Source organism: Paenibacillus artemisiicola (assembly GCF_017652985.1).
In the GTDB taxonomy this organism is placed as follows: Bacteria; Bacillota; Bacilli; order Paenibacillales; family Paenibacillaceae; genus Paenibacillus_Z; species Paenibacillus_Z artemisiicola.
This window is the reverse complement of the sequence record NZ_JAGGDJ010000002.1, coordinates 172,416-230,086: the sequence shown is the minus strand read 5'-3', so window position 1 is coordinate 230,086 and position 57,671 is coordinate 172,416. Positions and strand designations below refer to the sequence as shown.

At 58.7% G+C, this 57,671-nt stretch carries 54 protein-coding genes and 1 riboswitch (2 of these 55 cut by a window edge); of the genes, 14 read left to right on the top strand and 40 right to left on the bottom strand.

What is annotated here, in order from left to right:
* From I8J29_RS04295 to I8J29_RS04275, 5 genes are all read right to left on the bottom strand, one after another.
* Positions 1-1,838, bottom strand: the 5' portion of a protein-coding gene (locus tag I8J29_RS04295) for a glycoside hydrolase family 38 N-terminal domain-containing protein (RefSeq protein ID WP_208846436.1). Its footprint begins 706 nt before the window's first position; the window shows 1,838 of its 2,544 coding nt (coding positions 1-1,838); it begins with the start codon at positions 1,836-1,838; the stop codon falls past the left edge of the window.
* 101 nt (positions 1,839-1,939) lie between these two features.
* Positions 1,940-3,550, bottom strand: a complete 1,611-nt coding sequence (locus I8J29_RS04290) for a hypothetical protein (RefSeq protein WP_208846435.1) — start codon at positions 3,548-3,550, stop codon at positions 1,940-1,942.
* Between the two features lie 248 nt (positions 3,551-3,798).
* A complete protein-coding gene (locus I8J29_RS04285) occupies positions 3,799-5,472 on the bottom strand; it encodes an extracellular solute-binding protein (protein WP_208846434.1) in 1,674 nt (557 codons plus the stop codon).
* 135 nt (positions 5,473-5,607) lie between these two features.
* Complete coding sequence (locus I8J29_RS04280) at positions 5,608-6,504, bottom strand: carbohydrate ABC transporter permease (protein WP_208846433.1); 897 nt, start codon at positions 6,502-6,504, stop codon at positions 5,608-5,610.
* Between the two features lie 12 nt (positions 6,505-6,516).
* Positions 6,517-7,410 carry an ABC transporter permease gene (locus I8J29_RS04275; protein WP_208846730.1) on the bottom strand — a complete coding sequence of 298 codons (894 nt, stop codon included), beginning with the start codon at positions 7,408-7,410 and terminating at the stop codon, positions 6,517-6,519.
* Positions 7,411-7,875: 465 nt separating this feature from the next.
* Here I8J29_RS04275 and I8J29_RS04270 point away from each other — a divergent pair, with 465 nt between their 5' ends.
* Both I8J29_RS04270 and I8J29_RS04265 read left to right on the top strand, forming a co-directional pair.
* Entirely contained in the window at positions 7,876-8,949 is a 1,074-nt protein-coding gene (locus I8J29_RS04270) for a GntR family transcriptional regulator (RefSeq protein WP_208846432.1), read from the top strand.
* A gap of 162 nt (positions 8,950-9,111) precedes the next feature.
* The gene (locus I8J29_RS04265; protein WP_208846431.1) at positions 9,112-9,678 is read left to right on the top strand and encodes a spore coat protein; all 567 of its coding nucleotides are present in this window, start codon (positions 9,112-9,114) and stop codon (positions 9,676-9,678) included.
* Here I8J29_RS04265 and I8J29_RS04260 read toward each other — a convergent pair.
* From I8J29_RS04260 to I8J29_RS04240, 5 genes are all read right to left on the bottom strand, one after another.
* Positions 9,658-10,836, bottom strand: coding sequence for an NAD(P)/FAD-dependent oxidoreductase (locus I8J29_RS04260; RefSeq protein ID WP_208846430.1), 1,179 nt, complete (start codon positions 10,834-10,836; stop codon positions 9,658-9,660). The genes I8J29_RS04265 and I8J29_RS04260 overlap by 21 nt on opposite strands.
* 66 nt (positions 10,837-10,902) lie before the next feature.
* Positions 10,903-11,394 (bottom strand): C40 family peptidase, encoded by a 492-nt coding sequence (locus I8J29_RS04255; protein ID WP_208846429.1) that lies wholly within the window; start codon positions 11,392-11,394, stop codon positions 10,903-10,905.
* Between the two features lie 431 nt (positions 11,395-11,825).
* On the bottom strand, positions 11,826-12,791 hold the full coding sequence (locus I8J29_RS04250; RefSeq protein WP_240545887.1) for an SLAC1 anion channel family protein: 966 nt from the start codon (positions 12,789-12,791) through the stop codon (positions 11,826-11,828).
* Positions 12,792-13,031: 240 nt separating this feature from the next.
* Positions 13,032-13,946, bottom strand: coding sequence for a LysR family transcriptional regulator (locus I8J29_RS04245; RefSeq protein WP_208846427.1), 915 nt, complete (start codon positions 13,944-13,946; stop codon positions 13,032-13,034).
* Positions 13,947-14,413: 467 nt separating this feature from the next.
* Positions 14,414-14,953 carry an NAD(P)H-dependent oxidoreductase gene (locus I8J29_RS04240; protein WP_208846426.1) on the bottom strand — a complete coding sequence of 180 codons (540 nt, stop codon included), beginning with the start codon at positions 14,951-14,953 and terminating at the stop codon, positions 14,414-14,416.
* Between the two features lie 235 nt (positions 14,954-15,188).
* On the opposite strand from I8J29_RS04240, the gene I8J29_RS04235 reads away from it, so the two are divergent.
* Complete coding sequence (locus I8J29_RS04235; RefSeq protein WP_208846425.1) at positions 15,189-16,100, top strand: hypothetical protein; 912 nt, start codon at positions 15,189-15,191, stop codon at positions 16,098-16,100.
* 52 nt (positions 16,101-16,152) lie between these two features.
* Here the strand turns inward: I8J29_RS04235 and ilvN are convergent, their stop codons facing one another.
* The 3 genes from ilvN to I8J29_RS04220 form a co-directional block, all read right to left on the bottom strand.
* Positions 16,153-16,668: an acetolactate synthase small subunit gene (ilvN, locus tag I8J29_RS04230; protein WP_208846424.1), complete on the bottom strand. Its 516-nt coding sequence runs from the start codon at positions 16,666-16,668 to the stop codon at positions 16,153-16,155.
* A complete protein-coding gene (gene ilvB / locus I8J29_RS04225; RefSeq protein ID WP_208846423.1) occupies positions 16,665-18,410 on the bottom strand; it encodes a biosynthetic-type acetolactate synthase large subunit in 1,746 nt (581 codons plus the stop codon). Before ilvB ends, ilvN begins: the two co-directional genes overlap by 4 nt.
* 320 nt (positions 18,411-18,730) lie before the next feature.
* Positions 18,731-19,618 carry a LysR family transcriptional regulator gene (locus tag I8J29_RS04220; RefSeq protein WP_208846422.1) on the bottom strand — a complete coding sequence of 296 codons (888 nt, stop codon included), beginning with the start codon at positions 19,616-19,618 and terminating at the stop codon, positions 18,731-18,733.
* A gap of 128 nt (positions 19,619-19,746) precedes the next feature.
* On the opposite strand from I8J29_RS04220, the gene I8J29_RS04215 reads away from it, so the two are divergent.
* Positions 19,747-20,925 (top strand): MFS transporter, encoded by a 1,179-nt coding sequence (locus I8J29_RS04215; RefSeq protein ID WP_208846421.1) that lies wholly within the window; start codon positions 19,747-19,749, stop codon positions 20,923-20,925.
* Between the two features lie 211 nt (positions 20,926-21,136).
* Positions 21,137-22,423, top strand: coding sequence for a galactokinase (locus I8J29_RS04210; RefSeq protein WP_208846420.1), 1,287 nt, complete (start codon positions 21,137-21,139; stop codon positions 22,421-22,423).
* 198 nt (positions 22,424-22,621) lie between these two features.
* On the opposite strand, the gene I8J29_RS04205 is transcribed toward I8J29_RS04210, so the two are convergent.
* The 14 genes from I8J29_RS04205 to I8J29_RS04140 all read right to left on the bottom strand — a co-directional run bounded on the left by I8J29_RS04205 (position 22,622) and on the right by I8J29_RS04140 (position 39,356).
* The gene (locus tag I8J29_RS04205; RefSeq protein WP_208846419.1) at positions 22,622-23,368 is read right to left on the bottom strand and encodes a DUF899 family protein; all 747 of its coding nucleotides are present in this window, start codon (positions 23,366-23,368) and stop codon (positions 22,622-22,624) included.
* Between the two features lie 13 nt (positions 23,369-23,381).
* Complete coding sequence (locus tag I8J29_RS04200) at positions 23,382-23,780, bottom strand: Rieske (2Fe-2S) protein (RefSeq protein ID WP_208846418.1); 399 nt, start codon at positions 23,778-23,780, stop codon at positions 23,382-23,384.
* 14 nt (positions 23,781-23,794) lie between these two features.
* Entirely contained in the window at positions 23,795-24,880 is a 1,086-nt protein-coding gene (locus I8J29_RS04195) for an amidohydrolase family protein (RefSeq protein ID WP_208846417.1), read from the bottom strand.
* 17 nt (positions 24,881-24,897) lie between these two features.
* Positions 24,898-25,986: a mandelate racemase/muconate lactonizing enzyme family protein gene (locus I8J29_RS04190; protein WP_208846416.1), complete on the bottom strand. Its 1,089-nt coding sequence runs from the start codon at positions 25,984-25,986 to the stop codon at positions 24,898-24,900.
* A gap of 201 nt (positions 25,987-26,187) precedes the next feature.
* A complete protein-coding gene (locus tag I8J29_RS04185; RefSeq protein ID WP_208846415.1) occupies positions 26,188-27,066 on the bottom strand; it encodes an aminoglycoside phosphotransferase family protein in 879 nt (292 codons plus the stop codon).
* A 140-nt stretch (positions 27,067-27,206) separates the two neighbouring features.
* Positions 27,207-28,373 (bottom strand): hypothetical protein, encoded by a 1,167-nt coding sequence (locus I8J29_RS04180; protein WP_208846414.1) that lies wholly within the window; start codon positions 28,371-28,373, stop codon positions 27,207-27,209.
* Positions 28,374-28,619: 246 nt separating this feature from the next.
* On the bottom strand, positions 28,620-30,257 hold the full coding sequence (locus I8J29_RS04175) for a hypothetical protein (protein ID WP_240545886.1): 1,638 nt from the start codon (positions 30,255-30,257) through the stop codon (positions 28,620-28,622).
* Between the two features lie 19 nt (positions 30,258-30,276).
* Complete coding sequence (locus I8J29_RS04170; protein ID WP_208846413.1) at positions 30,277-32,064, bottom strand: type 2 periplasmic-binding domain-containing protein; 1,788 nt, start codon at positions 32,062-32,064, stop codon at positions 30,277-30,279.
* A gap of 158 nt (positions 32,065-32,222) precedes the next feature.
* Entirely contained in the window at positions 32,223-33,128 is a 906-nt protein-coding gene (locus I8J29_RS04165; protein ID WP_208846412.1) for a carbohydrate ABC transporter permease, read from the bottom strand.
* Between the two features lie 15 nt (positions 33,129-33,143).
* Positions 33,144-34,052, bottom strand: a complete 909-nt coding sequence (locus I8J29_RS04160; RefSeq protein WP_208846411.1) for an ABC transporter permease — start codon at positions 34,050-34,052, stop codon at positions 33,144-33,146.
* Between the two features lie 165 nt (positions 34,053-34,217).
* Entirely contained in the window at positions 34,218-35,840 is a 1,623-nt protein-coding gene (locus I8J29_RS04155; RefSeq protein ID WP_208846410.1) for a response regulator, read from the bottom strand.
* Positions 35,841-35,852: 12 nt separating this feature from the next.
* On the bottom strand, positions 35,853-37,616 hold the full coding sequence (locus tag I8J29_RS04150; RefSeq protein ID WP_208846409.1) for a sensor histidine kinase: 1,764 nt from the start codon (positions 37,614-37,616) through the stop codon (positions 35,853-35,855).
* A gap of 274 nt (positions 37,617-37,890) precedes the next feature.
* Positions 37,891-38,406, bottom strand: coding sequence for a hypothetical protein (locus I8J29_RS04145; protein WP_208846408.1), 516 nt, complete (start codon positions 38,404-38,406; stop codon positions 37,891-37,893).
* A gap of 100 nt (positions 38,407-38,506) precedes the next feature.
* Positions 38,507-38,636: riboswitch (SAM riboswitch) on the bottom strand.
* 204 nt (positions 38,637-38,840) lie between these two features.
* Positions 38,841-39,356 carry a hypothetical protein gene (locus tag I8J29_RS04140; protein WP_240545885.1) on the bottom strand — a complete coding sequence of 172 codons (516 nt, stop codon included), beginning with the start codon at positions 39,354-39,356 and terminating at the stop codon, positions 38,841-38,843.
* Between the two features lie 735 nt (positions 39,357-40,091).
* On the opposite strand from I8J29_RS04140, the gene I8J29_RS04135 reads away from it, so the two are divergent.
* The 5 genes from I8J29_RS04135 (at position 40,092) to I8J29_RS04115 (ending at position 44,973) form a co-directional block, all read left to right on the top strand.
* Complete coding sequence (locus I8J29_RS04135; protein WP_208846407.1) at positions 40,092-40,958, top strand: NADPH-dependent F420 reductase; 867 nt, start codon at positions 40,092-40,094, stop codon at positions 40,956-40,958.
* 586 nt (positions 40,959-41,544) lie between these two features.
* Positions 41,545-42,687 (top strand): ABC transporter ATP-binding protein, encoded by a 1,143-nt coding sequence (locus I8J29_RS04130; RefSeq protein ID WP_208846406.1) that lies wholly within the window; start codon positions 41,545-41,547, stop codon positions 42,685-42,687.
* Positions 42,688-42,690: 3 nt separating this feature from the next.
* Positions 42,691-43,353, top strand: coding sequence for an ABC transporter permease (locus tag I8J29_RS04125; RefSeq protein WP_208846405.1), 663 nt, complete (start codon positions 42,691-42,693; stop codon positions 43,351-43,353).
* 10 nt (positions 43,354-43,363) lie between these two features.
* A complete protein-coding gene (locus I8J29_RS04120) occupies positions 43,364-44,275 on the top strand; it encodes a glycine betaine ABC transporter substrate-binding protein (RefSeq protein ID WP_240545884.1) in 912 nt (303 codons plus the stop codon).
* Between the two features lie 11 nt (positions 44,276-44,286).
* Positions 44,287-44,973, top strand: coding sequence for an ABC transporter permease (locus I8J29_RS04115; protein ID WP_208846404.1), 687 nt, complete (start codon positions 44,287-44,289; stop codon positions 44,971-44,973).
* A 150-nt stretch (positions 44,974-45,123) separates the two neighbouring features.
* Here the strand turns inward: I8J29_RS04115 and I8J29_RS04110 are convergent, their stop codons facing one another.
* The 10 genes from I8J29_RS04110 to I8J29_RS04065 all read right to left on the bottom strand — a co-directional run bounded on the left by I8J29_RS04110 (position 45,124) and on the right by I8J29_RS04065 (position 52,774).
* Positions 45,124-46,032 (bottom strand): M15 family metallopeptidase, encoded by a 909-nt coding sequence (locus I8J29_RS04110; protein ID WP_338113031.1) that lies wholly within the window; start codon positions 46,030-46,032, stop codon positions 45,124-45,126.
* A gap of 128 nt (positions 46,033-46,160) precedes the next feature.
* Positions 46,161-47,198 carry a stalk domain-containing protein gene (locus I8J29_RS04105; protein WP_208846402.1) on the bottom strand — a complete coding sequence of 346 codons (1,038 nt, stop codon included), beginning with the start codon at positions 47,196-47,198 and terminating at the stop codon, positions 46,161-46,163.
* A 210-nt stretch (positions 47,199-47,408) separates the two neighbouring features.
* Positions 47,409-47,756 (bottom strand): VOC family protein, encoded by a 348-nt coding sequence (locus tag I8J29_RS04100; RefSeq protein ID WP_208846401.1) that lies wholly within the window; start codon positions 47,754-47,756, stop codon positions 47,409-47,411.
* A 277-nt stretch (positions 47,757-48,033) separates the two neighbouring features.
* The gene (locus I8J29_RS04095; protein ID WP_208846400.1) at positions 48,034-48,351 is read right to left on the bottom strand and encodes a hypothetical protein; all 318 of its coding nucleotides are present in this window, start codon (positions 48,349-48,351) and stop codon (positions 48,034-48,036) included.
* Between the two features lie 6 nt (positions 48,352-48,357).
* Positions 48,358-48,786, bottom strand: coding sequence for a hypothetical protein (locus tag I8J29_RS04090; RefSeq protein ID WP_208846399.1), 429 nt, complete (start codon positions 48,784-48,786; stop codon positions 48,358-48,360).
* Between the two features lie 16 nt (positions 48,787-48,802).
* Complete coding sequence (locus I8J29_RS04085; RefSeq protein WP_208846398.1) at positions 48,803-49,168, bottom strand: DUF2089 domain-containing protein; 366 nt, start codon at positions 49,166-49,168, stop codon at positions 48,803-48,805.
* A 242-nt stretch (positions 49,169-49,410) separates the two neighbouring features.
* Positions 49,411-50,646, bottom strand: a complete 1,236-nt coding sequence (locus I8J29_RS04080) for a serine hydrolase domain-containing protein (RefSeq protein WP_208846397.1) — start codon at positions 50,644-50,646, stop codon at positions 49,411-49,413.
* Between the two features lie 149 nt (positions 50,647-50,795).
* The gene (locus I8J29_RS04075; protein ID WP_208846396.1) at positions 50,796-51,662 is read right to left on the bottom strand and encodes a pentapeptide repeat-containing protein; all 867 of its coding nucleotides are present in this window, start codon (positions 51,660-51,662) and stop codon (positions 50,796-50,798) included.
* Positions 51,663-51,676: 14 nt separating this feature from the next.
* Positions 51,677-52,006 carry a PadR family transcriptional regulator gene (locus I8J29_RS04070; RefSeq protein ID WP_208846395.1) on the bottom strand — a complete coding sequence of 110 codons (330 nt, stop codon included), beginning with the start codon at positions 52,004-52,006 and terminating at the stop codon, positions 51,677-51,679.
* Positions 52,007-52,225: 219 nt separating this feature from the next.
* The gene (locus I8J29_RS04065; protein WP_338113059.1) at positions 52,226-52,774 is read right to left on the bottom strand and encodes a P-loop nucleotide/nucleoside kinase family protein; all 549 of its coding nucleotides are present in this window, start codon (positions 52,772-52,774) and stop codon (positions 52,226-52,228) included.
* A 465-nt stretch (positions 52,775-53,239) separates the two neighbouring features.
* On the opposite strand from I8J29_RS04065, the gene I8J29_RS04060 reads away from it, so the two are divergent.
* The 4 genes from I8J29_RS04060 to I8J29_RS04045 all read left to right on the top strand — a co-directional run bounded on the left by I8J29_RS04060 (position 53,240) and on the right by I8J29_RS04045 (position 55,309).
* Complete coding sequence (locus I8J29_RS04060) at positions 53,240-53,731, top strand: C40 family peptidase (protein WP_208846393.1); 492 nt, start codon at positions 53,240-53,242, stop codon at positions 53,729-53,731.
* A gap of 259 nt (positions 53,732-53,990) precedes the next feature.
* Positions 53,991-54,350 (top strand): ArsR/SmtB family transcription factor, encoded by a 360-nt coding sequence (locus I8J29_RS04055; RefSeq protein WP_208846392.1) that lies wholly within the window; start codon positions 53,991-53,993, stop codon positions 54,348-54,350.
* Entirely contained in the window at positions 54,316-54,852 is a 537-nt protein-coding gene (locus tag I8J29_RS04050) for an SRPBCC family protein (RefSeq protein ID WP_208846391.1), read from the top strand. The genes I8J29_RS04055 and I8J29_RS04050 overlap by 35 nt, the downstream gene beginning before the upstream one ends.
* A 25-nt stretch (positions 54,853-54,877) precedes the next feature.
* Positions 54,878-55,309 (top strand): SRPBCC family protein, encoded by a 432-nt coding sequence (locus I8J29_RS04045; protein WP_208846390.1) that lies wholly within the window; start codon positions 54,878-54,880, stop codon positions 55,307-55,309.
* A gap of 131 nt (positions 55,310-55,440) precedes the next feature.
* On the opposite strand, the gene I8J29_RS04040 is transcribed toward I8J29_RS04045, so the two are convergent.
* The 3 genes from I8J29_RS04040 to I8J29_RS04030 all read right to left on the bottom strand — a co-directional run.
* Positions 55,441-56,199 carry a glycerophosphodiester phosphodiesterase gene (locus I8J29_RS04040; protein ID WP_208846389.1) on the bottom strand — a complete coding sequence of 253 codons (759 nt, stop codon included), beginning with the start codon at positions 56,197-56,199 and terminating at the stop codon, positions 55,441-55,443.
* Positions 56,200-56,341: 142 nt separating this feature from the next.
* Positions 56,342-57,613, bottom strand: coding sequence for an ABC transporter permease (locus I8J29_RS04035; protein WP_208846388.1), 1,272 nt, complete (start codon positions 57,611-57,613; stop codon positions 56,342-56,344).
* A 12-nt stretch (positions 57,614-57,625) separates the two neighbouring features.
* On the bottom strand, positions 57,626-57,671 hold the 3' end of the coding sequence (locus I8J29_RS04030; protein ID WP_208846387.1) for an ABC transporter ATP-binding protein. The gene runs 656 nt beyond the window's last position; only the last 46 of its 702 coding nucleotides appear in the window; its start codon lies off the right edge, out of view; the stop codon is at positions 57,626-57,628.

The window sequence follows — 57,671 nt, the reverse complement described above, 5'->3', positions numbered from 1 at the left end:
AACCGCGCCTGCAGCTTGCGGCGGGTATGGTGGTGCGACTTTCTCCGTTCCGTATTGCGGTCCTCCGGCGCCATCTCCCACGGGTCCCCGATCCACGTGTCCCGTTCGTATTGAAACCGGACATGGAAATCGACGCTGCGTTGTCCGGCCGCTGCCGTTACCGTCGTCACGTACCCCGTCCCCGCGAAAGTGCCCTTCAATTCGAGGACGACCCGAAGCGGACCGTTCTCCTTGATCGTCGCCATCGCCGGCGCCTCCGTGCTGCTCGCCCAGCGGCGCTCGCTGATCAGATATCCCGCGAATTCGTTGAACGCCCGGCCGGTCGCCACGATCTCGCGGTTCAACCGCTTATCCTTCCAACTCGCGATGACGCCGCCTCGCGCGGTATCGATACGGATGTCATACAAGTCCGTCGCAATGGTCGCGCAATCCTCGTGTACGACGGCATGCGCGCGCGCCTCCGCGGCGATCCCTCCGCTCCGCTCGACCTCCTCCGGCCGCAGCGGCTCGACCGCATACGTCCGGTAGCCCATGGCCGGCGTCTCGGCCTCGAACAGCAGCTTGCACGCATGAAGCGTGCCGTCCGGGCGCGCGCGCGTCGGCACGACCTGGCTCGGCACCTCGATGCCGTCGCCGTTCCGGACGCGGAACGAAGCCGCTGCGCCCGACGCCGGAATTTCGATCTCCGCCACTTCCTTCCGTTCGGCTCCCGACAGGTTGAATACCCGGATGCCGGGCGCTTCGCCCGCCCGGGCTTCCCGCTTGAAGCTGTCCAGCGCGGCATCGAGCACGCCGTCGCACGATTGCTCCGCCATCCAGCTCTGCGCGCCGGCCTGCCAAGCCCACTGCTCGCGTCCCGTTCGCGTCGTCGCGCAAATCCAGGCGTCGTGATGCTGGGACAGCAGCAGCTGGTCCCAAGCCTCCTGCAGCCGCGCCTCCGGATAAGCCGCTCCCCGGAGCACGCCGGCGACGGACGCCAGCTTCTCCGCCGCGACGATCTTGTTCTCCGCCGCGCGCACCTCGCGCGACATCCGCTGCAGCGTTCCTTCGCCCCACGGCAGCGTGCAGCGGATATCCTCCTGCGTGAACGCCCACGCCTCCGTCGGCTCCTCCGCGATCTCGTCCATATATTCGCGCCAAGTCACGAACCGCAGCGCTTCCCGCCGGTGCCGCGGATTCGCCGGCCAGCCGAGATCCTGCAGGAAGCTCCCTACGGGATGCGCGATGCCCAGGCGGACGCACTTGTCCGCGAACGCGGGCTCCATATAGCCGGCCTCGGTCTCCCAGCAGTTCACCAGCTCTTCGCAGGCGTACCGCGGCACGCATGGAATGGCGGTGCCGTCCGGCCCGACCCATAGCACGGTCTCGCGGTCGATGCCGGACGCGTATCCGCCCCAAGCCGTTCCCGGATTCTTCAGCACGGCCCGCTTGTACCCGAGCGAACGGAGAATTTGCGGTAAGCTGCTGCTCCAGCACGGCTCCTGGGTGGCGTACGTGTCCACGTCGATGCCGGGAAAATGCGCCTCGACCAGCGCCTTGCCGCGAATCAGCTGCCGGATGTTGCTTTCGCCGCCGATGACCCAGCCGAACGGCTGCGCGTAGCTGGCCGCCACGACTTCGACTCGCGGCTTCTCGCGCTCCATGATCAGCCGCCGAACCTCGGCATAGGACGCGGGATCCGTCCGGCGCAGCGCGTCCCACGAGATCGGCTCGATATCGAGGCACAGCTTCCAGTCCGGCGTCTCGCGCATGCGACGGAGCACGTCCGCCCAGGAACCGAGCGGCATATGGCCCTTGATCCCGCCATGGTAGCCGTCTACGAAATACGCTTTGCTCATCCCACTCCAACTCCTTCGGAACGCTTGCGGCTGCGGCCGCTCCCGGTACGATACGACCGTGAGCGGCGGCATCCGCTTCTTTCTAGGAAGCATGCCTGACGTTAAGAAGATGATTTCGCGGTTGCGCCGTCCTGAGCAGGGACGAGCCCGAGGCGCGGATCGGCCAAGTCCAGCTTGTACATGAGCTGGTTGTAGTTGTACCGCGGCGTCGGCGGATGATCGGTGTAGGTGTTGGTATACGTCGCCTCGAAATAGATCGTCCGTCCGCCGTCCTTGGCGAAGACCGCGTGCTGGGCCGGGTTGTAAAACGTGTAGTTGTCATGCGTCACGATCTTCGCCGCCTTCGTCCACGGTCCTTGCGGCGACGGCGCCGCGGCGACCCAGATCTCGCCCAGCAGCGACGTCTTGCCGAACTTCTGCTGCGCGATCATGACGTATTGCTTCAGGTAATCGTTCCATTCGACCGAGCTTTGGGCAAGCTGCACCTCTTCGCCGTCGGCCGCGCTCTTCAGCTGGTAGTAACGCGGCTCGTCGCTCTTGATCAAGCCGAGCCCGATCAGCTCCTTCTCCTGGTCCTGCGAGATCATCGGGGTATTCTTCTTCCAGCCCCACACGAGACGACCGTCCGCATCGCGGTCGAGCTTCGTGTTCGCGCCGTCGTATTGCGCCCCGGGAGCGAGGCACGTGAACGATTCCCACTGCGTGTAATCGAGTACCGCGCCCAGCTTCGACTCCACCCGCAGGTTCGGGAATTGATGCTCGGTGAACACCCAGTAGCCTTTGCCGTTCTCCTCGTAGTACGTCGCCAGACCGTCTTCGCCGGCGTGGCGCCAATCGTTCTCGTCTTTGGACGGGAAGTCCGCGACCGGCTCGAACTGCTGCGTCTTGTCGTTGAACATGAGGATGCCGTATGCCCGCGTCTCGGGCGCATGGGTGCTGTAAGGAGCCAACAGCCGCTCCTTGCCTTTGTCGTCCTTGACCGTCATCAGCCCGAATACCCAGGCGATGTTGGCGCCGTCGGGCAGCGGCGGCACGAGGCTCTTGACCGAGCCGTCCGCGTTGGTGATGTACTGGAGATCGACGCCGGCATCCGGATCGAGCCCGCCTTGGCCCGGCAGCTTGGACGTCGCGCCCGTGACGCGGAAATTGCCGAGCGGGTAGCTTGGCCGGTCCGTATCGCCCCAGAACCAGTACAGCCGGTTGTTATACACGATCGTCTGCACGGAATCCTGCCCCATGACTTGGCCGTTCAGCAGCGGTTCCTTGACCGGCGCCGGCAGGCCGAGCAGCGCGCTGTCCCGGTAGATGCCCTCGCCGGTGACGCGATACAGCCGCTCGGCGACGATCAGCCGCGTCATCTGCAGCGTCGCGCTGCCGCCGGGGGTCACGTCCACGGCCGTGCCGTTGTAACCGAAGCCGTCCTTCGGATATGCGTAGCCGTCGCTCGAGAGATGGAAGAACACCTTCTGATTCATGAGCCCCGGCTCGTCGAACGCGACGACGCCGGCGCTGTCCGTGTAGAACGAGATGCTGTTCGTCGTTCTCAGCTCGACGAGCGGGATGCCCCTGCCCGTCGCCGAATCGACGACCTTGATCATGAACGGCGCGTTCTTGCCCGGCGCCGGCTTCGCCAAGGACATCCCCGGCATCATCATCGAGACGAGCAGCACCAACGCCATGAGCCCTGCCAACTTCCCTCTTCCCGCTTTCATCTTCATTCCTCCTGATTCTCCGATTGCCGCAAGCGAAGCTCGCGATCGAACCTTGCTCTGAACCTTGGAACTTATCGTGGAGCGGATACTTGGTGCATGACTTGGAGCAGCTGCCAAAAGCAGTTGTCTTCGCGCAGTTACTTAGGTTGCAGTACAGTTGCATCGAGCAGTTGCATCGTACAGTTGCATCGAGCAGCTGCTTGGAACGTTTACAAGGACAACTTACTTAACCCCATTAATTAAAGCGATCACTTGGAAACGACCCGTTTGGCGGCATCGTTGTAAATCCGCAGCACTTTGTCGAGGTCGCCCATGCCTTTCACCTTGGCGATGAATTTGTCCCAGTCGGCGAAGCTGGCTTTGCCGGCGACGAATTTGGACTCTTGTTCCAAAATGTACGTTTTGATCGGCGTCATCACTTCCGAGATCTGCTGGCTCTCGGCCTGCGTGAATTGGAGTGTCGGCGCGGTGTACGAGGACGGCACGTAGTCGTTATTCGGCATCGGCAAGCTGCGCAGGTACGGCGATTTCTCGATCGGCGATTCCTCGTATTTGCCGTTGAAATACGTGTAGTCCATGGCGGCGAAGTCCACGAACGCCTTCGAATCGGCCGCGATCTGCAGGCCCGGCGAATAGTGCTTGCTCGCGCGGATGCCGTATTTGTCGCCCACGACCCAAGGATCGTCGGCGTTTTTGAATTCGTCCGTGAAGGTCGGGTTGCCGTCCTTGTCCAGCGTGTAGGACTGGCCTTCCTGTCCCCACGTGATCAGCCGGATGACTTCGGGATCGTACTGCAGGTCGATGAATTTAATGAGATCCTCCGGATTCTTCACGTCGGCGTTGATGCAGAACGTGGCCCATCCCAGGTCCGGCGTGTTGCCGTTCGCGACGTTCTGCCACGACTTGCCGTACTTCGGATTGTCGGGGTACAGCGACACGGCGAAGATCTTGCCGTCGGCCGCCGTACGGGTATAGTTGCCGGGGTCCGTGAACCACTGCGCCAGCCAGATGAAGTTGTCCCCGTTCAGCGCCTTTTGCTTCAGCGTATCGTCCGTGTCGGTCAGGTACTCCGGATCCAGCAGCTTCTCGTCGTACAGCTTGTGGGCAAACTCCAGCGCCTCCTTGAATCCCGGCTGGAAGACGCCGTACGTATACTGGCTGCCGTCCCAGTAGATGTCGTCCACGACGTGGTTCGCGTTGAACAGCGACCTGAGATCGTTCCATCTCGTGTTGATCGGGTACTTGTCCGGATACAGCTCCTTCAGCTTCTTCGCCGCGTCGTACAGCTCGTCCAGCGTGGACGGGATCCGGATCTTGTCCTGCTGGAACAGGTCGTACCGGTACGACGACACGTTCTGAATCAGCATCCCGGTATCCTTCGGAAAGCGCGGCAGCGACGTTTCTTTGAAATAGTACATTTTGCCGTCGGCGTTCGTGACCTGCGCCGCGCCGTTTTTCACCTGGCTCAAGTAATTCAAGTAATTGGGCATATCGTCCTTGTACTGGGTGAGGTCGAGGATTTGGCCGTTCTTCACCATCTCGGACGTGTCGTAGAAGAGCGGCGTCGCGAAGAAGTCCGGCAAGTTATCGCTCGCGATCATCAGCTTGACCTTCTGGTCGTAATCGGAAGACGGAATGTAGTCCCATTTGATGTCGATTTTCTTGCCCATTTTCTGCTCCATCAGCTTCAGCCATTCTTGCTGGATGGGGCTCTTCGTATTATCCACGCCGTTGGCCGAGAGCGCGACCGTAAAGCTGAGCGTCCCGCCGCTTGTCGAAGCCTTGTTCGCGGATGACGGGTCGGTTTGATTCGCTGCGTTGTTTCCCTTGTTGCCGTTATTGCCGTCGCTGCAGCCCGCCGCCAGAATGACGGAGGCGCAGATCGTCGAGACGACGCCCAGTTTTGCTGCTTTCGATTTCATGCTTATCCCCCAATTGGTATGGATTTTGATAAGAGGCAGAATTGCTATGATGACGATGCGAACAACGACCGATGCTCAGGCGCCTCCAATCCACGGTCCGTGTCTTCTTCGCATGCGTTCCATCCGGGCGTCCGGCTAGCCTTTAATCGAGCCGACGAACATGCCTTTGGTGAAATACTTCTGGAAGAACGGGTAAATGATCATGATCGGGAACATGGTGATGACGATGACGGCCATGCGGATGGATTTGGGGTCCATCAAGGAGCCCGGCGAATTGATGGCCACGTTGCTGGCCCCCACCCTGCCCTGGATCGCGTTGGAATCCAGCGTGAACAGATAGTTGCGGAGCACCATCTGCAGCGGATACTTCGCCTGATCCTGCAGATAGATCAGCGCCTCGAACCAGCTGTTCCAGCTGCCCACGATGCCGAATAAGGCGAAGGTGGCCAGGAGCGGCTTCGATAGGGGCAGAATGATCCGGAACAGGACCACGACTTCGTTGGCGCCGTCGATCAGCGCCGCGTCCTTCAGCTCGGACGGAATATTCGCGAAGAACGTCCGGAACAGGAACACGTTATAGGCGCCGACCGCGCCCGGTATGATCATGACCCAGAACGTATCGAGCAGATGAAGATTGCGGATCAGCAAGTAGGTCGGGATAAGACCGCCGCCGAAGAACATCGTAATCATCAGAAATACGTTCAGGAACTTCTTGCCGATAAAGCCGGGAATGGTAAGCGGATACGCCATCAAGGACGTAAACAGCAGCATGACGAACGTCGAGCCGAGCGCGTACCCGATGGAATTGAGATAGCCCGTGAAGATCAAGCGATCTTTGAAAATATCCGTATACGCCTTGAACTCGAAGCCGAGCGGCCAGATCGTCACGCTGCCCTTGGCCACGTAACGCGCGCCGCTCAAGGACGTGGCGATAATGTTGAAGACCGGATACAGCACCGCCACCAAGATCAGCACCATGATGAAGATGTTAAGCACGTCGAACATTCTGGAGCCGAGGCTTTCTTTCCTCATAGCTCTCCCCCCTTAAAACAAGCTCGTATCCGAAACCTTGCGGCTGATCCAATTCGTAATGAACAGAATGACAAAGGAGATCACGGACATGAACAGCCCGATCGCGGTCGTGTACGCGTATTGCGCTCCCAAGATCCCTTGCCGGTAGACGTAGGACCCGATGACGTCCGCCACGCTGTACGTCGCGGGATTATACAGCAGGATGACTTTCTGGAAGTCCGTGCCCAGCACGCCGCCCATGGCGAAGATGAGCAGGATGACGGTCGTCGGCCGAATGGACGGCCAGGTGACGTGCCGGACCTTCTTCCATCTCCCCGCGCCGTCGACGTCGGCGACGTCGTAGAGCGACGGATCGATGCCGCTCATCGCGGCGAGGTAGATGATCGCGCCGAACCCGACTCCCTGCCAGATTCCCGACGAGATGAAGATCGTCCGGAACCAGCCCGGATCGAGCAGAAACGAGACCGCCTCCCCGCCGAAATGGGTAATCACATGGTTGATGAAGCCGTCCCGCGCCGTGTAGATCTTGATCAAGCCCGCGACGATGACGACGGATATAAAATGCGGAAAGTACGAAACCGTTTGCACGAGCTTTTTGAAGCGCTTACTTTTCAGCTCGTTAAACAGCAGCGCGAGCACGATCGGCGCCGGAAACGACCAAAACAAAGAGTATAAGCCGAGCAGCAGCGTGTTCTTCAATACGCTGAAGGCCATGGGGTCGTGAAAGAACGTTTTGAAATACTTGAGGCCGACCCACGAGCTGCCCATGATGCCCTGCGCGGCGCTGAAATCTTTGAACGCGATCAGAATGCCGTACATCGGAAAGTAATTGAAAATCAGCACGGTCAAAAATCCGGGCAGCACCATCAGGTACAGATAGCGATGCCTCCACATCCGCGTTCGCATGCTCCGATCGTTAGCCTGCAATGAAAACACTCCTTTTTGCCAAATGACTGCAAACCTAGTATACGAGGTTATTCGAGCTACATATGAGTTCTAGCCGCACTATGTTCTGACCGCACCTCCCGTTTGCTCACTCTTAAGATCGCCCGCTGCAAGATGCGCCGGCGCGGATTTGACAGCGCATTCATTCCTGAAAAGACGCGCCATATCAAGGTTTATCGTATGTCCCCCTCCTCTTGCGAACCGCTAACCGATGGCTCCGTTGTCGTTCCCAGCGTGCGGATTCGCTCGCCTCACATACCAACTATCAGGAAGTTATTATGCTTTTACCAAAATGTAACACATACTATTTGGACCGTCAATTCGTTTTTTGACAGTAGTTATTAGATTAAGTTAGTATACTTTGTAAGCACATTATCTTATAATCAAGAGAAACAGAGCTTTCACTTCACTTGAAGGAGACGATTTATGGGCAAGAACGACTCGATATCGCCGAAGTATCAGCAGGTCAAGGATTATGTGCTTACGCAAATCGAAAACAACGCGCTCGGCAAGGACGGCCGGATCCCGAGCGAATCCGAGTTCTCGCAGTTGCTGGATGTCAGCTCGATCACGGTGCGCAAAGCATTGAACGAGCTGGTCAACGAGGGGGTCATCTACCGCGTCCGGGGAAAAGGCAGCTTCGTGTCGAACCGGGGAACGGCGGCCGATGCGGCGACGCGCTACGTCACCTTCATCATCTCCGGCAATGAGTTATACGACAGCTCCTACTTGCAAATCACGAAGGGCGTCCAATCCTTCCTGAGCCAGCAGGGCTGCAAGCTGATCATCGAGTTCGTGGAAAACAACTTCGAGCAAGAGCGCGAGCTGATTATGAAGCTGATCCAATCGGAGACGCGCGGGCTGCTGATTTATTCCGTCAATCCGAACGCCGCCAAAACTTATCTGCACGAAATCCGCAAAAAGTCCATCCCGTTCGTCATGCTCGACCGCATCCCGTCCGGGTTCCCGGTCGATTGCATCACGTGCAACAATAACGACGGCGCCTACGAGGCCGTCGCCCATCTCATCGCCCATGGCCACCGGAACATCGGCTTTGCCGCCTACGACTTCTACTTGAGCGCGGAGGCCGAGCGCTACAACGGCTATCAACGCGCCATGCAGGACGCTTCCCTCGTACCGAACGACGAGACGTTGTTTTTCCGGCGGGAGCTGGATTACGACAAGCTGATCGCAGCCATCAAGAACGGCGAGCTGACGGCCCTCTTCTGCGTCAACGACAGGCGGGCGCTCGAAATCATCGAACGGCTGACGCAGGAAGGCATAAGGATTCCCGAAGAGATCTCCATCATGGGCTTCGACGATTTCGAAAGCTCGAAGTTCGCCAAGGTGCCGCTAAGCACCGTCCGGCAAAATTTCGAAGCGCTCGGCTATGAAGGGGCGAGACTGCTCTTCGAGCTCGGCGGCGACGCTGTGCGCTGCCACAAGAAGATTCTGCTGTCGACCAGCCTCGTCATTCGGGAGTCGATCAAAGAGCTGTAACGCACGAAGAAAATCCCGATTCGCGACGAATCGGGGTTTTTTATTATTTATAGTTGCCGCACGACCTTAATCAATCCGGTCAAGGCCTGCCTTGCATAACAAATCTCCTCGCTCGGTAATCTAACACGAGTCGAAGATTGCGAACAAGGGAGGAACGCCGCGATGGCCGTCAACATAGGCGCGCATGAAAGGTTTGAACTGCAGGAGCTGTTGGCTGCATCCAGGAGTCATATCCGCACCATGAAGCTGTATCGGCCGCATATTCAGGATCTGCAGCTGGCGGAGATTGCGGATCAACAGCTGCAATTGGCGATGGAGGACTACAATCGCTGCGTCCAGGCGGTCCAGGAGACTTCCGCTCAAGCTCCCCCAAAGGCTGACGACCCCCGCCGCCCGGCGTCTCTCGGCCCGGATGATCGCATAACCATAACCGATGCGGATGCCGCGGTTGCGCTGATGAACCTTCATAAGACTTCGGCCGCGATGAAGTTCATGGCGGCACTGGATTGCTCGCAGTTGCAGCTGCGCGATACGCTGCTTCAAGACGCTCTCCATTGTGCCGAGCAGGCTTTCGAGACCTCGCGGAACTTGAATCGGAACGCGGACCGTCAAATGCCTGCGATGAAAGAGGGGACGCCGGTGAACGTGTCCGGCGAGATGAATCCCATGAATCTATGGAGGCAGAACGCGATCGCGTTCCACGGGCATTCAATACGCAAGCGCGAATAACCCGTTGATATGCGCCAAGTACCGCATGCCGCTTGCTTTCTTCATCAAGGACGCCGGCAGGCCTCTCAGTTCGATGCCGCTCTCGCCGATCATGCCGATGCCGTCCTTACGCCCCAAGCTGGCGAGGGATCCGGAGTTCACCGGCTTGAACGCCGTCATTTTGCCGCCTTTGAAGGAAGCGAACAGGTTTCTTCCGACGAGTTCGCCCATTTGCCAGGCCAGCTGCGCGGTCTGCGGGTAGGGCAATCCGTCCGGTCCGAATACGATCGCGCAATCTCCGGCAAGGAATACATCCGGATGCGAGACGGATTGCAGATATTCGTTGACCGTCGCGCGTCCCCGATCTACGTCGATGCCGCAGTTCGCCACGAGCGAGTTGCCTTGAACGCCGCCCGCCCATATCACGGTACCCGATTCGATGGTCTGCCCGTCGGTCAGGCTGACCGAAGAGCCGTCTACCCGGCTGATCCTCCGGCCCGTCAAGAATCGCACGCCGCGGGCCTCGAGGCTCTTCGTCGCCCTTTCGACGAGGTCCGCCGGGAACGCGGGCAGAATGGAAGATTTGGACTCTACCAAGTACAACGCGACGGCTTCGTAATCGACGCCGCGTTCGCGGCATATAAGCGGGAGCTCGTCAGCCAGCTCGCCGATCAATTCGACGCCCGTCAAGCCGCCGCCGCCGATGACGAAGGTCGCGTCCGCCTTTGATCTGGAGCGCGCGTACGCGGCGATCCGGTCTTTGACGCGCGCGAAGATCCGGTTCGCATCCGCGACGGATTTCAGCGTGAGGCTGTTGTCCTGCAGCCCCGGAACGCCGACGAAGTTCGTTTCGCTGCCGAGCGCCAGGACAAGCGCGTCATAGTCGCAGGACACGCCGTTTTCCAATTCGACTCGCCGGTTTTCCGGATCGATTTTGGACACCGTGCCGATGCGCAGATGGATGTCTTTGCCTCTGAGCAGATGCCCGAGCGGCAGCGCGACGGCTTTCTCGGTGACGTTACCGGCCGCCAGACGATGCAGCTCGGTGATGATTTGGTGCGATTCGGATTGATTAATGACCGTAATCGTCGCTTCCTCCGCCGTAAAATACCGCCGTGCGGTAAGCGCACCGAGCAGGCCGCCATAGCCCGCCCCCAGTATCAGAATATGCTTGCTCATGTCTCCGTCCTCCCCGTTCGTTTCTAAGATGTCCCATCATCTCCGCATGCGCCAAGGCCGAATCCGTCACGATCCGAGACGGCGCGCGGTCACGTAATGCGCCTTCCAATAGCCCGAGTCCAGGCGGGTCAATTTGACGCCGCCGGCGCCATAGGCGTTTAACATCTTGCCTTTGCCGGCATAGATGCCGACATGCCCGATGAAGCTGCCCCGGCTCGGTACGCGGAAGAACACGAGATCGCCTTCCTTCAGCTGCGGCTTCGCGATCAACCGTCCGACCCGGGCTTGTTCGCGGGCCGTGCGCGGCAGCTCGTAGCCGTATTTCTTGTATACGCGCATTGTAAAGGAGGAGCAGTCGAAATAATCCGTCGTCGCCGTGCTTACGCCGAATTGATAGGGCGTTCCCAAATAATTGTCCGCGTAATGAATCAACTTGGCGGCCGTCTTCGAGGACATGGCGTTCGCTTTCGGGGCTTGTCCGACCCCGAAGCACGTCAAGCCGATCGACAAGCCCAGTCCGACGACGATTAATTTGCAGGACGTTTGCTTGATATTCATACCGATCGTCACCCTCCATGCTTTAAAATTCGTACCGCTTCCGGATGCGTAACCGAGCTTCGTATTTTGTGCAAATGTCTGTTGTGACGAGCGCCTCCCATACAGCGCGCTCATGTCCATTTGAGGCGGAGGCATCGGAATGAACGACGAACCCGCGCGCGAAAACGGCTTGCCCCCGATCACGACGCGGTCTTCGTCAAAGCGTTCTATGCATCCTCCGCCGGTCATTTTCTCATTCGTTACGACCATGACATAGCAGCCGAATAAATGGGCATTTTCAAAATCGACGTCATGTTGAAGCGGGCTGTATTCCATTTTCGTTCCATCCCTTCCTCTTGCCTAACCGTGATTGATGAGCGATCGATTTGCAGGGAGACAGCTCGTTCATGAACTGCCTCGCCTCCATCTCCTTACCGTATGAAGCTTGCCGATCAGCCTCTGAGCAATTCCCCGTTAACCAGCAATTTCAGCGTTCGGACGAAGAGCACGACCACGACGAGGCTGAACACGGCCAAAATAATGCCCGACAGCGCGATCAAGGGCCAAGAATCCGCGAACAGCGCGTATTTAAGCGCCGCGTTGCTGAGCGCGGCCATCGGGAAGCTGACTCCCCACCAGGAAGCGCCGAACGGGATCGTCTTCTTGAATACTTTGAAGAACAAGACAAGGAATAAAAAGAGTCCGAAGTAGAACAAAATCGAAGCGAATTGATCGATCCGCTGCTCGAAGTTCGTATACCCGAGAAAACCGACCTCGAACGGCGCGATCATGATGATCATGGAAGGCGTTAGTCCGGCCGGCATCGGCGCGTGATGAATCAATCGGGAGAAGATCAACGTGAAGTACACCAACGCGATCACGCCGCCTATCGCCAGCGATAACAGATTCACTTCATGCGCCCACGGAAACGGCATCGACCCTCCGGCCACCGAAATATCGAGGGTGCCCACCACGGGTACCAGCGAAGCCGGAACCTTGTTCACCGGCTCATGATTCCCGTTCAACAATCGCGTGACGAAAACAAAACAAAGCGCTAACGCCGATACGGTGCCGATGATCCAGATTACCTGACCGAATCGCGTACTGTATACGCCGATGACGGAGGAGAGCAATAGAATCGCGATCGTAATCGTACCGAAAAAGTTCCCGATAATCGGATGCTTGAATTCAGCCTTGACTTTCTGGCTGTAGTTCACCCATTTCGCGAGATACCCGATGCTTAACGCGATAAAGATCGCGATGGCGATCATCCCCGTTACGTCGGCTATGACGGTGGAGGCGCCGAATACCTTGTTCGCCTCCCTCCACGCCAAGGACAGGCCCGAGATTCCCATCACGGACGCAAATAAATTAACGGGCAAAAATTGAATGGAACCGATGCTTTTTGGTTTCTGCATGGCAGTCGCTGCTTGCATGACGGACACCGCTTTCTGTATGAGTAATGCGGAGGCGATCGCGTGAAGTCGTTGAGATACGTCAAAAGGATCCGCTCCTTTATTCGTTTTCCTCCCGATCAGATCGGCTTTTCTCCTGTTGGCTCATTGTATGGGATGCAAAATCATAGATCAATACCGCTGTTACTATAGAAACCATAGACCAGAACAATGATAAATCGAGGAAGACCGCTGCGCGGACGGTTAATTCCCCCCGTACGACGGCGCGGCTTCCTGCTTCAATTCCTTCACGTGAGCCGTAATCAGATCGATGAACCCAAGGGCGGCTTTGCCCATATACTTGTCCCGGTGATACGCAATCCCGACTTCCCTCGACAGCGCGGGATTCTGGATCGGAATGCGGAACAAATCGTCGTAATCGTACATGTCGAAGAGCGTCCTCGATAAGATCGTCCCTCCCGCGCCCGAACGTACGAGCTTGAACAACGATTCGATCGTCGTTGTCTCGATCAAGGGGACGAGCTTGCGGCCGGCCTCCGTGCACGTCGTGTCGATCAATTGGCGGCACCGGTGCGTTTCGGGAAACATGACGATCGGAACCTTCAGAATGTCCTCGAAATTAATGGCCGAACGGCCCGCATACGGATGATCCGAAGCCGCCACGAAATAGAAGTTTTCCCGATAGAGCGGAATCGTTCGCACGCGATCGTCCTCGACCGGAAAGATCGTCAAGGCGACGTCCAACTCGTTTTGCAGAACCTGGTTGACGATATCTTCGTCGCCGATGAGTTTAATCCGGACTTTGGGGTATCTCTGATGGAAATCAAGCAGCAAGGACGATACCAATTGGTTCAATTCTCCGGGCAGCGCGCCGACCGTCAAAGTTCCCCGCTCGATCTGCTGAAGCTCGTGAATTTCGTCGACGGCGCTCGCTAAATTGCCGAACGCCAGCTTGCAGTGCCGGAACAAAATCATTCCCGCCTCGGTCAACGCGATTTTTTTGCCGATGCGATCGAACAGCAAGACGCCGAGCTCGTCTTCAAGCGTCTTGATCTGATGGCTCAAGGAGGGCTGGGTAATGCCCAGCTTCACGGAAGCCCTCGTAAAGTGCAGTTCCTCCGATGTCGTGATGAAGGATTCCAGCTGCCGCAATTCCATTCGGGTCCCCCCTTTCTCTTCGTTGTCGTGAAGCGCAATATCCAAGCTAATGCCCATCCCGTCCGTTGGCTTAGTTTCCCCTCATGTCCAGCGCGATTATTTACTTGGGCTTCCCCCGGGAGTCGCCTCGGTTTCGAACAACGCAACTATAACGAAATCGTTCTTCATCGATCAATGCCTCTTTTTCTATCACGATCATAGTTTTCTTCTATCAAAGCGCGGATGGCATCCAGTATTTTACTATCACCGGCAGCGATACTACGTATCAGGATTCCGTATTTTACAACGCGTCGCCGATGCGTTTAGAATTACTTCTAACGAGGCCGGTCATGAAGCGCGCATGCGTAACCCAAAACAAAATCAAATCGAAAAAAACCGCGATAATCGCGGTTCCAATCGTCTGTTTATTTCCGGTGGAAGAACCTGCCCGTATGTCTGCCGAGCCGTTCGTCATCGTGAATCGCCGGTCAGCGGACCGCCGGCGACTTTACGCCGAGGATATGCTGCATATAGTCCTTCTTGCTCTGCGCAAGCCGTTCGTCCGTCAGGTTGGACGTATCGCTTAACGCGAAATGAGGCAGATAGTCCGCGCTGATGAAATGCGCCAGCGCTTCGACCGGGCGGAGAAGTTCTTGAAGCGTGAACCGGTTGAATCCGGTGGATTGGTAAGACGCTTCCGTGCCGTACGTCGAGATGGCGACGCCGATCTCCTTGCCGGCCGTCTTGCTGGCGTCCGATCCGTATGCCCAGCCGTACAGCAGGACTTCATCGAACCACTTCTTGAGCAGCGGCGGCGTGCTGTACCAATACATCGGATATTGAAAAATAATGCGGTCGTGGCTCTCGATTAGCTGCTGCTCCCGGGCCACGTCGATTTTCTCGTCCGGATAGGCCGCGTACAATTCGTGGACCGTGATCTCGCCGTGCTTTTGCAATTCTTCGCGCCATGCCTTATTGACGCGGGACGTCTCCATGTTCGGATGCGTAATAATGACCATGATTTTCATCGATTCGTCTCCAATCCTGAAGATTAATTGATTTTTTACCTCGTTAGCCTGCCCCGATATCCGGTTTTGCCTCCACCGCCGGCCTGCGCGAATGATGTGGCACCGCTGCGCATAAGTTCCAGCTTCGAGCGGATACTACATCCGTCAAGGCCGAAGAAGCGAAATCATCCCGCCTCTCCCTGATTCATTGAATAACGTGATCCCATCAAAGCGGCTGCGTAAAGGAGATCGGACATTGGCTTGGAATATGCTGCAGACCAGAAGATTTTTGTGGGCCTATCTGCTCGTCGTTGTCATGCTGGCCGGCTCGGTGCTGCTCGATCAGCGGGACGTGCTGTTCCCTGAAATCGCGGGCATGGCGATGGGCGTCATCGTATTCCGGGTCCCGCACTGGATCAAGAACCCCCTTCACTTGTGGCTCTCGCCTACGTTGGGAGCCTTCATCGGCACTTCCTTGAATTATGCATCCCTGGCGCCGTTGATCAAATTATGGATCGGCCTAGCGATCATCGTCATCCTGATGCATCTATTCCGCGTCCAATTCGGACCGACGATCCCGGCTGCCCTGCTGCCGATCTTTATCGGCTTGCATGATTACGTGTTCGCGCTATCGACGGCGGTCTTTTCGTTCGTCATCATGTGGGCCGCGTACGCCGTTCGCACGCCCGAAAAGGCGTCGAAGGATCCGGTGAAATTCCGCAACGTCGCCGATACGGTGATCATCACGCTTCTATTAATGCTATGGATGGGCATCGTGGCCGCGACCGGATTTGAAGCGCTGATCGTCCCGCCCGTATTTGCCCTCATCTTCGAGGTGTTTCATTCGAACTTTACTTGGAAGCTCATTCCGCCTCGATTGGCCGTCTTAACGATTACGGCCCTTCTCTCCGTCGGCGTGTATCGCCTGTTCGCCGATTCGATCATTACGGTCGGCGTCATCAACGTCTTCATCACGCTCTTGATCTGCATCGCGTGCAAGACGCCCGTTCCCGTCGCGTTCGGCGTATCGTTGATGCCCCTTATTTACCCCGCCTGGGGATCATGGTGGTTTCCGGCAGGCGTCTTCGTCACGACGGGCGCCTTGATGTGCATCTCCGCCGCGAATCGCCGGATTCGCCATTCGCGAGCGGCGGCGTTGAACGAATAAAAAGGCAGCCTTGCGGCTGCCTCTTTTATCGCGATTACACGTAGCGCTCGGCTCAACCTATCTCCGCTAGAGGCGGTATGCCGTTGACGGCTTCTTCGCGGCTCATGGCCGTTAAGCCGGTTCGCGTCAGTTCCAAGATGCCATAGGGCCGAAGGAGACCAATGAACGAATCGATCTTCTCTTGATCGCCCACCGCCTGGATGATCATCGTGTCCGCCCCGATATCGACGATCGAGGCGCGGAACGCCTCCACGATTCCGAATAGATCCGGCCGCAGCCGGGCATCGGCGCTGACGCGGATAAGCGCCAGCTCGCGCTCGACGAACGGCGACGCGCTGACCTCCGCGATGCGGATGACGTCGATCAGCTTATGAAGCTGCTTGTTCACTTGCTCGAGCCGTTTGTCGTCTCCGGTGGTCACGATGACCATGCGGGACAAGCCGGCTTCTTCCGACTCGCCGACCGTGATGCTGTCGATGTTGAACCCGCGGCGGCCGAACAATCCGGCAACCCGCTGCAGCACGCCGGGGTGGTCGTTGACAAGGACGGAAATCGTATGCCGCTTCATGCTTCATCCCCCATAATCATGTCGTCGATCGTGGAGCCCGGCGTAACCATCGGGTACACGTTCTCCTCTTGACTGATCTGAAAATCAATCAGCACGGGACCCGGAAGTTCCAGCGCCCGCTTCCACGCCTCTTGCGCCTCCGCCTTATTCGTCGCCCGAAGTCCGGTCACGCCGTAGGCTTCGGCGAGCTTGACGAAATCCGGGCTTCCCGAGAGGTCCATATGGCTTAACCGGTTATCGTAGATGAGCTCCTGCCATTGCCGGATCATGCCGAGAACCTGGTTGTTCAAGATCACGATCTTCACGGGGATCCGGTAGATCGCGCATATCGCCAGCTCCTGCGCGCACATCTGCATCCCGCCGTCGCCGTTCACGGACACCACGAGGCGATCCGGCCGGCCGACCTGCGCCCCGATCGCGGAAGGCAGCCCGAACCCCATCGTGCCCAGGCCGCCCGAGGTAATCAGCGAACGCGGCTCCGAATACCGGTAAAACTGGGCGGCCCACATTTGATGCTGGCCGACGTCCGTCGTGACGATCGCTTTGCCGCCGGTCGTTTCGCTGATCATTTCCATGACGTATTGCGGCTTCAATACGGCTTCCGAGTCCGCGTACCGAAGCGGATAACGCAGCTTGTTGTCTTGGATCTCCGCAAGCCACGCATCCGATCTCGCCGGTTTCGCAGCCGCGTTCGCCAACCGAAGGACGGATTTTACGTCGCCGACGCACGGGATCGCCGTCGCTACGATCTTGCCGATCTCCGCCGGATCGATATCGATATGCGCGATCGTCTTCGCCTTCGGCGCAAAACCGCTCGTCTTCATCGTGACCCTGTCATCGAAGCGCGCGCCGATGCCGATCAGCAGATCGCAATTCTGCAGCGCTTTGTTCGCCGCATACGTGCCATGCATCCCCGGCATGCCCAGCCATAATTCATGCGCGCTGGGGAAGCCGCCCAGTCCAAGCAGCGTCGTCGTAACGGGAATTCGCGTCTTGCCGGCGAATTCGAGCAATTCCAGGGACGCGCCGGAATGGATGACGCCCGCGCCCGCCAGAATAACCGGACGTTCCGCTTCCGCGATCGCTTGGATCAATTTGCCGACCTGGCCCCGATCCGGAATCGTCTCCGGCTCATAGCCCCGAATGCGCGGCGTGCCCGTCGGGTAATCGAACCTCGCCGTCTGGCTTGTCACGTCCTTCGGAATATCGATCACGACCGGCCCCTTTCGCCCGGTGGAAGCGAGATAAAAGGCTTCATGGACGATCCTCGGCAGCTCGTTGACATCGCGAACCAAATAATTGTGCTTCGAGATCGGCATCGTAATCCCCGTGATGTCCGCTTCTTGGAACGCATCCGTACCGATGAGCGGCGTTGCGACATTGCCGGTAATCACGACCAGCGGAACGGAGTCCATGTGGGCCGTGGCGATGCCCGTGACGAGATTCGTCGCTCCCGGTCCCGACGTCGCGAAGCAAACGCCCACTTTCCCCGTTGCCCGCGCATAGCCGTCCGCGGCGTGGATGGCCCCCTGTTCATGCCGCGTCAACACATGCGCGAAGTCCGGGAGATCGTGAATGGCGTCGTAGATATGAAGCACGCTTCCGCCCGGAATGCCGAACACGCAGTCCACGCCTTCAATCAGCAAGCTTCGGAGCAGAGCCTCCGAGCCGGTAATCCAATCGTTGTTCAAGAGCTTTTGCATGCTCTCTTGCTTTGTGCCGCGCCTTTCGGTGACGATCATGTTTTTTCCTCCCCCTGTCAGCATTCGCCTCTACCGCGATTGAACGGACCCGTCGATCAAGGAACATTTGCCGTTGCCTCATTGTATGTAATTTGAATTTTCGGATCAATATCGCAATTTCTATGAGCCTGATAGGCTGAGCCGATCGTTCGGAAGACCGTTTCCGTCGTCGGGCATCGCGCATGTACGGGGCTGCGAGAGTCGAAGCTTCGAGGAGGCGAGTAATAGAAGAATGGTTGGATCATCGGCAGCATTCGCAGGAGGCTTGAATCGCGCAGCCTAGTTCATGCGATGCCTCCTGCCGCGCGCGAATGAAGGATCTACTTCGTTTGTCCCTTCAAGGCCTCGAAATAATCGAATACCACCTCGCGAAACTCCCGAGCGGCCGGCGATATGTATCGGCTCTTGTGCCACAATAACGCGATCTCCCGTACCACTTCGTGCGTCTCGATCTGAAGGTATTTGATCTGGGCCCGATCGTTCCTTGCCGTGCTTGGGATGAACGCGATCCCGATTTCGGCTTCCACGAGATTGACCAGCCTCGCCGGTTCATCCCCCTCGTATACATAATGCGGCGCGAATCCAACCGATCTGCATACCTCGTCCATTAAATCGCGCGTCCCGTAGCCGGCCTTTACCCCGACGAACCATTCCTCCCTCAACTCCGCCAAGGCAACGCTGCCGCGATCCGCCAGCCGATGCCCTCTCGGTACGGCGACAAGGATGGGGTCGATATACACGATGCGGCATTCGATGTCATCCCGTTCGATCGGCGGCGAGGACAAACAATAATCCACTTCGCCTCTCTCCAGAAGCGCGATCATTTCCTGCGTCGTCAGCATTTGCACGTGAAATTGAATATGAGGCCGCTTCTGGCGAAAGTTCCGAAGGATGTAGTGCAATACGCTTGCGCTCGTGACGCCCAATTCGAGCGTGCCGTGATCCGGGCTGGATAGATCGTTCAGCTCCAGCCGGCCTTGGTCCAGTTCGAACAAGGCCCGTTCCACCCGGCGCAGGTATCTTCTGCCGTAATCGTTCAATTGCAGCCTTCTGCCGATACGATCGAACAGCAAGACGCCGAGATCGTCTTCCAGGCGTTGAATCGTCTTGCTTAACGACGATTGCGTCACGTGCAGACGACGGGCGGCTTCGGTCACATGCTCCGACCGGGCTACCGCGAGAAAATAGTGCAGCTGAAGAAGTTCCACGTGCGCACGCCCCCATTCATTCCTTCCGGTTAATAAGAATATAACATGAAATGCGTTGGAATAAATAAACGCGATCGATTATGATGACGTTACGAGATTTCGGGAACGAGAAATGAGGAATGTTCATCATGAATCGTAAATTCATTGTTTATCTGGTCGCCTTCGCCGCTTTTTTCGGTCCGTTCACGCAGACCATCTATACCCCTGTATTGCCCGAGGTTGCGAGTCAGCTTCATTCCACCTCTTTCGTCGTCAATTTGACGATCTCCGTGTTTACCTTTTTTTTGGCCATCATGCAGATGATCTATGGTCCGCTCACGGACATCAAGGGGCGCCGCAAGGTCATGCTGCTGGGCATCGCGCTGTACGTGGTCGCTTCGGTCGGCTGTTTCTTCTCCGGAACGATCGCCCTGCTCCTGGTCTTCCGCGCGCTGCAGGCGATCGGCATCGCTGCGGGTTCCGTCGTGGCCGTTACGGTCATCAGCGATTTGTTCGAAGGCAAAGAACGCGGCGAAGCGATGGGCACCTTTCAAATGCTGGTGTCGCTCGGCCCCGTGCTCGGGCCGGTGGTCGGCGGCTTCCTTAGCGGCGTGTTCGATTTCCACTCCGTGTTTCTCGCGCTGGCGGCAACGGGGATGCTCGTGCTGGTATTCAACTACGTCTTCTTGAAGGAAACGAAGCCCGACAACATTCAAGCGGGCCGCTTTCAGCTGCGGGATTTTGCGTCGATTCTTCAGCATCGCATCGGATCGTCGATCATTTACCTGGGGTTTCTTCAGTATTACTCGTTTTACTATTTTCTTGTCTTCCTCCCGAACATTTTAACCGATCGCTACGGCTTGTCGGCCGAGCAGAAGGGACTGGTCTTTCTGCCGATGTCGCTTGGCATCGTGGTCGGCAGTTACGTGGGCGGGAAGATCCAGGCACGGATCGAAGGCGAAAAGCTGGTCGTGCTGACGAGCTATCTGAATGCGATTTCGTTGTTGATTTTCCTCGTCGTCTATTCGATCTCATTGCCTTGGCTGCTGGCCGGCATTATCTTATTCGGGTTATTCCTCGGGCTCTCGCTCCCGGTGCAGACGACGCTGCTGACCGGCGCGTTCACGAAGAACCGCGCGACGGCCGTAGGAGCGTACAACCTTTTTCGCTATATGGGGATGGCTTGCAGCCCGATCGTCGGCAGTCTGTTCTACCGGATAGGCGGCTATGTCCTGTTATATGGGTTTATCATGATCGTCTATCTGGCCTTTGCCCTGCTGCTGTCGCGGCGACTCCTCGGCGCGCAAGCCGTCAAGTCCGCGTCATAGCGGCTGCCAAACGGGATGAACGCAGAAACCACCGCTCCGGCGGTGGTTTTTCGCTTTTTATTAAAGGGCTGTACCGGTGTTTCAGGAATAGCTTTCGTTAATGGCTTTCTTTAATGGCTTTCATAAATAGCCTATCGGCGAACGCTTTCTTTCGGTACAATGGACATGATACCGACTACTTATTTCATTCGAACCGGGAGGAACAGGCAAGATGATCGAATCATTCGAGCAGCTTTTTGAATCGGCACGGGTACGACGGTTGCTGGAGCAGATGTACGGCAGCGAAGAACAAAAGCAGCAGGTCCAGCGATATCGCAGGGCGATGGACAGCTACCAAGCGCAATACGGCCAGACCGCGGCACTGAGCTACTTCAGCGCGCCGGGACGCACGGAGATCGGCGGCAATCATACGGACCATAACCATGGGAAGGTGCTGGCGGCCAGCATTCAGTTGGATACGATTGCGGCTGCGGCGGCCGTGGACACCGGGGTCATTACCGTCGTTTCCGAAGGGTATCCGGGCATCTCGGTCATCCGTCTGGATGACCTGGAGCCGCAGGCCGGCGAGAGCGGAACGGCCGCGTTAATCCGCGGGATCGCGCACGGCTTCCGTCAGCACGGGTACCGGATCGGCGGCTTCAACGCCAGCGTCGGCAGCACCGTTCTTCCGGCGTCGGGTCTCAGCTCCTCCGCCTCTTTCGAAATTCTGATTTGCCAAATACTGAGCACGTTATACAATAACGGCGAGCTGGATGCGGTCATGATGTCGCGCATCGGCAAGCATGCCGAGAATCTGTATTGGAACAAGCCGTCGGGGATGCTGGACCAGATGGCCTGCTCGTACGGCGGCATGATCACCATCGACTTCAAGGAGCCGGCGGAGCCTCGGATCGAGCGGATTCCGGGTACCTTCGAAGCCGCGGGCTACAGCCTGGTCATCGTCGGCACCGGCGGCAACCATGCGGACCTGACGAACGATTACGCGTCGATTCCGAACGAGATGCGGGCGGTGGCGCAAGCCTTCGGCGTCGAGGTATGCCGCGATGTGACGGCGGAGATGATCTATGGCCGGCTCGCTGAGCTTCGCGAAACGGCGGGAGACCGAGCGGTGCTGCGGGCGCTGCATTTCCTGGACGAAACCGACCGCGTCGACCGTCAGGTCGACGCGATCAAGGCCGGCCAGTGGCAGGACGTGCTGAAGGATATCACCGCTTCCGGGAATTCCTCGTGGAAATGGCTGCAGAACGTTTACCAAGAATCGGCGTCCCGCGAACAAGGGATTGCGCTGACGCTCGCCATCACCGAACGGTTCATCGACCGGCTGGGCGACGGCGCCTGCCGCGTGCACGGCGGCGGCTTCGCCGGCGTCATTCTGGCCGTGCTGCCGCATGCGGCGGTCGCGGAGTACCGGGAGCTGATCGAACGTACGACCGGCACGGAACTGTTCAAGATCCGCGTGCGCGAGATCGGCGCGGTCTGCTTGAATACCTTCGCGTAGGTTCGCGGGTTATGTAACGCGCTTCTATTGTATCCCTCTATACTGATAAGAACGGCAGCCGATCCTCCGATCGGCTGCCGTTTTATTGAACGCGATTCCTGATTAACGTTTCCCAATCGAAGCGTTATTTCCGACGTTTGTCAACCAAATAAGCCGCGATGAACGCGGCCTAAGTCAAGGTTTGGTCAAGGTCAAGCGTTAGTCGTTCGCCGGGGTGCCAAGATCGTCGGAACGTCCGGCGGCGAGGCGGGACCACTGGGCGGTCGGGCGGCCGTCCAGCCGAAATTGCCCGCCCTTGGCGTCCCAATGCCGCGGCCAGCCCTCGGGCGAATCCTCCCAGAGTTCCTGCCGGCCGTAGACGGTCAGGTCGAGCAATCCGTACGACGTTGCCATCGGCTCGTTGCCGCGGCCGGTGGTCCAGTACGTCTCGTAGACCTTGTCGCCGTCCCGGAGATAACTGACCAGGATCCCGAAGTGCCGGTTTGCGATCAGCCGGTCCACGGAACCCGGCGGTACCGAATACCAAGGAACCGTCCAGCCCATGAAGTCGCGGTACCGCGAGCTCTCCTCGTACGGCCCTTGGCAGAACGTTGCGTAGCTCACGTCCCGCGAATGCAGATAGGACAGCTCGCTGATATGGGTCGTCGAGAAGGTACAGCCCTCGCACTGCCGCGCGGCGGTCTTGCCGGCATGCCACATATGATAGTACGCGATCAGCTGGCGGCGGCCTTCGAACGCGTCGAGCAGCGTGACCGCGCCTTCCTTGCCGATCAGCGGGGCGGTCGCGTCCGTCTCGACCATCGGGAGCCGCCGGCGGGCTGCCGCGATGGCGTCGCCTTCGCGCGTATGCGCTTTCTCCCGGATGCGCAGCGCATCCAATTCGGCCTGCCAAGCGGCCCGGTCGACCACGGCGGGCTGCGCGGACTTGTTGTCGGTTGGATTCATGTGCCTCCTCCTCCTACATGTGCACGACGATCGTGCCGGATTCGACGGTGACGGGATACGTCTCCACTTCCGGCGACGACTCGGCTTCGATCGTCACATCATAAGTCTTGACCAGACATTTGTGCGGGTCGAAGATCGATTTGCCGGTCGTAATGTCGAATTCCCAGCCGTGCCACGGACAGCGCACGATCTCGCCGTCCCGGCCGTATACGTACTCGCCCGGCGCCGACGGAAGGGTCATGCCGGTTACGGTACCGACGCAGAGCGGCGCGCCCTGATGCGGGCAGCTGTTTTTGAGCGCGTAATACGTGCCGTGCACGTTAAATACGCCGATCGGGCGTCCCTCCACGACCAACGTTCTTCTCGTTCCCGCCGGGAAGTCGGCGACTGCTCCAACGACATGGCTTCCCATGCTGATCGCCTCCTTTAATCAAGCTTGTACAGCTCGTGCGCGTTGTCGAAAAAGATCCGGCGCCGCAGCGGCTCCGGCAGCTTCGGAAACGCGCGGGTCGGGGAATCGAAATCCCAATGCGGATAATCGCTGGAAAACATGAGGATATGCTCGGCGTCCATCATCTCGAAGATTTGCAGCAAGTGGGCGTCGTTGTCCGGCCGTTCCAGCGGCTGCGACGTAATCCGCACGTGATCGCGCAAGTATTCGCTCGGTTTGCGTTTCAGCCACGGGACTTCGTACCGGAGCGCTTTATATTCGGCGTCCAGCCGCCACATCAAGGGAGCCAGCCACGAGACGCCGCCTTCGACGAGGACGATCTTAAAGCCCGGAAACCGCTCGAACACGCCTTCCGTCAGAAAGCTGACCAGATGCGCCTGGAACCCGAGCGACAGACAGGTGTGCCACTCGATGTAATGGGTCGGATACCCCGGGGTCGGCTGCACGTTGATGCCCATTCCGTCGGTTCCGGGGTGAATGGCGAACGGCAGGCCGAATTTCTCGCATGCCTCGTAGATCGGATAGAACTGCCGCTGTCCGAACGGGGCGCGGGCGCCGGAGTCGGTCATGACCTGGACGAAATGCGGATGGCCCGCCCACCGCTCGATTTCGCGCGCGGCGGCTTGCGGGTCCTGCGTGTTCACCGTGATGGAGCCTTTGAATACGCCGTCCGCATTGTATTTGCTCAACCAGGTATCCGCGAGCCAATCGTTATAAGCCGCCGCGATGGCGTTGCCGAAATCGGGGTCGGGGTGCAGGTTGCAAAACGCGCGCGGCATAAGAATCGCATAGGCATGTCCGTACTCGTCGATGAGCTGCTTGCGAAGCAGCTCCGGATCGGAGCCCGACGGACCTCCTTGCGGCGGTCTTGCGTCCAGGCGGTCGCCGTGGACGGGATTGCCGTAAAAGCCGCGCCCGCCACCGTTATAGCGTTCCCGCCACGGCTGCTTCATGTAGGAACGGATCTCCTCCGCGTTTCTCGGGTAGGGATGCACGTCGCAGTCGATGATGCCCGTCCGCGTCTTCCTCGGTTCGATCGTGGTTTCCGTCTGCTGCTCCATCGTTTCGTTCGCCTCCCTTACATGATTGAAACGGCCGTTTCCCGCACCTTGTCCTCGTTGACCTCCAAGCCGAGCCCCGGACCGTCCGGCACGAACAGGTACCCGTCCTTGAATTCCAATTGATTGTGAAAGAGCGCCGACAGCTTCTCGTTATGCCCGGTGAACTCCTGATGGTACATGGCGTTGGAGACGGACGCGCAGAAGTGCAGGCTGGCGGCCGTTCCGATGGTCGGCTGGGTGTTGTGCACGACGATCGGCTTGCTCCACGCTTCGCACAAGGCGGCGATTTTTTTGGCTTCCGTGAGTCCGCCGCACTTGACCAAGTCCGGCTGAATAATGTCCGCCTTGCCCTGCAGGATGAGATCGCGGAACTGCCAGAGCGTGTATTCATGCTCTCCCGCGCTGACCGGGGTATCGAGCGCGTCCGCGACCTGCGCCATGGCCAAGTAGTCGTATTGCGGCGTCGGTTCCTCGAACCAGGCCAGTCCGACATGCTCTTCGAGATAACGCCCGATCTGAATGGCTTTGTGCGCGGTGTAGCCGTTGTTCGCGTCGAAGCCGATTTTCACCTCGTCGCCTACCGCGGCGCGGATCGCTTTCATCATCGGAATCGCGGGATCGTTCGCGGTCTCGCCCCGCAGCGGCCCGTAATTCATGCGCAGTTTCAGGACCGTGAACCCGTTCTCCACCTGGGCGCTCATGATGCGGGCCACGTCGTCGGCCGTCGCTTTGCCGTCCCAGCCATAGCTGTAATAGATGTTCACCCGATCCCGGAATCGCCCGCCCTGCAGCTGATAGACCGGCTTGTTCGTCGCTTTGCCGATAATGTCCCACATCGCGAGATCGATCCCCGAAATCGCTTCCAATTGCGCGCCGGATGGGCCGAGTTTATAAGGCGCCAGCAGCATCTTCTGCCATAGCACCTCCACGTCGAACGGGTTTCCGCCAATCACGTGCGGCTTCAAGGCGTGCACGGCCATGGCCTGCAGGACGTGTCCGCCCATGGGCGAGCATTCCCCCCATCCGCTAATCCCTTCGTCCGTTTCCAATTTGACGAACAAACTGCCCCAAGGAAAAAGAAACGTGGTCATGTTGGTGATCTTCACGGCTTTGCCTCCTTACGCAAGAATAGTAAATATATTTTATATATTCTGATTTTGTAAGAGATCTCCTTCAACCGGCTCGAATTTTCCCGATTCCGATAGGCTGCCAACAAAAAAATCCGCTCAAATGGCGGATTTAATCGATCGATGCGCGGATCGGGCCGCGGACTGCCAGGATTACCTTGCTTATGGGAAGGCGCCCGATTAAAGCGATTTGTAGTCTTGCGCGATCACGTCCATGACGCGCTTGCCCCAATTCGAAGCCTCCGAGCCCGGCTCGTTCCAGGCGTACGTAATCAAGGCCTTCCATAATGCCCAGCCGCGCGCGCGGTCTACGGCGGCTTGATCCGCGCGCATGCCGCTCAGGAAGACTTGGCGGCTGGCGGCGTCGAAGAAATTCCACGCCATCACCAAGTCGCTGGAAGGGTCGCCGACTCCCATCGTACCGAAGTCGATCACGCCGGACAGCCGGCCGTTCCGCGTCAGAAGATTGCCCACGGCTACGTCGCCGTGCACCCATACCGGCGCCGCTTCATAGCGGGTCGCCAGGGACAGCTCCCAGATGTCGGCGAAGAGCTTCCGGTCGTCCGGATCGCCCAACTGCCCGATGACGGCTCTGGTATCCGAATCGTAGACGGACAAGTCTCCCCCGCGGTGGAAGTTCTGCTCGCCGGCCGGAATGCCGTTCGTGGCGTCGATCGCTTCCAATTCCTTCAGAAACCCGGCCAGGTCTTCGGCAAATTCGTTCAGATCGCGCACGTTGGCAGGCGTGACGGTATCGCCCTCGATCCAACGGTTGACGGACCAGGGAAGCGGATAGTCCCCGTCCGGCTTCCCTTCCGCGACGGGAGCCGGGATCGGCAGGGAGAGAAGCGGCTTGAAGACGGGAAGCCACGTCAGCTCTTTGGCAACCGCCGAGGCGTATCGCTCATGGCTCGGCAGGCGTACCGTCATGTCGTCGCCCAGCCGGTACGTCCGGTTATCGTGTCCGCTCTTCTCGACGGGCTTCAGCGCCAAGTCCTTCCACTCGGGAAATTGACGGTCGATCAGCCCGCGCACGAGCTCGGTCGTAATGTCGATCATTAGGTCCTCGCCTCTTTCATGCTTCGTTCCCGCATCCTTACGGTACCTCGATCATAACAAGCCTAGAGCGGCGAGGCAAAGGATAAAACGGCTATCAATCAAATCCTCCCGGCCGCACCGTTCGAGCAAGTCCTTGCCGATTACCGTTCGAGCAAGTCCCTGCCTTTGCCGTCCGTCGCCGCAAGCGACTCGATCTTCCAAGGCTCGGCGGGCGTCCCGCGGACAAAACGGAGCACGAACCTCGCCTGCCGTACCCGGTTGTCGGCAGCGTGCAGCTTCACCGCTTCGGAACGCTCCGCCACGAGGCCGTCTTCCGCGATGTACGCCGTCTTTCCCGGCTTGCTATCGGACGATATCCGCTCCGTCTTGCTCAGCAGACGTTCCAACGGCTCGTTGTAGGGATCGACGAACAGCATTCTGGCCGCCGGGAGTTCCTTGAGATTGTACGTTTTGAAGAACGTGGCGGCCAGCATATCCGGGTTCATGGTCCCCATATAGCCGGTGAGCTTGCCAGCCGCTTTATAAACCATGAGCTGATGCTCCGGGTCGACGCTCCGCGACTTATGCGTCGTGCTGCCGAGAAAATGCACGCAAAAATGCCCGGAAAACCCGTTATCCGGGATGCCGTCCCCGCCGTGCGGCATCCCGTGCATCGAGGCGGCCAGCACGGCATCGCCGGTCCCGACGAGCACCGCCCTTCGTTTCCAGCTCCATTTCCCCTCGTAGATGTCCTTCATGATCTCGGTGTCCTCCCGCGTCAACGGCTGGACATCCGCGTGGCTGCTGCCTGCCCGCCGCTGGACCCGGAAGGTCTTGCCCGTCTCCAAATCCGTCAGCGCGAACGTCGACGACATCGGAATGCGCGACTTTGCGTCATCCCAGGACAGCAGCGTGCCGTAATACGACCCGCGCAGCTCGTCGACCCGCTTCTTCAGCAGCAGCCGGTCCGGCCGCCGCAGGATGATCATCTGGCCCTGTTCGCCGTCGTACGCGAAGCCGTTGCGATCCACCGCAAGCGTCTGCCTGACCCCGCCCGTCCGCACCGAGAGCTGCGTATCCGAGACCGGGAGATAAGGCGCGCGAATGCGAACGCCGTTGTTCAGCATCTTCTGCACGGCGCCGGGACTGCCCAGCGTCAACTCGGCCGTTCGGGTTGAATTCGGCGCCGCCGCCACGCGCAATATCGCTTCATTGTCCGGCGGCCCATTGTCCGGCACGGTACCAGCCCCGACCGGTCCGAAGACGCTGCCGATCATCAGGGCCGCCAGCAGCATGATGCCGGTTTTCGATTTGCGCAAACGATCCATGGTCTCTCTCCTCCATCGGGAGCTTGAATCGATCAAGCTCCGCCTGTCGTACGGTTAACCTTCACAGGATTTGCCAAACGGGCAGGCGTTATCCTCCGGCCGCCGAACTTCGGCGCGAAGCGATCCGGCCGTTCGCCTCCCATATCCAGGCCTTCGATCGCGCCGCCGCAACCAAAAACCGGGCCGCCCGATAGGGCAGCCCGGTTAGGATGATCGCTCCTTAATGAAATGACCGCGCTTGGAAATTCAGAAACGCAGCGTAAGCTCCCGCCCCAAGGCACGGCAGGCGATGCCGTCCGCGGACGCGGTCAGCCCTTCTTCGGCGGCATCTTGCGCCTGTCCGTTTCGCTTCTGCGGAATCGGCGCCGGCGGCAGCCCGCCGATGAATTGAACCCGGTACGGATGATCGCGAAACGCATAGCCGACCGCATCCGATTCCAGCTTCATGTCCGGCAGCTCGGATGAATCGCCCCATCGAATCTCCAGTCCCCAGTCCGGCCGGCTTGCGGCAAAGACGACTTGCCGTTCCGAGCAGCGAATAGCGAGGGTTTCTCCGTCTTCCGTATCAATCCGAATGATGAGCTCGCCCGGCGTCGATTCGTCCGTCTGCACCGATCGGACGGCGAGCGGCCTGGCCTGCCCTTCGCCGTCGTAAGCGACGGGCCGAAGACCGGCCGGCTTATCGCCGCTGCTCCACCGGGCACTGTCTACGACCGGCAGGGTGTCGTAATGACTGTAGCGATCCGGGCACGTCTCCTTTAAATACCGTTCCTCGTAACGTTCGTCGAAGAGGTGGATGTCGCGGATCCACAGCTCGCCGTCATTGTTCAGCAGGTTCAGCCGGTAATACCGGTTGTAATACCAGACGGATTGGCGCCCTTCTCCTCTCCAATCCGTCAGCGCGCTGATCGAGGAGGCCGGCGTGACGGGATGCGCCGCTTTGAACCAGCGGCCGGATGCCTCCAAGGTCTCGACGCGCAGCTCGCCCTTCGCCTGCCGGCCGGCAAGCTCCTCCACCTGGTCGATCAGACCGTCCTTCATCAAGGCCCAGCCGAAGGAGTTCTCCTGCCCGACCTGCGTATAGCCGAAGGAAACCTGCTCGGGGCGGAAGTTCACGTCGTAGAACCACCGGACCCACCGCGGAATGCCGCCGCCGCCCTCCGCTCCCGAATACACCGGCTCCAGGGTGATGACGCTCTGCCCGTTGCCGCCAAGCCGCGCATCGTATTGGTAGATCGGATCGCTCCCCAGCATGCGGAACACGGGAACCGGGATTTGGCAGGCTTCGGTCTGCGCCGGCATGAACCCGTTCAGGCGGCTCGGGTAATAGGCTTGATTGTAATAACCGCCCCACAGCGTGTAGCCGTCGGTTCCCCATTGATCCTTGCAATTGCACGAAGCCGTGATGCCGTACGTATCCGATAAGTAAGCCAGCGCGTGGGCATCCAGGAACCAGGAGCCGACGGATTTGGGATAATAGCCGAAGCGTGCGCGGAAATCCTCCATCAGGACATCCGCGAGCTTCTCCCGCTCCCGCGGGGTATAGCCGACCGTGAAGGCGACGTGCGCGTGCCAGTCCCAGGCGAATCGTCCCCGCCATGGAATGCCCGCCTTCTCGGCCAGCGGCTGCACGACCTCGAACCAGACGCCGATCTCCTGCTTGTCGTCCGCGTCTTGCAGCAGATCGGCGAAGGCGGGGTTGATCAGCGCGTCGTACTGCAGCAGCCAGGTCGCCGGCAGGCCGTGCCGCTGAACGAGCGCCAGCTGTTCCTTGACCGGCTCGACCAGGTCGATGGGGTCCCGCGGCTCGAAGCCGCGGATGAAATTAATGATGTTCACGCGATTGGGATTCGCCGCTTGTGCCTGATTCATGGCCTGATTCATGGCTTGCTTTCCACCTCTTCTACTCCCCGATGATCGCCGGCTTGTCGCTATAGACGTTGCGAGGGAGCGTCTTTTTGATATCGACCGTGATTTTGCCCGCGGGCGTGTCGCTGTACGCTTGATAGTCTTTGTTGAACTCGGCGATCGTCTCTTCGTCGTGGCCGCGAACCTTCATCTCGTTCAGGAACTGATTGTAGGCGGCTTCGAAGTCGCCGTCGTTTTTCGCCAGCAGCATCTTCGCGTAATACTTCAGACGAATGTCGCTCTGAACGGGCCCGTACTTCTCCACCGTGCCGCCGATCGTCGGTTTGATGCGCGCGGCCTTGGGCGTCAGGCCGAAGGTGCCCTGCCGATGATTGATTTCCTCCGCCTTGTACAGCATCGCGTTGTAGGCCGGCCATGGCGATTCCATCGTCTTGATATGCGAGCTGCCGACGCTGGCGAGGTTCTTCCACCACCAGAAACCGTACTGCGTCACGCTTGCCATGCCGCCGTTGTCGCCGCCCCAGAATTTGGGACCGCGGAACACGTCGTAATTCTCGACCGCCGCGCCGTCTTCCAGTTTATAGGCGCCCATGCTCTCCGGGCCGTACTCCATGAGGACGAACGCTTCGTTGGTCTGCATCCAGTCGAGGCCCTTCATGAGCCGGTCCGGGTCTTTGATCTTCGCGCTGATGCCCGTGCCGTTGGTTCCGAACGGATTGTAGTTCGCGTATTGGGCCGGCTTAATCGCTTGTACGGCCGGAAGCGGCGCGGGATCGAACCAGCCGTCGGGAAATCCTTGCTTCTCGAGCGCGTTGTAAGTGATGGCTTCCGGAATATTGCGGTTCTTCAGCGTCGTGACGTTTGGATTGTCCCAGCCGCCGAACAGCATCGCGCCGAAGCGCAGATTGTTGACCTTCTCCTTGAACAGATCCTTCTTCTGGAAGGCGGTCTCGGGGTCGAGCAGGCCGTTCAAGTATTGATGGTTCAGCCAGGCGAACGCGTCTTTGAAGCCGGGCAGCTTGTAGTCGGGCACGACCGTCCCGTCCGGTTGTTCGTTAAAGCCGTTATCCGTGCTCCGGACGCCGAACATGGACATGACGATCTCGAGACCGGCGAAATTCTCCCCGCCGAGCGACAGCGGGATCATCGCGCGGCCCTTGTCGTCCTTGATGCCTTTGACGGCGTTCAGGTACTTCTCGAACCCGTCCAGCGTGCGCAGGTCGTCGGCCGTCATGCCCGCTTTCTTCAGAATCGAGCTCTGCACCCACAAGCCTTGCGCGTTGCCCTGCCACGCGGACGGATTGTCGATCACGGGCTCGTAAGCGGACGGCACGAAGTAGATATGCCCGTCGCTCGCCCGCCAGTAATCGATGATGCGGTTATCGATCTTGGCCAGGTTCGGATACTTGTCGGGCTGGTTGAAATAATCGTCGAGCGGGAGCAGCTTCTTCTCGTTGATCAGGCGCGACCAGACGAGGCTGTCGGAAGGCAGAATGATGGCGTCCGGGAACGTGCCGGCCGCGAGCTTGAGGTTGATCTGCTGCGACAAGTCGCCGCCGTTGCCGATTTCGACCTTGTCCCAATTCACCCCCGACTGCTTCATGACCTCCTGCGTGATGGGACCGTCCAGATTGATCGGCGTCGTCATCGCGGGCGCGTACAAATTGTAATGCGTCTTCTCCGCCGGGGCGGCCGTATTCCCGTTCGCTTCGTTATTCGCCGCCGGCGCCTCGTTGCCCTTCCCCGAGCAGCCGGCGATCAACGCCGCGGCGGCCGTCATGACCAGCGCCGATTTGGCGCCGCGCTTCCATCCTTGTTTCATGTCCAATATCCCCCTATTCGGAAATCGCGTATCGATCGCGTATCGCGCGAGCCTTCATCTATATCATCAATCGAACGCCCGGGCGCGGCCGCGGGTCGGCAGGATCCTTGCCGCCGCGGCGGCGGCCGGGCGTCCTCCTGGTACGCGGACGGCCGGCGTTATTCTTTGACGGAGCCGATCAGCACGCCTTTCACGAAGAAACGCTGCACGAACGGATACACGACCAGAATCGGCAGCACGGTGATCATGATGGTCGCCATGCGCACGGACTTCGGCGTGATGGCATCCGGATTGTACAGGCGGGTTTGATTCATCGTCGTCATCTGGCTGGAGCTGATCATCTGGCTCGCCTCGATCGTGCTCAGCATGCGCTGCAGGTAGGTAGGCAGCGGCTGCAGCTGAATATCGTTGACGAAGAAGGCGCCGGTAAACCAATCGTTCCATTGCCCCACGGCCGTGAACAAGCCCAGCGCCGCGAAGAGCGGCATGGAGAAGGGCAGCACGATATGGATGTAGATCCGCAGATAACCTCCGCCGTCCAGCTTGACCGACTCGACGACGCTTTCGGGAATGTTGTTTTGGAAGGAGGTTTTCATGACGAACATGTTCCAGATGCTGAACAGGGACGGCAGCACGTATACCCAGAAGTTGTTGATCAGCCCCAGATGCATGAGTTGAATGTAGTACGGAATGAGCCCTCCGCTGAACAGCATCACGAACAGAAAGACGAACAAAAGCGGCTGTCTGCCCGGCAGTTCTCTCCGCGATAAGGCGAAGGCGACCAGCGACGTAATCAATAGCGACCCGAAGGTGCCGATGACGGTCCGCTTCACCGTGACCCAGAAGGCGTTCAGAATCGTATTGTCCGATAGCATGACGCGGTAATTGTCCAGCGTGTAGAGCCGCGGCCACCAATAGATGCCGCCCAGGCTCGCATCCCGCCCCTCGTTGAGGGAGAGAATCAGGATGTACCAGAACGGATAGACGCATAGAAATGCGAAGACGGTCAATAACAGCGCGTTGCCGATCGAAAAGGATCGTTCCCCCAGCGAATAACGTCCCATGCGTTCACCCTCTTCCTACCATAAGCTGTCGCCGCCCATGCGCTTGGATAGCAGATTGCTGAACACGAGCAGCACGGTGGAGATGACGCTCATCACGAGCCCGATGGCCGTGGTCTGCGAATATTGCGCTTGTCCGATGCCCAGCCGCAGCACGTACGTATCGACGACCTCCGCCACGCCCATGTTGGCCGGATTGATCATCGCGTAGATCTGATCGATCCCGACGCTGAGCAGTCCAGGAACCGTCAAGATCAGGACGATCGAGATAATCGGCACGATGCTCGGCAGCGTGATATAGCGCATCTGGGCGAACCGGCCGGCTCCGTCCATGACCGCCGCTTCGTACAGCACCGGATTGATGCCGGAGATGGCGGCCAGATACAGGATGGTGCCCCAGCCGATTTCCTTCCACATGCTGCTCGCCACGAATATCGGGCGGAACCACGTCTCCGACCCCATGAACGCGATCGGCTCCATGCCGAGGCTGCGAAGCAGCGAATTCGCGCCTCCGCCGTCGATCGACAGGAACGCGTCGAGAAAGCCGATCACCACGATCCAGGATACGAAGTGCGGGAGATAACTGAGCGATTGCACGAGCCGCTTAAATCGGAACGCCCGGATCTCGTTAATGAGCAGCGCGACGACAATCGTGGTCGGAAACACGAAGAGCAGCCGGAGAAACGTGAGCAGGAGCGTGTTGCCGGTTGCCTTCCAAAAATCGTGGCTTGCCGCAAACTCTTTGAAATTCCGCAGGCCAATCCACGGGCTTCCCCAAACGCCGTCGGTGAAGTTATAATCCCGGAATGCCATTTGCAGCCCTAACATGGGGATGTAGTTGAACAGAACGATCAGTACGATTCCCGGCAGTGCGAAGGCGTACAGCGGGAGGTAGCCTTTCTGCTTCAACGTCCATAGGCGGTTCATGAATCGGTCTCCTTTCTCTTCCTCTTGCAGCGCTTCCTTGACTATAAGCGAGAGTTAAAGCGGTTACAATTATCCGATCGAACGATAATCGCTGCTCTCGCGCTTTCATGCTTTCAAGCCGGCAAAAAGGGCGGTGCCATGGGAGCACCGCCCTTCGTCGCGACCTTATTCCGCTTGCGTATAGCCGTGAAAATCACGGTATTCCTTCGGGCTGTAACCGGTCACGCGCTTGAACAAGCCCGTGAAATACCCGATGTTCTGATAGCCGGCGCGCTCCGCCACCTCATACAGCTTGAGCTCCGGACGAAGCAGCATATCCTTGGCTCGTTGAATGCGAATGCGGATTAACTGATCCGTGAACGAAGTGCCGAGCTCCGTCCGGAAGAGCGCTCCTAGATAGCCGGGACTCAAGAACACCGATTCCGCGACCGAGCGGAGGGACAGATTCTCATGGAAGCGTTCGTTCATGTACCCGATCGCTTTTTGCACCACGACCTGGGCGTGGCTCTTCTTCCGCTCCGCAATGAAATGGCTGACGTCCCGCAGAATACGGACGGTCTCCTGCAGCAGCTCCGGCTCCTCCCGGCACTCGAGAAGCTGCTCCCACAGCTTCCGTTCCGAGCCGAATCGGCGATGCGCTTCGCCGATTTCGGACGCCGCCCGGTACGCCCCGCTGATCAGACGCATGCAGTAGCTTCTTAGCTCCGTGCCCTGCATGCGGAGATTGGCGGCGAGGCTGTTCAGCAATTCCCCCAGCAGCGTCAAGCTGTTCTGGCTGTCTCCCGCTCCAAGCATTTCGTAAAAGTCGTCGGTCAGCTCCTCGAGGCTCTTCGCCAGGCCGGCTCCCTGCTCCATCAGCATCTTCCAGCTGTAGACCCGTTCCTCGCAGCCGATGAGCCGCAGATTGACCGCCCGCTGCGCCAGCCGGAAGCTTTCGCTTAATTGGCTAAGCTTCGCGGCAGGCGGTCCGATGCCGATCCGCGCGTTGTCGATCCCCAGACGTTCGATCTCCTCGCCGACGCGCAGCGCGCACCGCATCATATCGCGTTCGAACTCGCCGGCTTCGCCGCCCTGCAGAATCAGCACGATATTTCCGCGCTGCGACGTCGTGCGTAATTCCAGCAGCGAACCGCAGGCTTCCTGCGCGGCGCGTTCAAGCCTGCTCCTCTCCCGGCGGAGCTGCTCCTCCATCGGAAGCGAGGATGCCCGGTCGCCCTGGATGACGATCGTCGCCGCGCACCGCGGACCCTCGGCCGCGAAGAGACCCAGCGTATCCGCTCGCGACCGGGCGGCTGCTTCGCCGACGACCAGACCGTGCAGGAGTTCCTGAACGAATTGCTCCTGCGCGATGGGTTTGAAGGCATCCAGCTGCTCCTTCATCTCCGTCGTTTCCCGGGTCGTCAGGCGCTTCGCCCGCTCCTCTTGATAGATGCGGTCCAAGACGGCATGCAGCTCGTCGAATAGAATCGGTTTAACCAGGAACGCATCGACCCCGATATCGAGCGCGGTCTTGGCATAGCGGAATTCTTCGTACCCCGTAACCATGACGATGCGCATGCGGGGGTTGATCGTTCTCATGCGGGAGGCAAGCTCCAGGCCGTCGGTGCCCAGCAACCGGATGTCCGTAATGAGCAGGTCGGGCTGTTGCTGCCGGGCATCCGCAAGCGCTTCGTCCGCGCTTTCCCATTCGCCGGTCACGCGCATGCGATACCGTTCCCATGCCGTATGCTTCACGATGGACCGGCGCTGGCGTTCCTCGTCGTCGACCACGAACACGTTCATCTCCATGTTAACCCCCTCTTAGCCTGCCGCGGCGGCCTGCCTCTTCTTCTGCGGGATGTACAGCTGAACCGCGGTCCCTTCTCCCGGCGCGCTTCGGATGAGCAGCCGGTAAGACTGGCCGTAATGGCGCTTCAACCGTTCATTCACGTTATAGATCCCGAATCCGCCGTTCTCGCCGGCGCCGTCCGCGTTCTCCAGCAGCTCCCGCAGCTGCTCCTGATTCATGCCGGAGCCGTTATCCGCGATCGCGATGCACAGCGATTCCTGCCGCAGCGCGGCGGAGATCGTCAGGCTGCCTCTTCCGCCGGTGTGCACGAACGCATGCAGCAGCGCGTTTTCCACGATCGGCTGCAAGGTGATTTTGACGATGTCGCAGGTTAGCGCCGCTTCCTCCACGTCGAACGCGACGGTCAGCCGTCCGGGATACCGCGACTCGTGAATCTCCAGATAAGCCTTCACATGCTCCAATTCGTCTCTGAAAGGCAGGACGTCGACGCCGCGGTTCAGGGCCAGCCGGAAAAACTTGGCCAGCGCGTCCACCGTGCCGCTGATCTCGGAGGAGCCGACGTCCATGGCCATGCTCTTCACGAGCGCCAGCGTGTTGTAGAGGAAATGCGGATTGATCTGCGCCTGCAGCAGATTCAGCTTCTCTCTCTCCGCCCGGCTCCTGGCTTCGGCGATCTCTTCCATCGACTGATCCAGACGGATGGACATGGTATTGAACTCCGTTTCGAGATCCGCGAGCTCGTCCTTGCGGTGTACTTTGATGGTAAGCCCCAGATCGCCGCTTCGTACCCTGCGCATGCTCCGGATGAGGAAGTTGAGGCGCTTGGTGGTTCGCAGCCCGAATCCGGCGAGCACGCCGACGGTCAGCACGACGAACAGGATGCTGACGGAGACCGCCGCCTGCTTCACCAGCCGGAGCTTCTGCCACAGCTCTTGCTGGCTGACGACGGTCACGACCTTCCAGCCCAGGCGGTTCGTCTCGTACACGACCAGGCTTTGCTGGCCTTTGATTTTGGCCGGGTACCAGCCTTGCTTCGCGTCGTACACGCGTTCCAGATAGGCGGGGCGGACCGTATCCGTGCCCCCCCGCGGATCCAAGTAATTCGCCAGCACCCTGCCCTGTTCGTCCAAGACCATGAAGCCGCCCTTCTTCAGCGCCAGCGGATTGGTGATCTGATCGAACAACGCCCGGTTCGACACTTCCACGTGAATGATCCCGTACTTCTCGTTCGATATGTAATCCACGAGCCATTCGCTCAGATAGAGGGAAGGCTCGGAATGATCGTCCTTCCAGTTGAAATACCAATAGAAGGATTGGTTCCCGGCCTTCATATCGGCATACCAATCCTTGGTCTCCGCCCGCTCGAGGTTCAGCACCGTTCCGCCGTCCTCGTGCAGGTGGGGATTGCTCTTATAGAACTGGATAGTCTTCATCGGAAAATATGAGCGGATGCGGCTGACGGCGGAATTGATCTGCTGCAAGCCCATGACTTCTTCTTCGAGCGACCGGTAAGGCTGCGTAAGCGTTGTCGTAATGCCGGAATCGAGCGAGAGCTGCATCAAGATATTCTGATACCCGATAATCCGGTATTCGATATTCTCGTTCAGCTGATAGACCACCTTCTCCAGCATCTCGCGTCCTTCCTTCTGCGCTAGCGAGAGACTGGCCGAAAATAAAAAGTAGCCGATGATCAGGACGGGAATGATCAAGAACAAGATGACGACGAGAATCAATTTTTGCAGCAGCCGCACCCGGTTCCAATAGCCGGCGATCATGTACGTACTCCCTCCCGAATCGACGCCGCGAATGATGGATAAGGCCGGATTTTCATTTAGTAGTATGGCATACGTTCAACCTTCTGTAAATCGCTTTCATGGTAAGGGTCGCCTATCCGGGCACGCGGAATTACGACACGAACCCCAATAAAAATCGCGTACCCATGGGGTACGCGATGCAGGTCTTGGGAGCCGCTATTCGTTCAAGCAGCCGCGATCCGATTCGCGCTAGACCCGGAGACAATGGGATTCGTAGGAAGGTTTCCCGCCGGGCTTAAAACGCGACGTACGCTTGCGCATGCTCGAATAACCAGGCTCGGTCCAGGTAATCGTTCCGTTCGCCCCCATCGTTAACTTTCCCTCCGTACTTGTCGATGAGATCGACGAACGCGGATTCGACGAACGCAACGCGCTCGGTTCCCCAGACGTCTTTCTTCAGCTGCGGGAAGCGGATGCCTTCCGCCATGTTCATGCCTTTCATCCGCTGAAACGGCGCGGCCCACATCACCAAATCGCCCTTCAGGCTTTTGCGCGGAACCGCGAATTCCTGTAAGCCGACGATGCCCGTATTCGTGGAGAGCGCGATCAGCCCGCGCATATCCGCCTCCCGTCCGAATGGCTTCGCGCCGAATTGAAAGCATTCGATGCGGGTAATGCTGCATTTGCGCAAGAATTCAAGCCCCCATGCCGATTCGTGCACATGCGGCAGTGCATCATGAAGCGGACGAAGCCGCGGGTCATGGGCGTCTGTCTCTTCCGTCGCGGCGCGGGCGGGAATCAAGATGGGCATGTCTGCTCCTCCTATACGATGGTGAATGGGATGATGAAAACAAAAAAAGACCTTCTCCGGAGTAAGAGAAAGGTCATGAACGGACAAAGTCGGATCCTCGCTCTTATCTCTCGGATTCGCTTCGTTCAGCGTTTCCGCAAGAATTAGCACCGTGCATGCCTTCGTAACGCAAAGGTATGTCGGTTGCCGGGCTTCATCGGGCTAGTCCCTCCGCCTGCTCTTGATAAGAAAGTACAACGTATTCAATTAGCTTCATCATACTATATCGCGTTTTGATGTCAAGCTATTTCACGGCTATCCGTTATTAATTGCCGATCGTCTACGGCATAGCCGGTCATGAATCGTTAGCGAGACGAACCGGGTTACGAGCGCGTTCGCGATCGCGCCCAAGAAGCACAAGCAGCCGGTCATGGTCGACCGGCTGCTTTCGCGTCCTAATCGGACGACCGCGTTCCGTATGCCAGCTTATTCTCCATCTTCCGGACCAACAGAAAATACGCCAACAAGATCAGCATCAGGATCGGGTTAATGATCAACGAATGCCAGATCGTCCACCAGCCGTAGCTGAAATACCCCCACGGCCTGGGGAGCAGCGTCACTAACTCGTACAATCCCACGACCACATCCCACGCCAGCAAATAGAAGACCTGATATCGCCATGGCTTGTGAAACGGATACCCATTCAAGATCATCATGTTGACGGGCGGGAGGAGCACCGAATGCGCCAATAATCCCGGCCAGTCCACGCCCTTGGTAAAATACCAGTACCCGTGATATTTAAAGTCGACGTACAAGTCGAAGGTGTTTTGAAAGGCCACGGTGAACGACCAGACGTGAACGATTTGATTCCCGGTAAGCCGTTTGCAAAAGATGAAAGCCGTCAAATTGAAGATGCCGATGGCGAGGAGCAACCCGATCATTTGGTCCTTGTCCTTATCCTGTTTTTCCATTAGCGTTTCCCAAAATGCCGCCTCGCAATCTAAGCCGGATGCGAAAGGCCGATATCGTTGTCGGCAAAACAAAAAGAGACCCGCAGCAACGGGCTGCGGGCCTAAGGTATATATCCTAAAGGGGGGTCGAGTTCCAGTATAGCTCCTTCACCTTAAGACAAGTTAAAGCGCACATTTCATTTTCATTACAATTATCTTACAAATCTACTCATCTACTTCGTGCGAGATTCTTTTAAATCGGCAATTTGTGAATTTAGCATTAGTAAAGAACTTGTCAAGCACTTTTCGATGCATTGAATTCAAGTATACAATAATTGTTTTATCGGTATGATTAAAGGTGTCACGATTCATTTTGCGGTATGCATCCCTGCATATCGCCTTTTTTTATGTCTTTCCTCCCAACCGCTCGCCCGTACTCCTTCCCCTTTCGCGGGTATCCCGTCCTATCAATCTTGTCTCATTCGGTGCCCTCCAAGCATGGCTTCTATTTTGCGCGCACACCCGTTACGCCATTTTTCGCCCCAAACTATAACCATAAGCCTATTCCCGCGATGAAAGGATAGAAATAACACACGAAATAGCCTCCCGTCTCTTCCTGCCTTGTAATTGAACCTATCAAAAAAGTTCGTCAAAACGCGATCGGGGGAATTGACAAACAAAAACTGACCGCAGTATACTGACTGCAGTCACATTAAAGGTGACCACCAAATAAACGGAGAGAGAAGGCTGTAAATCATGAAAATCGCAATCGTCGGAACGGGACATATCGGCAGTAACCTGGCGCGGATTTTCGCCCGAAACAAACATGAAATATCCATCGCCAATTCGAGCAATTCCCAAGCGTTGCGCGATCTAGCCGCAGAAATCGGCGCAACGCCCGCTGCGGTCCAAGACGTGGCGAAAGGCGCCGACGTCGTCATCCTCTCCATTCCCCAGAAGCGCGCGGCCGACTTGCCGGCGGGATTTCTGGATCACGCCGCTCCGGGAGCGGTTGTCGTCGACACCGGCAATTATTATCCGCTGCACCGCGACGGTCTGATCGCGCCCATTGAGCAGGGAATGCCCGAAAGCCGCTGGGTCGAGCAGCAAATCAAGCGCCCGGTCATCAAAGCGTTCAATGCGACGAATTGGTATAACTTAACGCAGGAAATCCAGTCGTTGACGCCAACCCGTTTCGCGCTGCCGGTATCCGGCGACGACGCCGCAGCGAAGGAGATCGTCTTCCGGTTGGTCACGGAGGCGGGGTTCGATCCGGTCGATGCCGGCGGTCTTGACGAATCGTGGCGCCAACAGCCCGGAACGCCGGCTTACTGCACCGACCTCGGCGTCGAGGCGATGCGCCAAGCTTTGTCCGCGGCCGCTAAGGAGCGGAAACCGGAGTCGTCGGCCATTCGCGCGACCGAAGAAGAACGCAAGGCGGCGCAGGAGACGCAAATCGCGTTTTACCAGAGCTTCGATAACGCCATTCAGTTGCTGATGGCAGCCAACCAATGGACGGAAGCCGCCGCAACCCAGCGGCTTGTCGCTCAGTTCATGGCGGGCAAGCACTCCATCGGAGACATTTTCGCCTATGTATTCGAGCACAAACGGCTGCTGGACTAATTGCCGGTCTAATTCCTGGGCGAATTCTAGAGAAGATATGGCGACAACCGCAGAATTGCCGGCTGCCGCCTCCGAACGTCCCGCTGGCGAAGCGTTCCGTCCGGGCACGGTCCCTTCCCTTTCATGATCTGATCGAAGACCAAACAAGCTGCCGTTCGCGAACGGCAGCTTGTTGTCGTCCATGGCATGCCTGGCGGCTGCGCTCGGTAATCCCCGATCCATGCTGAACTCGCGATGCGTCCAAGCCGCGGACCAGTCCCGGCTGTCCGGGTTCCTCAAGACCTCGCCGATTACGCCCCGTCCGCTGGTTTATCCAGCTTGGCGAGACCGTTACGCGTCAGCACCTGCGGGTCCTCGTCGCGGTACATATAAGATGACATTCGACCGCCACTGCGTTGTCGGCTTGCGTTCGGTTCCCCTACCAATTCGGTTAGCATCCTGTATTTACCATGTTTGAATTGCATCGTCATGTGGTTAACACAAAAAGATTGCCCTGCCCCCTGCCAAAAAAATCAATTTCCATTCGTTTCGCTTGGATGAAAACGAGCATATTGGAAATAGTATGTCGAAAAGGATGGATACCTGCATGATTGTCATGAGCAACGTCAACAAGGTTTACCCGGACGGCTATCAAGCGTTAAAAAATATCAACCTTGAATTCAAACAAGGCGAGCTTACGGTGCTGATCGGCCCGAGCGGCTGCGGAAAATCGACGACGATGAAAATGATCAACCATCTCGTCACGCCGACGAGCGGCTCGATTCTGATCGACGGCAAGGATACGCGCGATATCGATCCGGTCGAGCTGCGCCGCGGAATCGGCTACGTCATTCAAAGCATCGGGTTATTCCCCCATATGACGATCGGGCGAAACGTAGGCGTCGTGCCCCGGTTGAAGAAATGGCCGGCCGGCCGTATCGAGCAGCGCGTCGACGAACTGCTCAAGCTGGTCGGGCTGGAGCCGTCCACGTACCGCGACCGCTATCCCTCCGAGCTCAGCGGCGGCCAGCAGCAGCGCATCGGGGTCATCCGCGCGTTCGCGGCGGACCCGGACATCATTCTGATGGACGAACCGTTCAGCGCGCTCGACCCGATCAGCCGCGAGCAGCTGCAGGACGAGATCGTCCGCCTGCAGCAGGAGCTGCACAAGACCATTATTTTCGTCACGCACGATATGGACGAAGCGCTCAAGATCGCGGACCGCATCGTCCTCATGAAGAGCGGCGAAGTCGTGCAGAGCGATACGCCGGAGCGGATTCTGCGGTATCCTGCCAACGAATTCGTGGAATCCTTCATCGGTCAGAAGCGGCTGCAGCAAGAGGATCACGTCTACGAGAGTCCGACCGTCAACGAGGTCATGGTGAACCAGCCCGTAACCGCGTACCCCAACAAGGGGTTGGCCGAAGCCATCTCCATCATGGAGCGGCGCAAGGTCGATACGCTGTTCATCATCGACCGGCGGAGGCATCTCAAGGGCGTCGTGTCGATCTATAACGTGCTGGAGCATTACGGGGAGGAGAATATTACGGTGGCCGACGTCATGAAGCCCGTCCAATATTCCGTGCGCAGCGGCTCCCTCCTGTCCGAGTCGGTGGAGATGATGAGCCACAGCCAGCTGTCCAATCTCGCCGTCATCGACGACCAGGAACGGCTCGTCGGGCTAATCACGCGGGGCAGCATCGTGCGCCATCTGGCGGAGATCCTCCCCGCTCCGGAAGAGGAGGCGTAACGGATGCAGACCTATTGGTCGTTCTTGCAGGAACGCTACGCCGACATCCTGCATGCGTTAGGCCAGCATTTGGCCATCTCGCTCACGGCGATCGTGCTCGGCACCCTCTTGGCCGTCCCGCTTGGCATCGCGCTCGTGTACAACCAGATCCGATGGATCAACGGCAGCGTCTTCTTCGTGGCCAACCTGCTGCAGACCGTGCCGAGCCTGGCGCTCCTGGCCGTCTTGATCCCGCTCATGGGGATCGGCACGAAGCCGGCGGTCGTCGCGCTGCTGCTGTACACCATCATGCCGATTCTCCGCAATACGTACGACGGCTTCGATTCCGTCGACCGCAACGTGCTGGAGTCGGCGAGGGGCATGGGCTACGGAACGATGCAGCGCATTCTGCTCATCCAGCTGCCGTTGTCGGTGCCCTACATCATGTCGGGCATCCGGGTCACGATGGTGTACATCATCAGTTGGGCGACGCTGGCGACCCTGATCGGCGCCGGCGGCTTAGGCCAGCTGATCGTGTCGGGGATGGCGGTCAACAAGCCCGAGCTGATCGTGACGGGCGCCTTGGGCTCGATTCTGCTCGCGCTGCTCGTGGACGTGCTGCTCGGCATGCTCGAGAAGTGGCTGACCGGGCGGTTCGGCGGCGGCGCGAAACGAATGACGATATAGTGGAGGTTGAATGGAGAACACGATGATTGCGAAGCTGACCAAGACGATAGCGGTGCTCGGCTTGTGCGCGATGATGCTGGCGCTCGCCGCCTGCGGCACGGGAAATACCTTCATCATAGGCGCGCAGACGTTCACCGAAACCAAAATATTAGCCGAAATGTACAAAGCGCTCATCGAAGACCGGACGGACGTCAGCGCGGAGATCATTCCGGACCTCGCGTCGAGCCCGGTCGTGCTGCAAGCGATCAAGCGTAACGACCTGCAGATGGGAACGCTCTACTCCGGCGAGATCTTCAATAACCATTTTCCGATTCAGGAGACCAAGGATCGCCGGAAGGTGCTCGAGCAGGCGCAGGCCGGGTTCAAGAAATATTACGATCTCGATTGGATGGACCCGCTCGGCTTCGAGAATACCTATGCCTTCACCGTGCGGGCCGATCTGGCCAAAGCCAAAGGCTACGAGAAGATCTCCGATATCGCGGCCGACGCGCCGAACATGCGGCTCGGGGTCGACACGTCGTGGCTTGAACGGGCTTCCGACGGGTATCCGGCCTTCTCCAAGTATTACGGCATTACGTTCGGCAAGACGTTCCCGATGGAATTAAGCCTCGTCTACAACGCCGTCGCCCAAAATCAAGTCGATATCGTCCTCGCCTACTCCACCGACGCGCGGCTCAAGGCGTATCAGTTGAAGACGCTGGCGGACGACAAGCATTTCTTCCCGCCTTACGATGCTTCGCCGGTCATTCGCAACGATGCCGTCAAGAAGTATCCCGGCGTGGCGGAAGCCGTCTCGGAGCTGATCGGGAAAATCGACGCGCAGACGATGATCGACCTGAATTACGAAGTCGACATCGGCAAAAAAAGCGAACGCGAAGTCGCCCTCGCCTACTTGAAGCGGGTCGGCTTGCTGAAATCATAGGAGGATTGCGAATGGTTGAACCTCATCTCACGTTTTGGGATTTCATCGACTACGTTCAGCGGAACTACGATCTGCTGCTGGGCTATCTGTACCGGCATATCCTGATGGTGCTGTCGGGCGTCGGCTTCGCCTTCCTCGTCGGCGTGCCGCTGGGCGCGATCTGCACGCGAAGCCGCGCCCTCGCCCGGATCATTCTCGCCATCATGAATATTTTACAGGTCGTGCCGAGCTTGGCCATGCTGGTCCTGCTGCTGTTGATCATGGGTCTGGGGTCGACGACGGTCACGGTCGGCTTGTTTCTCTATTCGCTGAACCCCATCGTCCGGAACACGTATATCGGGCTGCAGCAGATCGATCCGAGCTACGTGGAGGCGGGACGCGGCGTCGGCATGAGCACGATGCAAATCCTGTTCCACGTCCGCTTCCCGCTTGCGCTGACCTACATCATGACCGGACTTCGGATCTCCGCCGTCATTGCCATCGGCGTCGCTACGATCGCCCCGCTGGTCGGCGGCAGCGGCCTGGGCCGGGAAATCTATGCGGGCATCAACAACGGCAACTCGCTGCGCATCTTCTCCGGCGCGATTCCCGCGGCGCTGCTGGCGATCGCGGCCGACATTGTCCTCGGCTTTCTGCAGCGCAAGCTGCGGGTGGACAACCGCCGTTCGAAGAACGTCCTGCCTCCGACGCCCAGATAGCAAGGCTGACCCGTTCCAGGCCCAGCGCGGCCTGGTCGTATCGCGGGCGCGGCTTGCCCGATATCCGTAATGAACGAAAGAAGCCGATCGATTCGATCGGCTTCTTTCGCGTAGGGGTATCCGGTTCGCGGCTTGGCTTGCCCTAACGGTTCAAGATTTCATGACGGTGACGATGACGCCGTCCGTATTGTTACCCGATAGCTCGTAGCTGCCGGTCGCGGGCACGCGAAGCGTCGTATCGGCAGAGACCGGATAATAATACACGGCGTACGCGTCGTTCCCGACGGTCTCCGTCATGGATTGGCGCGCTTTCAACGCATCCAGGTATTCCTCGAACGCCCAGTGATTGTCGTGCATGATCGCGCTGTGCGGCAGCCCGACGTACCGGAAATGCCAAGGCTCGTCTATGACGCCGGTCACCGCCGTCTTATCCTCCGGATAGCGCGCGATGAACCCGTACTTCCACGCGTTCGCCTTCAGCCACTTCCCTTCCGGGGCGTCTTTCATCTGCGCCTTCGTCGAGCCGATATCCAGCGCCAGTCCCAAGCTATGCTCGCTATGTCCGGGAACGGCCGCGATGTCCGGTCCCAATTGTTCGTAGAGCGCCTCTTGCTCTGCGTCGTTGCGGTACCCGCTGCTGATCAGGAAATGATCGACGCCGTCTTTCGCGGCCTCCTTGATCATATCGGCGAATTTGGCCGTCATCGCGGGCGATAGCCGGATCTTGTTGTCCAGGAGACCGAAGCCGTTCACCAACTCCCGGTGCTGGAACAGATTAACCGCCTCGTCGTCCGCGTCGTTGGGCGGCACCGCGAGGGTTTCGTTCACGAGAAGCAAATTCCCCTTATGCACCTGATCGGCCGCGACCCGAATCGCAAGCTCGCTGCTTGGCGCATGATTCGCCGGTGCCGGCGCTTCCGGTCCCGTTGCCGTTTCCGTAATGATCCCGCTCGCGGCTGGTTCCGCCGGCGCTCCCCGATCCGCCTCCGCCTTGAACCGCGCGTAGACCGCGCCTGCCAGCAGCAGCATCGCCGCAAGCCATACTAACCGCTTTTTCACGTCTTGTTTCCTCCCCATTCCTTCTGACTTTAGGGTAAAGCGAAGAAATGAAGAGAAACCGGTTGAAAAGCTTAAAAATTTATTAACGAAGGCCGATCATTACGAGCGCCTTATCGCGGAAAGAACCTTCAGAACACCCTCCGCGCCGTCACGAACCGGTCCTTCCACTGCCCGTCGAACGCCTCGATATGGACCCCGAGCTTGTCCGAATAGGTATGCAGGATTTTGCCGTCCCCGGCATAGATGCCGACGTGGCCGATATCGAGCCCTCTCGCGCCGAAAAACAGCAGATCGCCCTTCCTCAGGTCCGCGAGCTTGACCTCTTGGCCTTCCTTCGCCTGGTCGTACGAGATGCGCGGCAGCTCGATTCCGAGCACTTCGCCGAACACGCGCTTCACGAACGAGGAACAATCGAAGGCATCCGTTTGATCGGTCGCCGCGCCGAATTCGTAATGCGTCCCGATGAACGACGAGCCGAAGGCGATAAGCGCATCCGCCTGCTTCATCGCGAGTTCCGGGCTCGCGTAATCCGAGTACTTGGGCTTGGCCGACATGAAGCCGATCTTCCCGTCCTCCGTCTGCACCTCGAGCCACTTCGCGTCGACGTCGCGGATGACATGGATCCGCTGTCCTCTCGGCAGCATCCGGACGACGGAAGCTTCCGTTTCCGAGCCCGGCTCGCTTCTGAGGTTCACGCCGTATGTAATTTCGGTTTCGAACGTATGCACGGACGAGATGCTGATGGACCGGTCGTAAGCATGCCATTGGACGACATTGCCCAGCAGTTCGCTTACGAAGCGCAGCGGTACCATGGAGAAGCCGTTCATCAGCTTCCCCGGGGTGGCAAGCGGCTGCTTCTCCCCGTTTTTGTAAGCCATGCTATCGCCCAGCCGATAGGTAATGAGCGTATCGGCTTTCGTAGCCGTAACCGATCGCGTCTGCTCATCCCAGCTTACCTTCGCCCCTTCCGCCTCGAAAATCGGACGCACGGGCACGTAGCTGACCCCGTTCTCGATCACGGGCTGCGCGGCGAACGCAAGCGGACGGCCATCCAGCAGCAAGGATGGCGGCTGTTCCGGCTCCGCATGGGCGCGATGGGTTTGGACCGTCGTCATCGTCAAGACCAGCAACGCGAATGCTGCGGATTTGATTGTGCTTTGTTGCATGTTTTGGACACCCTTTCCAACCGAGATACTCTTTAGACGCGAATCGTTCAGTTTTGTTCTGGTTTTCGGGCGGATGGGTGATTTTACCACGACTCAACAACAATATCGGCCGATCAAAAAAAGCCTTACGGCGCCCGGATTCCGAGCGTCGCAAAGCTTATGCGCATGCCGTTCAGGCTGCCAGAACGAACGGTTCGAAGCGCGTAGGCGTTACTTCTCCCAGAGCTCGATCAAGCGGCCGTCAAGATCGCGGATCCATGCGAAATGGCCGTAATCGCTGCTCTCCTTCGGCTTTGCAAGGGGAACGCCAAGTTGTTCCAGATGCTCGATCAGCGCGTCGAGATCATCGACTTGGAAATTCAGCATCGCTTGTTGATCGGTCGGAAAATAATCGTTCTCCTCGGTGAACAGCGAAAAGATCGTCTCGGTTCCTTCTCGGGCTTTTATCATCGTCAAGTTCCAATCGTTGATGTCAAGCCCCAGCGCGTCGTTATACCATTTTTTTGTCGCTTCGAGATTTTTCGTTCGCCAGAAAATGCCTCCGAATCCTGTAATCATCGTTTCCGCTCCTGTCCCTCATCGTATGTTCAGCTTAGCGATCGCCTTCCGTTAGTTATTCGAGATCGCGGCGCCCGTTCCTTTTCGGCGCCGCCCTGACCCCTGCCACCTCCAGATTCCCCTTTCCATGGATCGAATATTCCCGTCCCGGCTGCCGCAGGCTCGGCGCCTGAACAGACCAAACAAAAAACCAGCCATCGCGAGGACGATAGTTGGTTTCCTCCGGTGATGCCTGGATTCCGCCGGTAGGACCGGCCGCATCTCTATATCGCTTCGCTTACAATCGAATCGACACTTCCGTGCCGTCCTCGGCCTGAACATCGACCAATACCGTCCCTTTGCACTGCTGCAGCTCCCCGATCAGCTGCCGGATCGCTCGCTTCGTGCTTCGGTCGGTTAGAATCGATTGCGCCAGTCGAGCCCCCGACCGGCTGCCGTCCGCCGCGCCTTCGCGTCCGCCGTCCTTGCTCAGCCAATCCTTCATTTTACGCTGGACGATCGCGGAAGTCAGGATGCCGCTCCCCAGGCGCAGCACGAGATACGGGACCGGAATCGTGAACGCTCGTTCTTTGCTTTTGACCTTAACGATCATCATGCCCGGTCACTCAATGACGACGGAGACGGTCTCCTCGCCGGAGCGGACGTCGATGATTTGCCCGTCGAGCTCGTTCTCGATGGCATCGATGAGCAGGTTGATGTCGATGTCCTTCACGTACTTCGCGGCCTGCGGAATATTCGACGCGATGCTGTGCCCCGCTCCGAGCACGGCCTTGACGAGCTTCATCGGCAAATTGACGCTGACGGTCTCGTTATTTTGGGCGGCGATCCGAATTTTCAGCGTTTTGTTCAGGTACCCGCCGGAAGCGGACGACAGCCTCGCGGCATAGCCGGGTCTCCCCTGCGCCTGCGCGGCATGCGATGCGAGCGGCGTTTGCTTCTCCTTCAGCACGGCAATCAGCTCCGAAGCCCGGTCCGAATCGATTTTGCCTTCCTGCATCATGGTCAGCACCTTGCCGATTTCTTCTTTCATCGGGTCTGCCTCCTCTTTATTCTTCCTTCAATAATTTGACCGCTTCTTCCGCCGTGATCTCGCCGTTGTCGAGCATGGACAGGACCTTCTTGTGGTCGGCTTCCGGCTTCTTCCGCGTATCGTACCCGAGGGCCGCGATGATGTCGTTGAGCTTGCCGCGCACCGTCGGATACGAGATGCCGAGCTCCTTCTCCACTTCCTTGATGTTGCCCCGGTTCACGAGAAAGGTGATGACGAAATGGAGCTGTTCGGGCGAGAGCTGGGCCAGCTTCGATAATTCGAACCGGTTCTCGATCGTCGTCCGGCAATGACCGCATTCCAGCTTGACGGCGTGCAGCGGATGGTCGCATACCGGACATTGCGTGAGGATGGGATATTTCATGCTCCGCTCCTTTCTTGTATTGAATTATAAGTCAATATCTTCAAGCTGTAAAGACGAAAAATCAAATATATTAATATTGACTTTAAATTTATTGATAATCGAGCTTGCATACTTGAAAATAGTAAAGGCCGGCCTAAAAAAAAGCCTCGGCGAGGCCGTCGGCATGGCGTCCGGTTGCAACCCGGGCCATTCCGATCGACTCGTCGAGACGCTATTCACATGGGCACGCGACCGTTCGGGCATCAGTCTTCGATGGCTTGGTAGACCGTGGTCCAGAAGTCGTGGATCAGCCGCGCCGAATCCGGTACGGACATTCCGACCTGCGTAAGCAGGATGCCGGCGAGCCGGTTGACCGGGTCGGCGTAGGTCGACGTGCCGCTTCCGCCGTCCCAACCGAACTGGCCGATGGGCGCGTAATCGCCGCGATACGTCCGCACCGCCATTCCCATGCCCCAGCCGCCGTGCTGCCCTTGGCCGAAGGACACGTGGACGTTGTCGGCGGCCATCGCGTTTCGCGCGGCTTGCTGTTCGGGCGTAAGACGGTTGGTCGTCATCAGCTCGACGGCCGGCCGGGACAGAATCCGCTCGTTCCCGTGCATCCCGCGATTCAGCAGCATCCGGAAGTAGGCGTGGAAGTCGTCGACGGTAGAGACCAGACCGCCGCCCCCGCCCTGGAATGCCGGCGGCTGGCTGTGGCGTCCCCCGATCGCCTCGTCCCACACGTGAAAGGCTCCGGTCTGCGGGTCCGGGGCGTAGAGGGGCGGAAGCCGGTCCATCTTGCCGGCGGGCACGTGGAACCCGGTATCCTTCATGCCCAAGGGGGCGAAGAGCCGCTCGCGCAGGAACGTCTCGAACGACTGGCCCGCTACCCTCGCGACGAGCACGCCGAGCAAATCGCTGCCGATGTGGTACTGCCAGCGTTCGCCGGGCTGGTACATCAGCGGAAGCGCGCCCAAGCGGCGCATCCACTCGTCCGGCTCGGGCATCGGCTGCGGCAGATCCGGCGTAAGCCCCTGCTCGAAGATCGCGCCCATGATCGGCGTGCCCAGCGCCGTCACGTCCATGCCGAGCCCGAACGTGGAGGTCAACACGTCCCGGACGGTGATCGGCCGCCGCGCCGGCACGGTATCGTCCAGCGGGCCGTCGATCCGCTTCAGCACCCGCCGGTCGGCCAGCTCCGGCAGCCAAGTCTCGGCCAAGTCATCCAGCCTCAGCCTGCACTCGTCGAGCAGGATCATGGCCGCCGCGACCGACACCGGCTTGGACGTCGAGGCCATCCGGAAGATCGTGTCCCGGCGCATCGGCGCGCCGCCGTCATGGCGCATCGTCCCGATCGCTTCGACGTGCGTCTCGCCGCCCCGGCTCACCAAGGCGACGAGCCCGGGGATCTTGCCGGAATCGACATGCCGCGCCAGCACGGCGCGCATGTTGCGCAGTCCCGTTTCGGTGAAGCCGTTGCTGATTTGTCCCTTTTGCATCCGCTATCCCTCTATTCGTTATTAATATGAGGACCGATACATGTGCCATGACCTGCTTCACGCGGCTTCGTCAATCACGCCGTCATCCCGCTCCCCCCATTCCGGAAGAAGGTAACGGCTGCTGCCGCTCCGCGCCCCGTCAATGGCGGTTAGATGACCGTCACGTTCGCCAGCTCGGCGCCCATTCCCTTCAGCAGCGCATAGGTCAGTTTATCCATCGACGAGCCGTCGAAGCGAATGGTTTTGATCATCCGGTAGTACTTGTTCGTGAGCGCGAACCCCGGCTTGAACGACACGTTTTTGAGGGTCGCGCCATGGAACGAGACATCGGTCAAGGCCGCTTTGTCGAACTTCACGCCGATAAACGTCTGCCCGTCGAAGCGCTGCCCGCTTAGATCCGTGTATTTGAAATCCACGCCGTCGAACACGCAGCCTTCGAACGTCGCTTTCCTCAGATCGGTCAGCGACATCGTCACGTCGGTCAGCCTTACGTCCGCGAAGCGGGCGCCGTCCAGTCCCGATTTGCTGAAATTGGTGCGGACCAGGATCGACCGATTGAAGCTGGCGTTCGCCAGATCCAGCGTGGACAGGACGCAATCCGTCAAGTTCGCGCGGTCGAAATTCGCGCCGCGGACGTCGCTGCTCTTGAACGAGCTGCCGGTCAGATCCGCGCCCGAGAAGTCGGAGCCGCGCAGCGCGCTGCCTTGAAACTGTCCCTTATGCGCCGTCACGCCCGCAAAGTCGCTATCCGCCAGGTTGCTGCCATTGAAGTTGGTCAGCACTTGCCGCTCCAGCGAGCGGGAGAGGTTGGCGACCTCCAGGATCGTCTGCTCGATGTCGCCGATGCTCTCGACGGTCCGCTTGAACGCCGTCTCGTCGTCGATCCCCTCGGCTCTCAGCTCGCGATAGCGCTCCTGCAGATCGGAGAGCAGGTCCGCCTTCAATTCGGTGACGCTCTTGACGCCGTCGTACGGCGTAAACACGCTGTTCAGGTATTCCGTCAATTTCGCGTTCATCTTCATCCATCTCCCTAGACTAAAGTTTCCAACACGCGCTTGGCGTACTCCCAGTTGCTCTTGTTGCGGGCGTAGGTCTCTTTGCCTTTGCCGGTAATCCGAAAATATTTGCGCCGTCCGCCCTGCGATTCGTCGCCCCAGTACCATTCGATGTCGCCGTCGGCTTCAAGCCGCCGGAAGCTGGAGTACATCGTGGCTTCCTTCAGTTCATACTCGCCGCCGGAACGCTCGGCGATCAGCTTGACGATCTCGTATCCGTAACGATCGGCTTCGGACAAGAGCCGTAAAATCATCGTGTCCGTATGTCCGCGAAGCAGGTCGGATGTGATTTTGTTCTCGCTCATACCAATCACCTCCATATCTGCATAATACGCCATACTACTGTGACTGTCAAGGTACTTTCTTGAATAAAACACTATTTTGTTTCCCCATCGCGCTTACCGAACAAAAAACCGCGCGGCGCGCGGTTTTCCAAGGTGCTAGTTGTTTATGGCGGATCGAGCACGACGACTTCGAGACGCTGCGCGGCCGCGTTCGGCGCTGCTGCGATAGGCGCTGCTGCTTTAGGCAAAGAACCCGGGATTCTCGCGCGCAAGCCAATCCAACGTTTCCGATACGGCGCGATCGCTGTTAGGAACAATCCATTCCTTCTTGATATGAGGGCTGTCCAAACAGTTCAGCTGGCTCAGGGCGATAGCCGCTTCCGCGGCGGCATCCTGTTCCTGTTCGCGGCCGCGTCGTTTTTTTCGCGCCAAGATGGCGTCCACGGAAGGCCGGAGCAGCACGACCAGCAGGTCCGAGACCGTTCCCTTCAACGCCTCTCGGTACGCAAGCAGAGGTCGCGGCGGATCGCAATACAGGATGAATTCAAGCACGACCTGTTTTCCTTCTATTAATAGACGTCGTACCTCCGCCGCAACCCGCCTTTGAATGATCCGCTCTTCCTCAAGCGTTCGCAGCCCGTTTTGGGGATCGTTCGCTTTGAATTCGCGCCAGTAATCGTCCTCGCTCACGACGGTATAGCCGCATGCGTCTCCGATCCATTTCGCTAGCGAAGTTTTCCCGCTCCCGCCGGGACCGGAAATCAGGATCAACTTTTGAGTAGGTGCCACCTGGAACAATCCTCCCTCTTCATTATTCTTGACCTTTAACTCGGCGAGCGGGCCGGCGTTCGGCTTACTCTTGGAATACTTCGCTACGTAAAGCCGAATTCCCTCTGCAACATGCCGAGCTTGGCATGGCGATCAAGAACGCGTTTTCCCGCTCGAAATGAAAAAAGACCGCGCGTTATAACGGCCGCCTGTTGTTCTCTCGATCCGCCAAACCAAGTGGCGGTGTACGTCTGTTCTGCTTGGATTAGCCCTGTACGCAAGGCGATTGCGCCATCTCCAGGGGATTACCCATTGACGGAATTTGGAAAGTGAATTTTTTTTCATAACTTTCTCATATAGTCGGGCTGACCGTTCATTCCTGCGGGTTTCGGCTCTCAGTGGAAACCTCTAGGAAATGCCCGATCTGGTAAAGTGGTTACACGGCCAAATGAACCAAATATTAAATAACCGGAGGGTGATTTACACATGAATTTCCAAAAAACTAAAAATAAAATTTTCGCGGTCGGATTATGCGCTACGATCGGCTTAACGGCACTCGGCTTCGGACAAGCTCCGCAAGCGCATGCATTGTCGTCGTCTTCCGCATCCAAGCTTCTGAATTACGGCGATAATTATTTGGGCACGCCTTATAAATTCGGCGTGAGCACGTCGACGACGAGATACTTCGACTGCTCGTCGTTCACGAAGCGCGTGTTCAAGAAGCTGGGCTATAACCTGCCCCGCACCGCGCGCGATCAAGCAAAAGTCGGCCGTTACGTGTCGAAGAAAAATCTGAAGAAAGGCGACCTCGTCTTCTTCAAGGTACCGAGCCGCGGCAATTTCATCGGCCATGTCGGCATCTATGCCGGCAACGGTAAAATGCTGAACACGTACGGTTCCGGCGGCGTCAAGTTCACGAACATGAACTCCTCCTACTGGAAGAAGAACTACGCTACCGCGCGCCGTCTGGGCGCATAACTCGATCTAACTTTCACCGCCATGTAATAAACAGCGGCACTTCGGACGGAAACTACGTCCGGGTGCCTCTTTTTTTATTTTAAATGTACTCATGCCTTATAAGCCCATGTATATGGACGACGCCCGCACTGTCGGATGGGTCCGGTTATCGGTACTATGCCCGGTTGCCGATGCCGTACCCGCATCGGGCTTACATTTATATGTAATTGTATTTATATAAACGATCGTTTATACTGAAGACCGACAAGAGGTGATGACCTTGCAAGACATATACGCCATTATTGCCGAGCCGACTCGCCGGCGCATCTTGGACCGGCTGCTGCTCTCGGACTCGACGGTGAAGCAGCTCACCGAAGAGATCGGCGTCTCCCAGCCGCTCATCTCCAGCCATCTGCGCTTGCTGCGCGACAGCGGTCTCGTGCACGTCCATGCCGATGCCCAGCGTCGCATCTACTCGCTCGACGCAAGCCCTCTGGCAGGCGTTGACGAATGGTTAAGCGCCTATCGCGACAGATGGAACCGGCACATTGACCGGCTGGAAGCGCATCTGGACCGGCAAAAACGACTCAAGGAGGAACAATTGAATGAACGCGAACGAACGATGCCTCCCCCGCCTTAACCGGGCGTCGGACGGAGAATGGACGTTGGTGCTCGAACGCGAGCTGGCGCATCCGATCGAAGACGTATGGGCGGCCTTGACCGAAGCCGATCAGCTGCCCGCCTGGGCGCCTTTCGCCGTTGACCGCAATCTGGATTCGGCCGGTCCCGTGGCGCTTTCCCACGTGAATCACGAACAAGAAGACGCGACGCGACAAGGCGAAGTGCTTCTTGCGGAAGCGCCCCGCCTTCTCGTATTCCGATGGGGCAGCGACACGCTGAGGTGGGAATTGACGTCGGACGGAAGCCGTACCGTGCTTGTGCTTCGCCACCTTTTCGCCGATCGCGGCATGGCTCCGTCGTACGCGGCGGGTTGGACGTTATGTCTCAAAGGGTTGACGGGCACGCTCGACGGCAAGCCGATGCCTTCGATGGCCGGCAGCCAAGCCGTCCGCTATGGTTGGCAGGAGCTGCACGACGAATTCAAGCAGCGGTTCGAGACTAGCGGCCCGAAAGCCGACTAAAATCATAAAAAAGCGAGGGAACACGATGAATAACGTAACGAAGATGACGATCGCGCGTCCGGCCCATGAAGCATTCGAGGCCTTCGTCGATCCCGCGAAGATCGGCGGCTTCTGGTTCTCCTCCAGCTCCGAACGTTGGGAGCCGGGCAAGACCGTCAAGCTGCGCTACGAGGAATACGGTGCGGAAGGCGAAATCACGATTAAAGAGATCGTCCAAGACCGGAAGATCGTCTTCGAATGGGATTACGGCACCGTCCACGCGGTGACGATTTCCTTCGAGCAAGCGGACGCGAACCGTACGATCGTGGAAGTGAACGAAGAAGGCTTCGCGGAGGACGCCGCGTCGATTCCGCTCATCGTCGGCAACAAGGAAGGCTGGGTGTACATGCTGACTTGCCTTAAAGGCTACTTGGAGCACGGGATTACGACATTGCGGGCGGCCTTGGTGCACGGTTAAAGGATAATAAGCAAAAAGCAAGCTGCCGCGGCAGCTTGCTTTTTTGTCGTCTTCCCTCTACGCATTCGCAGATTCGACCTCGCACACGGCACCCGGAAAGTTACAGGTAACGCATGCATGTCCAATCCCTCTTAATTGGCGGAATTCGCTTGTGCCCCCGCCTCCGCGATCAAGGCCGCGAGCCGGTCCGGATAATCGGTGATGATGCTCGCCACGCCGGCGTCCAGCAGCCGCTTCATCTCGGCCGGTTCGTTTACCGTCCACGGATTGTAGACGATGCCGCGTTCCGCCGCCTGCGCCGTCCACTCCGGCAGCACCGCGCGATGATGGGCATGAAGGGCGCTTGCTCCGATCCGCGCGGCGTATTCCCAAGGCTCATAGAGCCCTTCCACGTACAGCACGCCGGTCCGAATCTCAGGCGCCAGCTCCTTGCAAAGCACCAGCGAATAGTGGTTGAAGCTGGAAACGATGATCCGTTCGCCCAACCCTTGGCGCCGAATCTCTTCGATGACCGCTTCCTCGAGGCCCGGGTAGTTCACGATGCTGTTTTTCAATTCAAGGTTGACGTAAACGTCTTCGCGCGGCTTCACCAGCTCGAGCAATTCGCCCAGCGTCGGAATGCGCTCGCCCGCGAATGCCGGATCGAACCAGGAGCCGGCGTCCAACTGCTTCGCTTCCTCCAGCGTAACGTCCTTCACGAGTCGGGGCGACCCGGCCGTTCGCTGCAGGGATTCGTCGTGGATCAGGACCAGTTGACCGTCCGACGTCATCTGCACGTCGGTCTCGATTCCCGTGGCGCCGAGCTCGATCGCGCGCCGGAACGCGGCCATCGTATTCTCCGGACAATAAGCGGAAGCTCCTCGATGAGCGATGTTCAGAACCAAGTTCATTAGCGTGACCTCCAGTTCGATGATGGAAATGAATAATACCTGGATCATACCGGACAAAGATGCGGGCAATGTAATCGATTTGTTAAGAAGCGATTGCGGTCGCTTCGTTCGGCCGGACGAGAGCGGTCATTCGTAATTCCCGTCAAGCCCCCTTCCCCTTGCGATCGAGGCGCAGCACCATCGTCGACGTGACGACATTGCTCAGAAGCAGCCAGAGCAGCACGGCCGGAATGGCGGCGAGCAGCCCCCACGCGCCGTACGTCCTCGCCCCGCCGGCCAGACCGAACAGCGCGGCGGCCGGCGCGGCCAGCCAGAAGCGCACGAGACCCGCTGAACCGCGCAGCGCATGATCCGTCCACCGGAACTGGGCGAAGAACGGCTCCTCCAGCATCCCGCGCCAATGCGAGATGATCCAGGTCGACAGCAGCAGCAGGAGCGCGGCCCCGACGAACGGCTGGATGACGGCGGGCGACAGGAAGACCGCGGCCGTGGAGACGAACGTGAACCCGAGCCAGGTGCGAATGAGCGCCATCCGGCGAACGAACGCCTTCATGATCATCTCCGCGAGCATCGTCTTCCCGTCGAATCGCCGGAACAGCCGGTTCGAACGGCGCAGGAGCACCGGCCGGCTGAGCCGCACGCGGGGCTTGTGCTCGATGACGTTGCGGAGCAGCAGCTGCGTGCTCGCGAGCCGCGCCAGCTGCTCCTGCCGGGCGTCGGATTCGAAGGCGTCCCGCGCGCGCAGCTTGATGCGGAGCAGCCCGGCGCAGACGACGAGGCCGACCCCGGCCGGCGCGGCCAACATGGCCGGCGCGCTGCCCCAGACGATCATCGGAACCAGATACGCCGCGGCGAGCAGCAGCGTGACGGCGGTCTTGACCAGCCATTTCCGAAAGCCCGCGTACCGGGCTTCGAGGAGATTGCGCCACACGGCCCCGACGCAACCCCATATCCATGTGTATACAAGCATCATGACGATCGCGCCGGCCCGGTAATGATGCACCCCCGCGAAGAACGGCAGCAGCACCGCGTAAAGGACAGCCGACAGCAGCAGCAGGACGCCCGCGGTGTAGGCCGCGCCCCGCAGCAGCAGCCCTCGGATCCAGCTCCGCTTCCGGAGCAGGAACAGGACGTCGGCTTCTTCCGCGAACGAGCGGAACCGTCCGGCGAACACGACGACGAGCGGCAGGCGCTCGCCCGTCCAGAGCGGCAAGTTCGCGAGCCACGCCGGCGGATGATGCCAGAGATCCGCGTACGTGCCGCCGATGATCCAGACCGCCGGCACGAGCACGTACACCCATACCGTCCAATCGAGCGCCGTGCGCCACGCTTTCCACTGCTCCGTCCAGAAGCGCCGCACCCTGCGCCGGAAGAGGCTTCCCGCGCGCCAGCCGCCGATGGCCTGATTCGACATTCCTCTTCCCCCTTATGTCAACGCATAGAAACAATCGGTCAGCGGAGCGTCCGCCGGA

Bases quoted from the DNA above. Each gene is read 5' to 3' on its own strand.
- I8J29_RS04290 (WP_208846435.1), bottom strand. From the start codon at position 3,550: ATGAAAGCGGGAAGAGGGAAGTTGGCAGGGCTCATGGCGTTGGTGCTG.
- I8J29_RS04285 (WP_208846434.1), bottom strand. From the start codon at position 5,472: ATGAAATCGAAAGCAGCAAAACTGGGCGTCGTCTCGACGATCTGCGCC.
- I8J29_RS04280 (WP_208846433.1), bottom strand. From the start codon at position 6,504: ATGAGGAAAGAAAGCCTCGGCTCCAGAATGTTCGACGTGCTTAACATC.
- I8J29_RS04275 (WP_208846730.1), bottom strand. From the start codon at position 7,410: ATGCGAACGCGGATGTGGAGGCATCGCTATCTGTACCTGATGGTGCTG.
- I8J29_RS04270 (WP_208846432.1), top strand. From the start codon at position 7,876: ATGGGCAAGAACGACTCGATATCGCCGAAGTATCAGCAGGTCAAGGAT.
- I8J29_RS04265 (WP_208846431.1), top strand. From the start codon at position 9,112: ATGGCCGTCAACATAGGCGCGCATGAAAGGTTTGAACTGCAGGAGCTG.
- I8J29_RS04260 (WP_208846430.1), bottom strand. From the start codon at position 10,836: ATGAGCAAGCATATTCTGATACTGGGGGCGGGCTATGGCGGCCTGCTC.
- I8J29_RS04255 (WP_208846429.1), bottom strand. From the start codon at position 11,394: ATGAATATCAAGCAAACGTCCTGCAAATTAATCGTCGTCGGACTGGGC.
- I8J29_RS04250 (WP_240545887.1), bottom strand. From the start codon at position 12,791: ATGCAGAAACCAAAAAGCATCGGTTCCATTCAATTTTTGCCCGTTAAT.
- I8J29_RS04245 (WP_208846427.1), bottom strand. From the start codon at position 13,946: ATGGAATTGCGGCAGCTGGAATCCTTCATCACGACATCGGAGGAACTG.
- I8J29_RS04240 (WP_208846426.1), bottom strand. From the start codon at position 14,953: ATGAAAATCATGGTCATTATTACGCATCCGAACATGGAGACGTCCCGC.
- ilvN (WP_208846424.1), bottom strand. From the start codon at position 16,668: ATGAAGCGGCATACGATTTCCGTCCTTGTCAACGACCACCCCGGCGTG.
- ilvB (WP_208846423.1), bottom strand. From the start codon at position 18,410: ATGATCGTCACCGAAAGGCGCGGCACAAAGCAAGAGAGCATGCAAAAG.
- I8J29_RS04215 (WP_208846421.1), top strand. From the start codon at position 19,747: ATGAATCGTAAATTCATTGTTTATCTGGTCGCCTTCGCCGCTTTTTTC.
- I8J29_RS04210 (WP_208846420.1), top strand. From the start codon at position 21,137: ATGATCGAATCATTCGAGCAGCTTTTTGAATCGGCACGGGTACGACGG.
- I8J29_RS04205 (WP_208846419.1), bottom strand. From the start codon at position 23,368: ATGAATCCAACCGACAACAAGTCCGCGCAGCCCGCCGTGGTCGACCGG.
- I8J29_RS04200 (WP_208846418.1), bottom strand. From the start codon at position 23,780: ATGGGAAGCCATGTCGTTGGAGCAGTCGCCGACTTCCCGGCGGGAACG.
- I8J29_RS04195 (WP_208846417.1), bottom strand. From the start codon at position 24,880: ATGGAGCAGCAGACGGAAACCACGATCGAACCGAGGAAGACGCGGACG.
- I8J29_RS04185 (WP_208846415.1), bottom strand. From the start codon at position 27,066: ATGATCGACATTACGACCGAGCTCGTGCGCGGGCTGATCGACCGTCAA.
- I8J29_RS04180 (WP_208846414.1), bottom strand. From the start codon at position 28,373: ATGGATCGTTTGCGCAAATCGAAAACCGGCATCATGCTGCTGGCGGCC.
- I8J29_RS04175 (WP_240545886.1), bottom strand. From the start codon at position 30,257: ATGAATCAGGCCATGAATCAGGCACAAGCGGCGAATCCCAATCGCGTG.
- I8J29_RS04170 (WP_208846413.1), bottom strand. From the start codon at position 32,064: ATGAAACAAGGATGGAAGCGCGGCGCCAAATCGGCGCTGGTCATGACG.
- I8J29_RS04165 (WP_208846412.1), bottom strand. From the start codon at position 33,128: ATGGGACGTTATTCGCTGGGGGAACGATCCTTTTCGATCGGCAACGCG.
- I8J29_RS04160 (WP_208846411.1), bottom strand. From the start codon at position 34,052: ATGAACCGCCTATGGACGTTGAAGCAGAAAGGCTACCTCCCGCTGTAC.
- I8J29_RS04155 (WP_208846410.1), bottom strand. From the start codon at position 35,840: ATGGAGATGAACGTGTTCGTGGTCGACGACGAGGAACGCCAGCGCCGG.
- I8J29_RS04150 (WP_208846409.1), bottom strand. From the start codon at position 37,616: ATGATCGCCGGCTATTGGAACCGGGTGCGGCTGCTGCAAAAATTGATT.
- I8J29_RS04145 (WP_208846408.1), bottom strand. From the start codon at position 38,406: ATGCCCATCTTGATTCCCGCCCGCGCCGCGACGGAAGAGACAGACGCC.
- I8J29_RS04140 (WP_240545885.1), bottom strand. From the start codon at position 39,356: ATGGAAAAACAGGATAAGGACAAGGACCAAATGATCGGGTTGCTCCTC.
- I8J29_RS04135 (WP_208846407.1), top strand. From the start codon at position 40,092: ATGAAAATCGCAATCGTCGGAACGGGACATATCGGCAGTAACCTGGCG.
- I8J29_RS04130 (WP_208846406.1), top strand. From the start codon at position 41,545: ATGATTGTCATGAGCAACGTCAACAAGGTTTACCCGGACGGCTATCAA.
- I8J29_RS04125 (WP_208846405.1), top strand. From the start codon at position 42,691: ATGCAGACCTATTGGTCGTTCTTGCAGGAACGCTACGCCGACATCCTG.
- I8J29_RS04120 (WP_240545884.1), top strand. From the start codon at position 43,364: ATGGAGAACACGATGATTGCGAAGCTGACCAAGACGATAGCGGTGCTC.
- I8J29_RS04115 (WP_208846404.1), top strand. From the start codon at position 44,287: ATGGTTGAACCTCATCTCACGTTTTGGGATTTCATCGACTACGTTCAG.
- I8J29_RS04105 (WP_208846402.1), bottom strand. From the start codon at position 47,198: ATGCAACAAAGCACAATCAAATCCGCAGCATTCGCGTTGCTGGTCTTG.
- I8J29_RS04100 (WP_208846401.1), bottom strand. From the start codon at position 47,756: ATGATTACAGGATTCGGAGGCATTTTCTGGCGAACGAAAAATCTCGAA.
- I8J29_RS04095 (WP_208846400.1), bottom strand. From the start codon at position 48,351: ATGATGATCGTTAAGGTCAAAAGCAAAGAACGAGCGTTCACGATTCCG.
- I8J29_RS04090 (WP_208846399.1), bottom strand. From the start codon at position 48,786: ATGAAAGAAGAAATCGGCAAGGTGCTGACCATGATGCAGGAAGGCAAA.
- I8J29_RS04085 (WP_208846398.1), bottom strand. From the start codon at position 49,168: ATGAAATATCCCATCCTCACGCAATGTCCGGTATGCGACCATCCGCTG.
- I8J29_RS04080 (WP_208846397.1), bottom strand. From the start codon at position 50,646: ATGCAAAAGGGACAAATCAGCAACGGCTTCACCGAAACGGGACTGCGC.
- I8J29_RS04075 (WP_208846396.1), bottom strand. From the start codon at position 51,662: ATGAACGCGAAATTGACGGAATACCTGAACAGCGTGTTTACGCCGTAC.
- I8J29_RS04070 (WP_208846395.1), bottom strand. From the start codon at position 52,006: ATGAGCGAGAACAAAATCACATCCGACCTGCTTCGCGGACATACGGAC.
- I8J29_RS04060 (WP_208846393.1), top strand. From the start codon at position 53,240: ATGAATTTCCAAAAAACTAAAAATAAAATTTTCGCGGTCGGATTATGC.
- I8J29_RS04050 (WP_208846391.1), top strand. From the start codon at position 54,316: ATGAACGCGAACGAACGATGCCTCCCCCGCCTTAACCGGGCGTCGGAC.
- I8J29_RS04045 (WP_208846390.1), top strand. From the start codon at position 54,878: ATGAATAACGTAACGAAGATGACGATCGCGCGTCCGGCCCATGAAGCA.
- I8J29_RS04040 (WP_208846389.1), bottom strand. From the start codon at position 56,199: ATGAACTTGGTTCTGAACATCGCTCATCGAGGAGCTTCCGCTTATTGT.
- I8J29_RS04035 (WP_208846388.1), bottom strand. From the start codon at position 57,613: ATGTCGAATCAGGCCATCGGCGGCTGGCGCGCGGGAAGCCTCTTCCGG.